The 55,728-nt window shown below is 49.2% G+C and carries 64 protein-coding genes and 4 tRNA genes (2 of these 68 cut by a window edge); 36 read left to right on the top strand and 32 right to left on the bottom strand.

The features are described 5' to 3' along the window. The 3 genes from NGAR_RS10910 to NGAR_RS10900 all read left to right on the top strand — a co-directional run. A protein-coding gene (locus NGAR_RS10910) for a ribose-phosphate diphosphokinase (RefSeq protein WP_015019792.1) crosses the window boundary here: on the top strand, positions 1–654 show its 3' portion. 243 nt of this gene lie to the left of the window's left edge; only the last 654 of its 897 coding nucleotides appear in the window; its start codon lies off the left edge, out of view; it ends in the stop codon at positions 652–654. A 47-nt stretch (positions 655–701) separates the two neighbouring features. Continuing rightward, positions 702–1,619, top strand: a complete 918-nt coding sequence (gene rnz, locus NGAR_RS10905) for a ribonuclease Z (RefSeq protein WP_015019791.1) — start codon at positions 702–704, stop codon at positions 1,617–1,619. A gap of 109 nt (positions 1,620–1,728) precedes the next feature. Next, positions 1,729–2,235 carry a hypothetical protein gene (locus tag NGAR_RS10900; protein WP_015019790.1) on the top strand — a complete coding sequence of 169 codons (507 nt, stop codon included), beginning with the start codon at positions 1,729–1,731 and terminating at the stop codon, positions 2,233–2,235. Here the strand turns inward: NGAR_RS10900 and NGAR_RS10895 are convergent. Continuing rightward, positions 2,217–3,578: a glycosyltransferase gene (locus NGAR_RS10895; protein WP_148681330.1), complete on the bottom strand. Its 1,362-nt coding sequence runs from the start codon at positions 3,576–3,578 to the stop codon at positions 2,217–2,219. The two genes, NGAR_RS10900 and NGAR_RS10895, sit on opposite strands and share 19 nt — an antisense overlap. A 198-nt stretch (positions 3,579–3,776) precedes the next feature. Between NGAR_RS10895 and NGAR_RS10890 the strand changes: the two genes are divergently transcribed. Beyond that, positions 3,777–4,727, top strand: a complete 951-nt coding sequence (locus NGAR_RS10890) for a transcription initiation factor IIB (RefSeq protein ID WP_148681329.1) — start codon at positions 3,777–3,779, stop codon at positions 4,725–4,727. Here NGAR_RS10890 and NGAR_RS10885 read toward each other — a convergent pair. Next, entirely contained in the window at positions 4,705–5,640 is a 936-nt protein-coding gene (locus NGAR_RS10885) for a metallophosphoesterase family protein (RefSeq protein ID WP_228369158.1), read from the bottom strand. The two genes, NGAR_RS10890 and NGAR_RS10885, sit on opposite strands and share 23 nt — an antisense overlap. A 110-nt stretch (positions 5,641–5,750) precedes the next feature. Here NGAR_RS10885 and NGAR_RS10880 point away from each other — a divergent pair, with 110 nt between their 5' ends. Beyond that, positions 5,751–6,794, top strand: a complete 1,044-nt coding sequence (locus NGAR_RS10880) for an ATP-grasp domain-containing protein (protein WP_015019786.1) — start codon at positions 5,751–5,753, stop codon at positions 6,792–6,794. An 11-nt stretch (positions 6,795–6,805) separates the two neighbouring features. On the opposite strand, the gene NGAR_RS10875 is transcribed toward NGAR_RS10880, so the two are convergent. The 4 genes from NGAR_RS10875 to NGAR_RS10860 are packed head-to-tail and all read right to left on the bottom strand — an operon-like array spanning position 6,806 to position 11,560. Next, positions 6,806–8,461, bottom strand: coding sequence for a hypothetical protein (locus tag NGAR_RS10875; protein WP_015019785.1), 1,656 nt, complete (start codon positions 8,459–8,461; stop codon positions 6,806–6,808). A 3-nt stretch (positions 8,462–8,464) separates the two neighbouring features. Next, positions 8,465–9,439: an NAD-dependent epimerase/dehydratase family protein gene (locus NGAR_RS10870; RefSeq protein WP_015019784.1), complete on the bottom strand. Its 975-nt coding sequence runs from the start codon at positions 9,437–9,439 to the stop codon at positions 8,465–8,467. Next, positions 9,436–10,935, bottom strand: coding sequence for a GT4 family glycosyltransferase PelF (pelF, locus tag NGAR_RS10865; protein WP_015019783.1), 1,500 nt, complete (start codon positions 10,933–10,935; stop codon positions 9,436–9,438). Before pelF ends, NGAR_RS10870 begins: the two co-directional genes overlap by 4 nt. After that, positions 10,913–11,560: a hypothetical protein gene (locus tag NGAR_RS10860; protein WP_015019782.1), complete on the bottom strand. Its 648-nt coding sequence runs from the start codon at positions 11,558–11,560 to the stop codon at positions 10,913–10,915. Before NGAR_RS10860 ends, pelF begins: the two co-directional genes overlap by 23 nt. A gap of 148 nt (positions 11,561–11,708) precedes the next feature. On the opposite strand from NGAR_RS10860, the gene NGAR_RS10855 reads away from it, so the two are divergent. The 4 genes from NGAR_RS10855 to NGAR_RS10840 all read left to right on the top strand — a co-directional run bounded on the left by NGAR_RS10855 (position 11,709) and on the right by NGAR_RS10840 (position 14,904). After that, positions 11,709–12,410, top strand: a complete 702-nt coding sequence (locus NGAR_RS10855; protein ID WP_015019781.1) for a PIG-L deacetylase family protein — start codon at positions 11,709–11,711, stop codon at positions 12,408–12,410. Positions 12,411–12,431: 21 nt separating this feature from the next. Beyond that, entirely contained in the window at positions 12,432–14,087 is a 1,656-nt protein-coding gene (locus NGAR_RS10850; RefSeq protein ID WP_015019780.1) for a hypothetical protein, read from the top strand. A 78-nt stretch (positions 14,088–14,165) separates the two neighbouring features. Further along, positions 14,166–14,468, top strand: coding sequence for a winged helix-turn-helix domain-containing protein (locus tag NGAR_RS10845; protein ID WP_015019779.1), 303 nt, complete (start codon positions 14,166–14,168; stop codon positions 14,466–14,468). A 139-nt stretch (positions 14,469–14,607) separates the two neighbouring features. After that, on the top strand, positions 14,608–14,904 hold the full coding sequence (locus NGAR_RS10840) for a winged helix-turn-helix domain-containing protein (protein WP_015019778.1): 297 nt from the start codon (positions 14,608–14,610) through the stop codon (positions 14,902–14,904). 13 nt (positions 14,905–14,917) lie between these two features. Here NGAR_RS10840 and NGAR_RS10835 read toward each other — a convergent pair whose 3' ends face one another. Next, complete coding sequence (locus tag NGAR_RS10835; protein ID WP_148681327.1) at positions 14,918–16,357, bottom strand: RAD55 family ATPase; 1,440 nt, start codon at positions 16,355–16,357, stop codon at positions 14,918–14,920. Positions 16,358–16,496: 139 nt separating this feature from the next. On the opposite strand from NGAR_RS10835, the gene NGAR_RS10830 reads away from it, so the two are divergent. From NGAR_RS10830 to NGAR_RS10820, 3 genes are read left to right on the top strand one after another with little or no spacing between them, the layout of a single operon-like run. Further along, positions 16,497–16,811: a hypothetical protein gene (locus NGAR_RS10830; protein ID WP_015019776.1), complete on the top strand. Its 315-nt coding sequence runs from the start codon at positions 16,497–16,499 to the stop codon at positions 16,809–16,811. 43 nt (positions 16,812–16,854) lie between these two features. Next, positions 16,855–17,280 (top strand): 50S ribosomal protein L32e, encoded by a 426-nt coding sequence (locus NGAR_RS10825; RefSeq protein ID WP_015019775.1) that lies wholly within the window; start codon positions 16,855–16,857, stop codon positions 17,278–17,280. A gap of 1 nt (position 17,281) precedes the next feature. After that, positions 17,282–17,728, top strand: a complete 447-nt coding sequence (locus tag NGAR_RS10820) for a 50S ribosomal protein L19e (RefSeq protein ID WP_015019774.1) — start codon at positions 17,282–17,284, stop codon at positions 17,726–17,728. Here NGAR_RS10820 and NGAR_RS10815 read toward each other — a convergent pair. From NGAR_RS10815 to NGAR_RS10805, 3 genes are read right to left on the bottom strand one after another with little or no spacing between them, the layout of a single operon-like run. Next, positions 17,725–18,078, bottom strand: a complete 354-nt coding sequence (locus tag NGAR_RS10815; RefSeq protein WP_015019773.1) for an MGMT family protein — start codon at positions 18,076–18,078, stop codon at positions 17,725–17,727. The genes NGAR_RS10820 and NGAR_RS10815 overlap by 4 nt on opposite strands. A gap of 3 nt (positions 18,079–18,081) precedes the next feature. Then, a complete protein-coding gene (locus tag NGAR_RS10810) occupies positions 18,082–18,843 on the bottom strand; it encodes a D-aminoacyl-tRNA deacylase (RefSeq protein WP_015019772.1) in 762 nt (253 codons plus the stop codon). Positions 18,844–18,872: 29 nt separating this feature from the next. Further along, on the bottom strand, positions 18,873–19,325 hold the full coding sequence (locus NGAR_RS10805) for a hypothetical protein (RefSeq protein WP_148681326.1): 453 nt from the start codon (positions 19,323–19,325) through the stop codon (positions 18,873–18,875). Between the two features lie 252 nt (positions 19,326–19,577). Between NGAR_RS10805 and NGAR_RS10800 the strand changes: the two genes are divergently transcribed. The 6 genes from NGAR_RS10800 (at position 19,578) to NGAR_RS10775 (ending at position 24,095) form a co-directional block, all read left to right on the top strand. After that, positions 19,578–20,243 (top strand): transcription elongation factor Spt5, encoded by a 666-nt coding sequence (locus tag NGAR_RS10800; RefSeq protein ID WP_015019770.1) that lies wholly within the window; start codon positions 19,578–19,580, stop codon positions 20,241–20,243. Between the two features lie 82 nt (positions 20,244–20,325). Continuing rightward, complete coding sequence (locus tag NGAR_RS10795) at positions 20,326–21,003, top strand: precorrin-2 dehydrogenase/sirohydrochlorin ferrochelatase family protein (protein ID WP_015019769.1); 678 nt, start codon at positions 20,326–20,328, stop codon at positions 21,001–21,003. Continuing rightward, positions 21,000–22,322, top strand: coding sequence for a glutamyl-tRNA reductase (gene hemA / locus NGAR_RS10790; RefSeq protein ID WP_015019768.1), 1,323 nt, complete (start codon positions 21,000–21,002; stop codon positions 22,320–22,322). The genes NGAR_RS10795 and hemA overlap by 4 nt, the downstream gene beginning before the upstream one ends. Further along, positions 22,300–23,298 (top strand): porphobilinogen synthase, encoded by a 999-nt coding sequence (gene hemB / locus NGAR_RS10785; RefSeq protein WP_015019767.1) that lies wholly within the window; start codon positions 22,300–22,302, stop codon positions 23,296–23,298. Before hemA ends, hemB begins: the two co-directional genes overlap by 23 nt. Positions 23,299–23,352: 54 nt before the next feature. Continuing rightward, positions 23,353–23,973, top strand: coding sequence for a hypothetical protein (locus NGAR_RS10780; protein ID WP_015019766.1), 621 nt, complete (start codon positions 23,353–23,355; stop codon positions 23,971–23,973). Between the two features lie 47 nt (positions 23,974–24,020). After that, a tRNA-Gly gene (locus NGAR_RS10775) sits at positions 24,021–24,095 on the top strand. Here NGAR_RS10775 and NGAR_RS10770 read toward each other — a convergent pair. The 9 genes from NGAR_RS10770 to NGAR_RS10730 all read right to left on the bottom strand — a co-directional run bounded on the left by NGAR_RS10770 (position 24,077) and on the right by NGAR_RS10730 (position 31,347). After that, entirely contained in the window at positions 24,077–24,298 is a 222-nt protein-coding gene (locus tag NGAR_RS10770; protein ID WP_148681324.1) for a hypothetical protein, read from the bottom strand. The genes NGAR_RS10775 and NGAR_RS10770 overlap by 19 nt on opposite strands. 160 nt (positions 24,299–24,458) lie before the next feature. After that, positions 24,459–24,641 (bottom strand): hypothetical protein, encoded by a 183-nt coding sequence (locus tag NGAR_RS10765; protein WP_015019764.1) that lies wholly within the window; start codon positions 24,639–24,641, stop codon positions 24,459–24,461. 29 nt (positions 24,642–24,670) lie between these two features. Further along, positions 24,671–25,111: a hypothetical protein gene (locus NGAR_RS10760; protein WP_015019763.1), complete on the bottom strand. Its 441-nt coding sequence runs from the start codon at positions 25,109–25,111 to the stop codon at positions 24,671–24,673. A gap of 5 nt (positions 25,112–25,116) precedes the next feature. Then, positions 25,117–25,374: a hypothetical protein gene (locus tag NGAR_RS10755; RefSeq protein ID WP_148681323.1), complete on the bottom strand. Its 258-nt coding sequence runs from the start codon at positions 25,372–25,374 to the stop codon at positions 25,117–25,119. 154 nt (positions 25,375–25,528) lie between these two features. After that, positions 25,529–27,166 carry a hypothetical protein gene (locus tag NGAR_RS10750; RefSeq protein WP_015019761.1) on the bottom strand — a complete coding sequence of 546 codons (1,638 nt, stop codon included), beginning with the start codon at positions 27,164–27,166 and terminating at the stop codon, positions 25,529–25,531. A 6-nt stretch (positions 27,167–27,172) separates the two neighbouring features. After that, positions 27,173–27,847, bottom strand: coding sequence for a hypothetical protein (locus NGAR_RS10745; protein WP_148681322.1), 675 nt, complete (start codon positions 27,845–27,847; stop codon positions 27,173–27,175). A gap of 177 nt (positions 27,848–28,024) precedes the next feature. After that, complete coding sequence (locus NGAR_RS10740) at positions 28,025–30,145, bottom strand: cellulose synthase family protein (RefSeq protein WP_015019759.1); 2,121 nt, start codon at positions 30,143–30,145, stop codon at positions 28,025–28,027. A gap of 55 nt (positions 30,146–30,200) precedes the next feature. Continuing rightward, positions 30,201–30,824, bottom strand: coding sequence for a 4Fe-4S dicluster domain-containing protein (locus tag NGAR_RS10735; protein WP_015019758.1), 624 nt, complete (start codon positions 30,822–30,824; stop codon positions 30,201–30,203). Positions 30,825–30,891: 67 nt separating this feature from the next. Then, the gene (locus tag NGAR_RS10730) at positions 30,892–31,347 is read right to left on the bottom strand and encodes a hypothetical protein (protein ID WP_015019757.1); all 456 of its coding nucleotides are present in this window, start codon (positions 31,345–31,347) and stop codon (positions 30,892–30,894) included. Between the two features lie 233 nt (positions 31,348–31,580). Between NGAR_RS10730 and NGAR_RS10725 the strand changes: the two genes are divergently transcribed. After that, a complete protein-coding gene (locus NGAR_RS10725; RefSeq protein WP_148681320.1) occupies positions 31,581–31,769 on the top strand; it encodes a hypothetical protein in 189 nt (62 codons plus the stop codon). Positions 31,770–31,825: 56 nt separating this feature from the next. Here NGAR_RS10725 and NGAR_RS10720 read toward each other — a convergent pair whose 3' ends face one another. After that, complete coding sequence (locus NGAR_RS10720; RefSeq protein WP_015019755.1) at positions 31,826–33,475, bottom strand: FAD-dependent thymidylate synthase; 1,650 nt, start codon at positions 33,473–33,475, stop codon at positions 31,826–31,828. 123 nt (positions 33,476–33,598) lie between these two features. On the opposite strand from NGAR_RS10720, the gene NGAR_RS10715 reads away from it, so the two are divergent. Beyond that, positions 33,599–34,414 (top strand): CdvA-like protein, encoded by an 816-nt coding sequence (locus NGAR_RS10715; protein ID WP_015019754.1) that lies wholly within the window; start codon positions 33,599–33,601, stop codon positions 34,412–34,414. Between the two features lie 59 nt (positions 34,415–34,473). On the opposite strand, the gene NGAR_RS10710 is transcribed toward NGAR_RS10715, so the two are convergent. Further along, on the bottom strand, positions 34,474–34,734 hold the full coding sequence (locus NGAR_RS10710; RefSeq protein ID WP_015019753.1) for a winged helix-turn-helix domain-containing protein: 261 nt from the start codon (positions 34,732–34,734) through the stop codon (positions 34,474–34,476). Between the two features lie 146 nt (positions 34,735–34,880). Between NGAR_RS10710 and acs the strand changes: the two genes are divergently transcribed. Then, on the top strand, positions 34,881–36,824 hold the full coding sequence (gene acs / locus NGAR_RS10705; protein WP_015019752.1) for an acetate--CoA ligase: 1,944 nt from the start codon (positions 34,881–34,883) through the stop codon (positions 36,822–36,824). On the opposite strand, the gene NGAR_RS10700 is transcribed toward acs, so the two are convergent. The 3 genes from NGAR_RS10700 to NGAR_RS10690 form a co-directional block, all read right to left on the bottom strand. Beyond that, the gene (locus tag NGAR_RS10700; RefSeq protein WP_015019751.1) at positions 36,821–37,273 is read right to left on the bottom strand and encodes a pyridoxamine 5'-phosphate oxidase family protein; all 453 of its coding nucleotides are present in this window, start codon (positions 37,271–37,273) and stop codon (positions 36,821–36,823) included. The two genes, acs and NGAR_RS10700, sit on opposite strands and share 4 nt — an antisense overlap. A gap of 37 nt (positions 37,274–37,310) precedes the next feature. After that, on the bottom strand, positions 37,311–37,802 hold the full coding sequence (locus NGAR_RS10695) for a DUF192 domain-containing protein (RefSeq protein WP_015019750.1): 492 nt from the start codon (positions 37,800–37,802) through the stop codon (positions 37,311–37,313). A 64-nt stretch (positions 37,803–37,866) separates the two neighbouring features. After that, a tRNA-Leu gene (locus NGAR_RS10690) sits at positions 37,867–38,014 on the bottom strand. Positions 38,015–38,118: 104 nt separating this feature from the next. Here NGAR_RS10690 and NGAR_RS17635 point away from each other — a divergent pair. Beyond that, complete coding sequence (locus NGAR_RS17635; protein WP_187147472.1) at positions 38,119–38,259, top strand: hypothetical protein; 141 nt, start codon at positions 38,119–38,121, stop codon at positions 38,257–38,259. A 13-nt stretch (positions 38,260–38,272) separates the two neighbouring features. Here the strand turns inward: NGAR_RS17635 and NGAR_RS10685 are convergent, their stop codons facing one another. Further along, on the bottom strand, positions 38,273–38,644 hold the full coding sequence (locus NGAR_RS10685) for a winged helix-turn-helix domain-containing protein (RefSeq protein ID WP_228369157.1): 372 nt from the start codon (positions 38,642–38,644) through the stop codon (positions 38,273–38,275). 106 nt (positions 38,645–38,750) lie between these two features. On the opposite strand from NGAR_RS10685, the gene NGAR_RS10680 reads away from it, so the two are divergent. The 3 genes from NGAR_RS10680 (at position 38,751) to NGAR_RS10670 (ending at position 40,423) form a co-directional block, all read left to right on the top strand. Beyond that, positions 38,751–39,356, top strand: coding sequence for a hypothetical protein (locus tag NGAR_RS10680; protein ID WP_015019747.1), 606 nt, complete (start codon positions 38,751–38,753; stop codon positions 39,354–39,356). 105 nt (positions 39,357–39,461) lie between these two features. After that, a complete protein-coding gene (locus NGAR_RS10675) occupies positions 39,462–39,743 on the top strand; it encodes a hypothetical protein (protein WP_015019746.1) in 282 nt (93 codons plus the stop codon). A gap of 392 nt (positions 39,744–40,135) precedes the next feature. Further along, a complete protein-coding gene (locus NGAR_RS10670; protein ID WP_015019745.1) occupies positions 40,136–40,423 on the top strand; it encodes a single stranded DNA-binding domain-containing protein in 288 nt (95 codons plus the stop codon). Between the two features lies 1 nt (position 40,424). Here the strand turns inward: NGAR_RS10670 and NGAR_RS10665 are convergent, their stop codons facing one another. Beyond that, positions 40,425–41,231, bottom strand: coding sequence for a proteasome assembly chaperone family protein (locus NGAR_RS10665; protein ID WP_015019744.1), 807 nt, complete (start codon positions 41,229–41,231; stop codon positions 40,425–40,427). Between the two features lie 190 nt (positions 41,232–41,421). On the opposite strand from NGAR_RS10665, the gene NGAR_RS10660 reads away from it, so the two are divergent. Both NGAR_RS10660 and NGAR_RS17630 read left to right on the top strand, forming a co-directional pair. Beyond that, entirely contained in the window at positions 41,422–42,060 is a 639-nt protein-coding gene (locus NGAR_RS10660; protein WP_015019743.1) for a hypothetical protein, read from the top strand. A 100-nt stretch (positions 42,061–42,160) separates the two neighbouring features. Beyond that, positions 42,161–42,328 (top strand): hypothetical protein, encoded by a 168-nt coding sequence (locus NGAR_RS17630; protein WP_187147470.1) that lies wholly within the window; start codon positions 42,161–42,163, stop codon positions 42,326–42,328. A gap of 7 nt (positions 42,329–42,335) precedes the next feature. On the opposite strand, the gene NGAR_RS10655 is transcribed toward NGAR_RS17630, so the two are convergent. Then, positions 42,336–42,409: transfer RNA gene (locus tag NGAR_RS10655), tRNA-Thr, on the bottom strand. A gap of 285 nt (positions 42,410–42,694) precedes the next feature. On the opposite strand from NGAR_RS10655, the gene NGAR_RS10650 reads away from it, so the two are divergent. Then, positions 42,695–42,816: transfer RNA gene (locus tag NGAR_RS10650), tRNA-Leu, on the top strand. Positions 42,817–42,886: 70 nt separating this feature from the next. Here the strand turns inward: NGAR_RS10650 and NGAR_RS18480 are convergent. Together NGAR_RS18480 and NGAR_RS10640 are read right to left on the bottom strand one after the other, a co-directional pair. Then, positions 42,887–43,981, bottom strand: a complete 1,095-nt coding sequence (locus NGAR_RS18480) for a cupredoxin domain-containing protein (protein ID WP_015019742.1) — start codon at positions 43,979–43,981, stop codon at positions 42,887–42,889. An 89-nt stretch (positions 43,982–44,070) separates the two neighbouring features. Beyond that, positions 44,071–44,262: a hypothetical protein gene (locus NGAR_RS10640; RefSeq protein ID WP_015019741.1), complete on the bottom strand. Its 192-nt coding sequence runs from the start codon at positions 44,260–44,262 to the stop codon at positions 44,071–44,073. 329 nt (positions 44,263–44,591) lie between these two features. On the opposite strand from NGAR_RS10640, the gene NGAR_RS10635 reads away from it, so the two are divergent. After that, positions 44,592–44,954 (top strand): transposase, encoded by a 363-nt coding sequence (locus NGAR_RS10635; RefSeq protein WP_015019740.1) that lies wholly within the window; start codon positions 44,592–44,594, stop codon positions 44,952–44,954. A gap of 376 nt (positions 44,955–45,330) precedes the next feature. Here the strand turns inward: NGAR_RS10635 and NGAR_RS10630 are convergent, their stop codons facing one another. Together NGAR_RS10630 and NGAR_RS10625 are read right to left on the bottom strand one after the other, a co-directional pair. Further along, positions 45,331–45,804: a hypothetical protein gene (locus NGAR_RS10630; protein WP_015019739.1), complete on the bottom strand. Its 474-nt coding sequence runs from the start codon at positions 45,802–45,804 to the stop codon at positions 45,331–45,333. A gap of 101 nt (positions 45,805–45,905) precedes the next feature. After that, positions 45,906–46,286 carry a hypothetical protein gene (locus tag NGAR_RS10625; protein ID WP_015019738.1) on the bottom strand — a complete coding sequence of 127 codons (381 nt, stop codon included), beginning with the start codon at positions 46,284–46,286 and terminating at the stop codon, positions 45,906–45,908. 774 nt (positions 46,287–47,060) lie between these two features. Between NGAR_RS10625 and NGAR_RS10620 the strand changes: the two genes are divergently transcribed. Both NGAR_RS10620 and NGAR_RS10615 read left to right on the top strand, forming a co-directional pair. Beyond that, a complete protein-coding gene (locus NGAR_RS10620) occupies positions 47,061–48,176 on the top strand; it encodes a hypothetical protein (protein ID WP_148681314.1) in 1,116 nt (371 codons plus the stop codon). Next, on the top strand, positions 48,163–49,149 hold the full coding sequence (locus NGAR_RS10615; RefSeq protein WP_015019736.1) for a hypothetical protein: 987 nt from the start codon (positions 48,163–48,165) through the stop codon (positions 49,147–49,149). The genes NGAR_RS10620 and NGAR_RS10615 overlap by 14 nt, the downstream gene beginning before the upstream one ends. Here NGAR_RS10615 and NGAR_RS10610 read toward each other — a convergent pair. Beyond that, a complete protein-coding gene (locus NGAR_RS10610) occupies positions 49,139–49,306 on the bottom strand; it encodes an AbrB/MazE/SpoVT family DNA-binding domain-containing protein (RefSeq protein WP_015019735.1) in 168 nt (55 codons plus the stop codon). The genes NGAR_RS10615 and NGAR_RS10610 overlap by 11 nt on opposite strands. 116 nt (positions 49,307–49,422) lie before the next feature. On the opposite strand from NGAR_RS10610, the gene NGAR_RS10605 reads away from it, so the two are divergent. The 5 genes from NGAR_RS10605 to NGAR_RS10585 form a co-directional block, all read left to right on the top strand. Further along, the gene (locus tag NGAR_RS10605) at positions 49,423–50,619 is read left to right on the top strand and encodes a DDE-type integrase/transposase/recombinase (RefSeq protein ID WP_015019734.1); all 1,197 of its coding nucleotides are present in this window, start codon (positions 49,423–49,425) and stop codon (positions 50,617–50,619) included. Between the two features lie 122 nt (positions 50,620–50,741). Next, positions 50,742–53,672 carry an Eco57I restriction-modification methylase domain-containing protein gene (locus NGAR_RS10600; protein ID WP_015019733.1) on the top strand — a complete coding sequence of 977 codons (2,931 nt, stop codon included), beginning with the start codon at positions 50,742–50,744 and terminating at the stop codon, positions 53,670–53,672. A 256-nt stretch (positions 53,673–53,928) separates the two neighbouring features. After that, positions 53,929–54,804: a formyltetrahydrofolate deformylase gene (locus NGAR_RS10595; RefSeq protein ID WP_015019732.1), complete on the top strand. Its 876-nt coding sequence runs from the start codon at positions 53,929–53,931 to the stop codon at positions 54,802–54,804. 30 nt (positions 54,805–54,834) lie between these two features. Beyond that, a complete protein-coding gene (locus tag NGAR_RS10590) occupies positions 54,835–55,542 on the top strand; it encodes a creatininase family protein (RefSeq protein WP_015019731.1) in 708 nt (235 codons plus the stop codon). 60 nt (positions 55,543–55,602) lie between these two features. Then, positions 55,603–55,728, top strand: the 5' portion of a protein-coding gene (locus tag NGAR_RS10585) for an LSM domain-containing protein (RefSeq protein WP_015019730.1). It continues 105 nt past the right edge of the window; the window shows 126 of its 231 coding nt (coding positions 1–126); its start codon is at positions 55,603–55,605; its stop codon lies off the right edge, out of view.

Below are 55,728 nucleotides of genomic sequence, written 5' to 3'. Positions count from 1 at the left end.
GCCCTTGATGTATGCGCAGTTATACCCTACCTCGCCTATGCCCGGCAGGACAGGGCTTTTCTCGAAGGCGAAGTCGTGAGTATAGCGCTCGTTGCAAAGTTGCTTGAAGCGGCAGGCGTCAGGCATGTCATAACAGTCGACATCCACAGCCAGCTTGCCATGTCGCATTTTGCAAGCATCCAAAATGTTTCTTCGATCCCGCTCTTGGCAGAGTATGCGTCAAGAATAATGAAGCTGCACAGGCTAGTCGCGGTGTCACCGGACGCAGGCGGGACGGATAGAGTAAAAGAGTTTGCAAGGCTCTTGAAGACGGACACAATCGCGCTGAAAAAGTCGCGTGACAGGACGACTGGCGAGGTGACGATTGAGGAGAAGCTCGATCTTGATGTTTCAGGCAGGGACACGATACTAGTAGACGATATGATAAGCAGCGGCGAGAGCATTGTCAAGGCCGTGGGGGTGCTGCGCAGAAATGGAGCAGGCAAGGTATACGCAATGTGCGCCCACGCGCTCTTGATAGGCGATGCCGCCCAAAAGATCAAGCAAGCTGGCGTGCAGGATATTATCGCGACCAATTCCATTCCCGGCGAGTATGCCAGAGTAGACCTGAGCCCGGCTATAGCTGAAGCCGTCAAGTCTCGCTATTATTATTAGCTCAGCATAAATTTGGCAGGCATTACCATCATTATAGCATTAGCTAGATGGCAAACATGCAGCTCGTCTTCTTGGGAACCTCGTCGGCCGCGCCGACCGTCGAGCGCGGGCTGTCCTCCATAGCCCTTATGAGAGGAGGCGAGTTGTTGCTCTTTGACGCCGGCGAGGGGATGCAGCGCAACTTCATCAAGGCCGGCCTTGGCATGAACAGAAAGATGAAGATCTTTATCAGCCACATGCATGCAGACCACTGCGTCGGGCTGCTTGGTCTGCTCCAGACGATGGCGCTGCAGGGAAGGGAAAGGAGCATTGACATTTACGGCGAGCCAAGGGTCAAGGAATTCCTTGAAGAGAACATGCGGATAATCAACTTTGGGCTGACTTTTGACGTGATTGTCCACACGATAAAAAATGAAGGCGTCGTGGTGAAAGAAGACGAGTATCAGGTCACATGCTGCGAAGCCTCGCATTCAATCCCGTCCTTTGCGTACTGCCTTGAGGAGTTTGACAGGCCCGGCGCGTTCAATGTCAAAGAGGCAAAGAGGCTCGGGATACCAGAGGGCGAGCTGTACAGCAAACTTCAGCACGGGCAGGACATCGTCTACAAGGGCAAAAAGATAAGGTCAAGCCAGATAGTCGGACCGCCGCGCAAGGGCAGAAAGGTGGGCATATCTGGCGACACTAGGCCAACTGACAAGCTTGCAAAATTCTTCCATGGGTGTGACGTGCTTGTCTTTGAATCAACCTACAGCCAAGACAAGCAACAAAAAGCGATCGAGAACTGGCACTCTACTGCAGCAGAAGCGGCAGCGATAGCCAAGAAGGCCAAAGTCGGCAGGCTCTTTCTGACGCACTTTAGCGCCCGCTACGACGAAACCTCGGTTCTCGTAAAGGAGGCAAGTGCCATCCATCCCAATGTCGAGGCGGCTGAGGACCTGAAGGTTGTAGAAATCCCATACCCCTAATGTTATAGAAGTAAATCAGGAAGAGACATTCCTGAAAATAGGGCAAAATTGATAAACATAATTCATGCTATTCTGACTGAATGTTCTATAACATTCAAAGTGAAGATTGATGCGGCGCGGCGTCTGGGGGTTGATTCTTTCTGCACTGGCGTTTTCGGTTTCATACGCGTTTGTGGAATATTATATCATCAGGGACACGACGTTTGGCTACAATCCCGTGTTGTTTTCGCTCCTTTACCCCTACCACTTTGCAATGGCCGCGGTATTTGTGATAGCAGCCTATGGCCTGCTTTGCGCGCACGTCAGCGTAAAGGGCATTGTCCCAAGCCTTGTCATTGCAGGCGCGCTATTTTCATCCATGCTGGCAATCGAGGATTTTGTGTGGTTTGTACTGCGCGCAGCTGCGCCGGTCCACGGAGATGCCAACGCCGGCAAGCTAGTCGTGGCCGGCGAATGGACGACCCAGTTCATGGGGTCAGTCGATGCCCACTTTACCGCGATACCAAACTGGTACTTTTTGAGCATCGGGTTCTCGGCGGCCGCGCTGGGGACAACGCGCAGGAGGCAACGGCAGCAGCTGACCGCAGCCGCAAGCGATCACTTGCTCACGACGTAAAAGTCGTAGACGGGCATCTTTTCTGCAGTCCGCTTCTTCTTGACGAGATATTCTATTGTGGCCCAGAACGCCGGGAACGTCTCTACCAGTCCGATAAGAGGGCATAGCAGCAATGCCTGCATATGGAACAGCAGCCTCTTTACCCAACCTATCTTTGAATATCGTAGATTCAAAAAAAGCCCCGTCTGGTATGAAGCAAGCCAGACCAGCGAAGTAAAGAGCATGATCGGGGCAACTGATAGCTCGACAGGGCTTGTGCTTGCGATCGATTGCGCTATTGTGTCAAACGAGATGGTCGATAGCTTGGTCTGCCACGCAGCGATATTGTAGTTCAGATAGTAGGAAGGCGAAAGGAGCATTGGCAGCAGGTAGTTGTTCACCGAGAAGGCGGCAGATGCGGCTGCAGAAGCGAACCCCAGAAAGTAGGTTATCGACTTGAACATCAGCTTGTACCTGTGCCAGCGGGGAAACTTTTGCAGATTCTGCATCGTACCAAGGACCCACCTGCGCCTCTGGAAAAAGTGGTCCTTAAGGTTGAGCGGTGGTTGTTCCAAGAGTATGCCGCCGTGCCATCCCATCGACCCGTGGCCGTATTTTTCATAGACTTTGAAGCCGAACATCTGGTCTTCTGCAAGGGTCGGCCCAAAGTTCCATTCGATGTCGTCTTCGATATCCGACCGGATAAGCAGGTTGCTCCCGTGCATGTGGAGTGGGGGCGGGTGCGTCATCTGCGAGACGCAGTCGTAGCAGGCAAATGGCCTTATCGACTCGGCTATTGCTGTCAACCGGTTTGCAGACTCGAACTTGAGTGGGTAAAATATCGGGCCCTCCGACGCGACCCCCTTGCCCTCCCTTATGAACTTGAGCAGCGCAAGAATCGTCTGAGGGGTCACATAGCTTTCGTCGTCCATGTGGAATATCCAGTGCTTGCTTGTGTTTGTGCCTGCCCGCCGGCGGTGCTCTACAGCGTACTGCAATGCCCTCCCTTTCTTTATCGCGTTTGTGCGAAAGTCTTTGTTAACTACTACCACTTCGCACCTTTCGCTGGCCAGAGTCCGGATATCGTCAGGATCGTCCGTCACTATGGAGATCTGGTAGTTGTAAAAGTTCACCTTGTGCGCGGAACTTCTTATCGACAATATTCCGCGCCTTACCACCGGCGTCCTGGTTGCCGAGCGCGTCGTAATCTGGAATATTATCGCAGGGTCATTGTGTATTCGGCGCAAGTCCTGCTCTACGAACACTTTTCTGTTTTTGAAGATCCTCCACACAGAGAGGATGGCAATCGGGACATATGAAAGCCAAAAGAACGTGGCAACAGCTATCAACAGGTTTTCAAGCACGAAATTGTATGATTTTTATTGTTTAATAACCGGCGCATTCTAGAACCACTCTACATCATTTTTTGTTATAGAGTGCAGGGATAGAAGAATTGCCCTTAGAACTCGAACTGAAACCCGCCCCAGCGTGCCTTTTTCTTGTAGAATTCTATTGCGATTCGGAATTTTCTGATTTCTAGAAAAATTAGAGATAATAAAAGAGTGAGCGTCGTAGTTGCGATGGAATCAGCTGAACAACAAATACATTCTAACGATAATAATCTAACGTATTGCAAGCAATGTGAGAGTGAGACAGTGATATTTGACATGGTCTCTAGCGAATTTGTTTGCAGCTCGTGTGGCTGCGTTGCAGACGACAGGATTTTGCACGCAGACAGCACGGCCGGCACCACAAATCCTTCAGAGTACAGCGACAGGACGAGGACCGGCATGCCAGAATCGCTTGTGATACACCACAAGGGGCTCTCGACGTTAATAGGGCTTGACGACACTGATGCAAGGGGCAAGATGCTCGAGCCGGCGCAAAAGATGAAGATGCAGAGGCTGCGCACCTGGAACAACAGGTCGCAGCTCAACGACTCGATCTCTAGGAACTTGGAAAAGGCGCTCAAGTTCCTGAACAACTTTGGCGACAAGCTGTATCTTAGCCAGGCGGTGATGGAAAGTGCAGCCTACATTTACAGAAAGGCCGCGCTAAAAAAGCTGGCAAAAGGCAGGTCGACGCTCGGTCTTGTCGGGGCGTCGCTCTATGCTGCATGCAGGGAAACTGCCACTCCAAAGACTGTAGCGGATGTTGCAGCCGTCTGCAACCTATCAAGCAAGGACGTGATGGCGCACTACAAGCTCATCCTGAGGGAGCTGTCACTGCAGATGCCTGTCTTGCACGGCCCTGACTATGTGACACTGATAGCCAACAGGCTTGACCTGAGCGAGCGGACAAAGCGCGAGGCATTGCGTATCTATGCGATGGTGCAGCAGAACCGAATCTCGCTTGGCAAGAACCCGAGAGCGCTCGCAGGCGCGGTCATTTACCTTGCGTCGCAGAACTGCAATGAGTTCCTGCGCCAGGTAGAGATATGCCAAGTGGCTGACATATCCACAGTATCGCTTCGAAAAAGGTGTAAAGAGATCAAAGCAACTCTGGAAATCTGACATAGCGCGACAGATCTCTTGCGTCATTAATATCATCAAGCTGGCCTGCAGTCAAGGCCAGGTACGCGGCCTTGAACTTTGGGTACGCCTCCTTGCATGAAAAGAGCGTCATGACAGCGCCGTCGTGATCCAGTCTGAACCCTTGGCAGGGCTCGTGCCCTCTCACTATCACCTTTGCGCCTGACCTCTGAAGCCACATGCGCGATACGCCGCTTCCAAAGTGCCTTCCAAGCCCCCTCCTTGACATTTCCCATCCCGGCTCGATGTCGATCTGCCGCGGGTCGTTCCAAAGCAGCTCTTCAAGCACCCTGCTTCTGATATGATTCTCCTGTGCAGTGGCTAGCGATTCCATTGTCGCATTTTCAGTCGGAAGCCCTCCGTGGACCAGCAGCAGCTTTTGCCTGACCACCGTAGCAAGCGTGAGCAACTTGAACATTGACAGCAGTCTCTGGTAGACTTCTTTGCTGCAGCTTCCAAAGCGCTCCTCGATTTCATAAGGCAGGTTGTGAGATGAAAACGGGAACTCGGCCGGTGCTTCGTGGTTCCCCCGCATGAGCACTACCGAGTCGGGATACGTGCTTTTGAGGTGGCATACTGCGTACATCACCCCCATAGAATCGCTTCCCCTGTCGACATAGTCGCCAAGGAACACAAGCTTGTTCATTGGGTCAGACAGGAACTGTTCATAGTTCAATTCTGAAAGGATCCGGAAGAGCGACTTTGAATCGCCATGCAGGTCGCTAACAACTGCAAGTTTCTCCAGCTTTTGTATTTCCACTAGCCCGCCATTGACCTTGCCGCCTGCTATGCTTTTCTTTTGTCTTTCTGCCTGCAGCGCGCCTAATGCCAGCCCAATTTGCTTGAGAAAATCAGGTGCATTAGCCTTTGCAGCAGACCGCTCCAGTTGCAACAACAGGAATACTGATCTGGCGTGGCGGTTAAAATGTATTGCATGTAGGATGCTTCTAGAAAATATAATGTATAGCTGTCAAGGCAGATAAACCAGCAATCCCATGGTTTCAGATGAATGCAAGGGTGCTAGTGACTGCCGCTGGCAGTATTGTAGCCCAAGGCATAATAAAGTCGCTTAAGCTTGCAAGCAAAAAGGGAGACATCAGGTATACAATAATTGCGGCCGACATGAGCCCGCTTGCAGCGGGCCTTTATCGCTGCGACAGCGGCATTCTAGTTCCCCCGGTGTCATCGCCGGACTATATTGACAGCGTTGCAAAGGTATGCAGCGACAACGACGTGCAGGCGGTTTTCTGCGGATCTGACGATGAGCTGCTGGCTCTGGCAGGCGCAAAAGAGGCGATAGAGAAGACAGGAGCAAAACTTTTGACGGGGCCGCTTGAGGCGCTCGCTATCGCAAGGGACAAGTGGGCAACTTATGAATTTTGCAGGGCAAACGGCCTTGCGTGCGCGCCCTCGTCGCTCCCAGAAGAGCGTGACGCGTTCGTCAGAGAGTTTGGATTCCCGGTTGTCGTCAAGCCGAGAGAGGGATATGGCTCGCTCCATTTCTATATTGCAAAGAGCAAGCAAGAGATGGACAGCTCCATTTTGGCTATTGAAAGGGCCGGTTGGAGACCTCTTGTTCAAAAGTACCTGGCTGGCGATGAATTCACTACAGGGGTCACGATCGACAGGAACTCCACATATGCCATGTCATCAATATCGATTCGCAAGATGATCAAGCATGGTCAGACCTACAAAGCCTTTATAGACCATTACCACAGTGTGTGCAGGTCCGCAGAAGACGTTGCGCTAAAGCTCGGCGCTTCCGGCCCGATCAATGTGCAGGCAAAGCTTGAAGGCGAGGCGCCGGTGGTGTTTGAAATAAACCCGCGCTTTTCAGCCACATGCCCCATGCGCGCGGCCGCCGGCGTCAACGAACCGGACATCGTATTCCGCAACACCGTGTTGGGCCAAGAAGTCAAGATCAACAGCTATGAGCGGCTCGTATGCATGAGGTACTGGAACGAGGTGTATGTGCCGTACTTGGTGTACGAAAAAGCATTGCATGGCAGAAGAGTAGAAAAAGGCTCGTTTGTGCCAGACTATTTCTAGAAATATAGCGATCAGATGTAGCGCGCAAAAAGTAAGCTGGCTGCCTTTCTGATCGCCACTCTCATTGCAACAGTCGATGCCATGCCAGCAAACACTGTGGCGGCCAAGTACGCGATCACTATATTTTCAAAGCCACCATACTGCGCAAGGAACGTGCCCCCCACAATGACGATAAACGCTGCTGCAAGCGACACTTGCGCCAGTGCCTTTACCTTGCCAAGGAATATCATAAAGACTCCATTTGCAGCGAATACTGAAAGAAAGACTGCGCCAGCCGAAGCAAAGGTCAGTATGCGCATGCTGACTTCAGAGCCCCCAAGGTATCCAATTATTATCGCAGGAGCCACCAAATTCAGTATCAGCGCGCCGGCAACAGACACCGCGATTGACGCAGCCATCAGCTTGTGGTAGCTGTATTGCAGGAACCAATCGATCTTTTTGTTCTCCGATACCTTTAGCACTATTGCGCGGTTGTGCACGAGCGCATAGATAGGCGACGTTATGACATACTGCATTATTGCGACTGGAAGTATCACGAGAAGCGCGAGGTCTGCCCCGATGTGGTAGATAGAGTTGAAGGACAGCGGCAGAATTGTCCCGTTTGCGGCGGTGACTGATACAGGGTTGAAGAACCACGATATTGCTCTGTCGGCAAAAAGCAAGATAAAGTAGAATGTGCCATACATGAAATACGGCAGGCACTCCCACAGCTGCACTCCAAAGCGCGATGTAATGGTATTGTCGTTGACTGTCAGCGGGCTGTAAAAATGTGGAGCATTTTTGGCAACTATCGAAGTCGAGCTCTTGCCCATTATCTTGTAATGGTGGTACATCGCAAAGCTAGAGAGCACTGCAAACGCGCTGCCAAGGGCGGCAAAGTAGCGCACGGTGACGTCAGGGATGGCGTCCGGCGCAAGAAAGAACACGCCGGCAAGGACACCAAGCGCGATCGCATAGGAGATCCCGATATGCGTCAGTTTTTTGAGCGCATACATTATGACATAGCTTATCCTGTGGAGCGAAATCGTTACCGTGCTGACGGCCGCTATCATGGCAAGTTCAAGCGGGATGTTTGCAAGCTCTGATACACCATACAGCAGGGCAACGGTGCCAGATAGTATCACGCCGGCAAGGACATAGCTCCTCTCGATGCTTCGCTTTATTTCTCCAATGTTAGTCTGAGAATAGTAGAACGAGAACAACCGGTTATAGTTCTGCAGCAGCCCTTCGGTCACCACCAGCCCCAGAAACACGCCGGCCAAGAACGCGGTCGTCACGCTGGCTGGAAGGTCCCACGCCATCCAGAGCGACACGCCTGTCAAGAACAGGAGCACGAGCGAGCCCAGCCACGGGAATATCATGCTAAGGCTTTCCGCAAGGCGCTTCTTTGTGCTTGGTACCTCCATTGCAAAGGAGTTGGACGTGTGAGACTTGTCGTCATCATCATAGGCATCGACAAAGTTGTAGACATACTTTGCAAGCTCGTAGAGGTTTTCAAAGCCATTCCTCTTTGCAGTCCTGTCGTCGTAGCCGAGTACTTCGAGGAATACCAGGACATCGGCCATGTTGTTGACGCTCTGCTGGATCTCGGCTATGGACCTTGCAGTCTTGTTTGCAAACACCCTTGCTTCTCTTGAAATTTCTTTATTTTCTTGAACCGATTCCATCTACTAGGTCGCCTCACCGGCATGTTGTATTTTCGGCACCTGTATCTTGCTTATTGACTCGATCACACCTTTCAGCCCCTGCTGTATTTGGATCTTTGGGTCGTAGCCCAGCACCGCCCGTATCTTGTCAATCGATGCAAGGCCAAGCTTCATGTCGCCTGGCCTCGGCGGGGCAAACTGGTGCTCGATGTCCGTGGCGCCCATCAGTTTCTTTATGATTTTGACCATCTCCAATATGTTAGTGGCCCTGCCCGATGCGACGTTAAACATCTCTCCGACTGCAGCCGCAGAATCCATTGCCAGCATGTTTGCCTGCACGATGTCGCTGACATGTACAAAGTCCCTCACCTGCAGGCCGTCCCCGAATATGACTGGCCGCTCGCCTTCGAGCAGCTTGTTTATGAAAATCGTGATGACGCCGCTGTAGTCGCTGTAGATCTGGCGCGGGCCGTAGACGTTAAAGTAGCGCAGCATCACAGTTTCAAGGCCATATGTCCGCCTGTACGCGTGTAAATAGTCTTCAATCGCCAGCTTGCCGGCGCCATATGGCGAGTTTGGCCTGCATGCCATGTCCTCAGTCGCCTTGCTTTCCAATATTCCATAAACCGCCGCCGAAGAGGCAAAGATGAAGCGCTTGACCCCGCTCTTGACGCAATAGTTCAGCAGGTGTAGAGTCATGTTTACATTTACGTCATGTACCAGCAGAGGATGGCTTACCGATTTGGGGACGCTGGCTATGGCCGCTTCATGGAAGACGACGTCGATATTCGTATCCTGTAGGAGCGCTTCCGCTTCTCTGACGTCCCCGGCCATAAAGTGGAGCAGGCTATTGCCGCGATGCTGCACGAGGTTGTTGAGCGTGCCAGTGCTCAGGTTGTCGATGACGTAGGTCTCGATGCCCCTTGCTATCAGCTCGTCCACGATGTGGCTTCCTATAAAGCCGGCCCCTCCTGTGACAAGTGCCTTTGCGATCCTCACTGGGCTGCTGCCACCTCCTCCTTTGCCACCGGCGCGCGGCTTTGCTGCGCCTCCGTCAAGCGCTTGTACTGCTCTCGGTACTGGCCAAGCGACTGCTCTATCGTAAAGCCCTTCCGGGCCCGCTCAAGAGCGGCCGCCCCAAGCCTTGACCTCAGGTTCTCGTCCTGCAGGAGTTGGACTATTGCGTTTGCAAGCTCTTGCGGGTGGCTACTTCTGACCAAGAGGCCGCAGCCTTCAAGGGCTTCCCTTATGCCGCCAACGTCCGTGGCGACTATGCCCTTGCCGCACGCCATTGCTTCAATTACGGCAAACGGAAAGCCCTCTGTGATGCTGCTTACCACAATCACGTCGGCCGCATTGTAGGCTATCTCTGGGTCCTTGACCTTGCCCATAAACCGGATGTTCCCCTGCAGGCCGAGGGCAGACACCATGTTGACGCACCTGAGCGAGTACTCTAGATCCGTTGACGCGCCGTAGATCAGGCACTGGATGTCAGGCACCCGGTCCTTGACGTACCGTATCGACTGGATGAGGTTCACAATGTCTTTGAAGACGTCGACCCTGCCAATGCAGGCAACTGTAGGCCGCGTGTCCTCTCTTTTCAAGTCCAGTGGACGGAACTTGGTCGCATCCACGCCGTTGTATATCACCTTGATCTTGGACGGCTCGGCCCCCAGACTCTCCTCCCACTTTGCGTTTGCATAGCAGACTGGTGCGATCACGTCTGCCATAGAATACACCGTCCGAACGACGTTTGCGGAAAAGAGCTTCCAGAAAATGTTGGACGGCTCGTCGCGCAGAAACGCGTTATAGTAGAGCAGGAGCTCCCGGAACGCCACGCCATGCTCGGTGATTATGATCGGGCAGTCGTGCTCTATCTTGGCTGAGACTGCTATCATTGCTGGGAACCATGCTAGGGAACAGTGCACGAGGTCGACCCGGGGGACTTCAAGAGACAGTATCTGCATGTTGCGCTGTACAATCTGGAATGCAGTCAGCGCTTCTCTCATGGTCATCTCGCGGTAGAGCGGGTCGCATTCTAGCTGGTCAAGAAAGGTTTCCCAGGCAAGCGTATGCTCTAGACACTTTTTAGAGTCGTAGACCGAAAGGAACCTGTGGAGTCGGTAGACAATCTGGGAAAGCTCTGCAGGGTCGCAGTTGTTTGAGAAGATGCTTGCAAGGAACTTCCTGTAGAGCGGCATGAACTCTTCCACTATGATGTGATCTTTGGTGCGCGCTATCTTGTCGAGTAGTGGCCTATTTTTATCGGTGTAGAATTCCTCGTACCTATTGGAGCCAAAGAGAGGCAAGTCTATTACCTGCTTTACATGCGGAGGAACGGTGAACTTGCCGTTGACGTTTGGGTTTGAAAGCAGGTTTATGACCGTAAACTCGTAATCTGTCATGCTTTCAACAAGGGTCTTTTCCCACGAGTAGACCCCGCCGGACATGACATTTGGGTAGCTGTCCCAGTTAACTAGCAATACTTTTTTCATCCAACCTGCTGCCTCCGTTGTTCACGCCTATCGATCTCATGACATAGCTTGGGTCAAACGAGTCGTCGGTCCTTGCCGTGCCAGACCTTCTTGCCCTCACGAAGTTTTCAATTTCGCCAGCCAGCTCTTCTGGAATGCTTGCTTCCTTCTTCCTTGGATCAGGCTTGATCGATTCCACCCTGCGCGATTCCAGATCCTCTGCAACCTGCCCTGCTCTTGAAAACGGGCTTGTTCTGGCAGCAAGCATGACATACCTTTCGCGCACGGTGTCTGCTGCACTGTCATCACCTGCAAGCGCATAATTTTCAAAAGCCTCCTGCAGCGACCAGAGGGCCTCCCTTATCGACTCGGACATTGCAATTTCTGAATTTTCGACATAAAGGCGGCCAGCCTCTGAATACAGCATGCGCGCCGGCGACCACGCGCCCATCCTTGCTAGGCAGTTGGCCGCGCACGAACAGCTTAGCGCTGCCCTGACAAGCGAGTGCTGCCTTATGCATTCCAGAGCGTCCTTCATGTAATATGAAATGGCGCTCTGAAAGCTCCCTTCATCTTCTGCCTTGACCGCATTGAACCACAGATTAGACTCGTCTGTAAGTCTCTGTAACCAAGTTTTTACCTGCATATTCCACTCAAGCCTTTTACGCCCAATTTTTAACTCAAGAGCAATTTTCTCTACTTAGAATCGTTCAAGCTACGCTTCTAGAAACAAACTGAATCGAATAGAAGAAGGTTAGTTCATCGATAAATAAGCACGATAGAGAGTTGCACTCGTGAACATTCTAGCTATAGGCGCGCATCCTGACGACATAGAGTTGGGCTGCGGAGGACTTTTGATAAAGGCCGCAAGGCAAGGGCACAGCGTTTTCATGTACACCCTGACACGTGGGGCGGCTTCAGGCGATCCAGAGCAGAGGACAAAGGAGCTTATGCAGTCTGCAAAGTTCATCGGGGCAAAAGCGCTGTGGATTGACAACTTTGAAGACACAAGGCTCAACGTCAGTAGCACGGACCTCATAAACCACATCGAGTTCTTTATCAACAAAGCTGATCCTGATCTCATAATCACCCATTCGCTTGGCGATGTTCACCACGACCACCGTGCTGTCGCGTCATCCACAATTGAGGCAGGAAGGTTCATCCCAAACATCATGTCTTATGAAATACCACTCACCAAGGATTTCAAGCCGCAAGTGTATTACGACATTTCCGATGTCGTTGACGAAAAGGTGGAGCTTATCAAGATATTCTGGTCGCAGCAGAGCAAGCTGTACCTGAAAGCAAACGCGATCAAGGGCCTTGCAGAATACCGCGCACTGCAAAGCAGGCTCAACACATCGATAAACTATGTCGAAGCGTTTGAAGTGCTAAAGATATGCTTTGGCAAAGAGTTCAAGCTCTGGAAGGTTCCAAATGACCGCATACCCAAGATCGCCGGGGCGACCAGGCCCAAGGAGATAATCGAGCTAATCTAGGAGAGCAGGCAGAGAAAGAAAATGTCGCCGCTAGCAGTAGTCGACCAAGCACCACTGCAAGTAAGAGCACTGTTTGCTAGATTCAATCAAGTAAATGATCCAGCTGTTTCTGAGTTTACAGGGTCAATACCGGAAAAGTTTGCCGATGCAGTAAATCGCGTAGCATCGCAAAAGATCCAGACAGGAGACTTTGTCCTGCGCAACCGCGCGGTGCTCAAGTCGTTTATCAAGAAATTCCATTCTGAGGCCGGCACGCTCACAGAGCATGTCAGAAGTAGCATCGAGCTTTTGGATGACCCCGCGGCAAGGATAGTCGTTTCTACGCACCAGCCAAACCTCTTTGCATACGGCAGGGTCTTTAAGAAAATAGTCCTGCTTGAAACTTTAAAGGATGCCATTGAAGAGCTTGACAGAGGCGGTAGCAGCAGGATAGTCAACCTCTTTCTCGTGGTGGACCATGACTTTGTTGACGAGTCTTGGGTAAGGCTTGCGCAGCTGCCCAGCATGCAGCATTCCTCTGGCGTGATGGAGCTACGGCTGCCCGTCAGCGAATCAAAGCGCTGGCAGATGGTCTGCAACATGCCGGTACCAAGCGAATTGGTTGTGCATAACTGGAAGCGTCAGGTCAAATCATGGATCAAGAGCACTGCAGGCGCAGACATGAGGAGTGTGTTTATCGACAATTTAGAGCAGTTCTGGCAGCATGTCGAAGCTTCGTACGAAAGGGCCAAATCGCACGCGGATCTGAACTCGTTTCTCATGTCAAGGGTCGTCAATGGAGCATGGAACTACAGCACGCTATTTGTCAGGCTATCAGAAATATCCTCAGTGTTTGAGGACGGCTTTGCGTTCTTGATTTCGAATTCGGCCAGGTACTCTGACGCGCTAAGGCGCGCAGAGAACATGTTTATGAGCTGCGGGATCGACACAGGCGTCAGCCCTTCTTCGTACCTGCACGCGCCCGTCTGGGTTCACTGCAGATGTGGAAGCAAGGCGTCTGTAAAAATAGTGAGCAAGAACGGCGACCTTGTGCTGGCTGGCCCGTGCATATCGTGCAAGAAAGAGCTGGAGCTGAACCTCGGCCGCCAGAATAACCTCGACCTTGGTGGCTGCAACAACATCCATGACCTGTCGCCTCGCGCGATCCCAATCCCGCTGCTGCTTGCAAGGGACCTTGGAATCTCTTGCTATGCGTCAGGGACGGGAGGCATAGGCTACCTTGTCGATGGAAGCATAGTCAGCGGAAAGCTTGGGATTAGGCTGCCACTCACCCTCATCTGGTCTTCAAGAGACATCTATGAGGGCATAGGTCAGCGGAAAGCCGCGGCGGCGATGCCCTCGGAGAACAATATCGAGCTCTACCTGCAGTTGCTTGAAAAGCAGAACGCAGAATATGAAAAAAGGATGAGGCCGCTCCTCTCAATGAGGGCTGAAAAGATAAGGGCCGGCGAGCCTATCGACGAGCTTTTGTCGCAGCTGTTCGAACTTAAGGAAGGGCAGCGAAGGATCCGGCAGCAGATAAGCCTGGCAAAAAAGATAAGGAACATAGTCAGCCTTTCTCCTTGCTTTATCGATTATGCCGTCAACTTTGGTATGGCAAGGACGGAGCAGGCTTGGAGGAACCACCTTGTCAAAGACGGTCGACTCGCCTTGCCGGTAGTGTTTCAGCCAACTTAGAAATCTCTTCTATGCCCTTGTTGGGTTAGAAAGTACGTTTAGCATTAAATCCAATACGAATAGAGTTTCTGTAGTAGATTGCCTTTAAACGCAGCAGGCTGGAGTAACAGGGGATGGCTAGAGATAATAGAGTTCATCCTGCTCATGTGCGAAAATGGAGCAAGGAAGACTCATGTCATGTATCGCTGTAACCTGAACTCCAAGCAGATAAACCAGTACCTGGAGTTCCTGTTAGATAGTGGGATGCTTGAAATGATACAGGAGCGCCCAAGCTCCAAGCGCTATATATACAAGACGACCGATCTTGGCAAGAAATTCATCGCGCACTACAAGCAGTTGGCTTCGCTTTTCACAAAAGCCCCACCGCCCTCGCTTACATGAAAATTCATGCCATCAGGCGAGCAGGTTTTGCAGTATCACAGCAAAAAAACGTTGACAAAGAAGATTGTTACAGAGACATGGTGTCGTATTTTATATGAAATATCTGATATATGATGTATGTTGTATCTCTGGCGGCCGAATGAAGAACCGTAGCCGATACGAAGTAATTGCAGCTATACTAAAGTCAGTAAACAAGGAGGAGACTCGCACCAAGATAATGTACAAGGCAATGTTGAGCAACGACCAGTGCAAGTTGTACCTGGACTCGCTGATCAAAAGCGGCCTTGTGCACGAAGTGAACAACGGCGACAAGACGCTTTACAAGATAACGCCCAAGGGCAGCAGGTTCCTGTCATACTATGATCAGATGAAAGAGCTTTTGCCTGTAGGCATTGAAGAAAATCTGGCTGACGAGTACTACCACCTGAGCACGTGACTGATATAACACTCTACACGACCGGCTCTAGGCCAATCTGGTGCTCGTCAAACACCACGGCATACAGGGTCGACGCCGGGACGAGCGACTGCAGGAACAGCGTGTCCTTTATCATCATCAAGCACAGGTGCATATCTGATACTTCTGAAAGATACTCCAGCACTTCCCCTTGCGAGTGGCTTACAACGGCTATTGAGAGGTCTGCGCTTGTCCTGATGTCTGACAGCAGGTTTTCCATCCCGCTCCTTATACCCTTTCTGCCATAGGATCTCTGCATCATATCTGTCCCCATGATGTTGAGCAGCAATTTGTCGGGGCGCTTTTGTTTCATCTTGGCAAGTGCTTCTACGATCGGGTCGGCGCGCTGTTTTTTGCCCGGCATGGTGATGATGTTGTCGGCCATGCCGTTTACCTTGCTCATCCATAATATCTTGAAAAGGTCCTTTTTGTCTGCAGGCATCGACGGCTCCAGATAATCCATTATGGCATGCGGGTCCATCCAATCAAATGGCTGGAACAGCACAGGGTTGTTGTCGAAGATAAAGTTCGATATGATCCTCTCGAGGAAAGCCATGGCCACGACAGCGTTTACATGCGGATCCAGCTCAAGCAGAACTGTGCCTTTCCTTGGAAAGCCGCCGCCAAGCGAGCTGTCCAGTACAGGGTAACCGCTCCGGATGTAGTCAGTTGTCGCGATTCCGTTGCTAATACGAATTTTTTTCCTGTACGGCTCCGCCGCCGGCTTGAACTTGATCGGCCTGTAAGGTACAAAGCTGCGGAAGACGCTGTTGTCAAGTGTATAGATGTACGACGGCCTTTCAATACGTATGCCCCGGAGTTTGAGCAGAAATATTTCGCGCACCCGCACGCTTTCGTAGTAGCTCTGCTTCAGCTCCACGATGCCGTCAACAAGAAAGTCAAGCGTGGTGTCGTCTGGGTGCTCGCTTATGAATATCAGCTTGGCCCCTGCCCTTTCCCTCCACGTCTGGAGCACCCTCTCGTTGTTGAGGCGTGCCTCCTTATCCATGAACGACGCGATTGCGTCCCAGCTGTCAATGATGATCACTGGCGACTTGATGTCCATCAGCTGGTTGGTGATGCGCTCAAAGAGCGATTCGGGTTCGTCGAGCCTTGCGTCCTCGAAACTTGTCATCAGCCCGTGATCCGGCGCTTCCGCGGGGTTTGCTGGCCTGGGCTGCCCTACAAATTTCGCAAGCCATGGGTAGTATTGGAAAAGCTGCTTTGGCGAGATCCTTGTCGAGATGTAGAAAAAGTTGTTCTTGCTTTCAAGCGCCTTCAAGATAGTGAGCGCAAGCGTGGTCTTACCGGTGCCAGCAAAGCCTTTAATGAGGAGTGAATACGTGTCGCGCTGAATAAAGCGCATGAGCTCATCCGGCATGTATATAGGCCGACTCTCATTCTCCCCATCGATGCTCACGGTCGATTCTGCCACGCATTATTCACCACAATCGCGTCTTGGTACAAGACGTTTTTCGGATTAATGGTTATTGATGTAGCTGTTCCTTATTAAATATTCAACATGTCTTATTCTCAATAAAACAATATAATGAACTCGCGTGTAGAAACAGGCGTTGGAATTCGAGAACGCATGGCTTGAAGTAAAAGGCTGCGCAGACAGCGTCCAAACCGCAAGCGTCAACGAGCAGGCGCTGGAAGTGCCCGCCATTTCGGAGGTGCTCGAGGCTGCGGCAAGCACGAACAAGCTGCATCCAGGGATGTGGGACTACTCCCGCCGGCTTGACAAGGTAGAAGTGGAAATGGTAAGGGGCGCGCTCGGGCTTTCAAAGACGGCCGAGGACGGCAGGGCAGTCTCGCTTTCAGTCAGCGTGGCGTACAAGGGATCCTGCTACACCCTCACGCTCTTTGCGATCAAGAGAAGCCAGTAACATATTTATTGTAATGAACAAGTCTTGTGTCCTACGTATCGCTATGGTGATTAATGAGGAATTACTGGCGGCTAGGAAAAAGGTTGCCGAAAAGAGGCCCAAGTTCATCAGGCAGGAGAGCTGGAGGTATGACAGACTGGCTGAGAACTGGAGGAAGCCCAAGGGTAAGGATAACAAGATGAGGAAGCAAAAGTCGGGCATGCCGGCAATAGTCAAAGTCGGCTACAGGGGCCCAAGAGCGGCAAGGGGCCTCCACCCGTCAGGCTATACCGACAACGTCGTTCACAACGTGGCCGAGCTGGCAAGGCTCGATCCGAAAAAGGACGCCGCCAGGCTGGGGCACACCGTAGGCAAGAGAAAGAGGACAGAGATAATCGCCAAAGCCAACGAGCTTGGCATCAAGGTGCTCAACGCAGGCCTTCTGGCACCAAAGAAGGAACAAGAAAAAGAGAAGGAGAATAAGGAATAAAATGGTAGTCAACATTGCAAAAAAACGTGAACTTGTGGCAAGGATCCTTGGCGTTGGAGCCAACAGGGTCCGCTTTGAGCCTGACAGGCTTGAAGATGTTGCAGACTCGATTACGCGTGAAAATATACGTTCGCTTGTAAAGAGCGGAGCAATATGGACAGTCCAGCCGGCAGGGACCTCAAGGGGCAGGGCGATGGAAAAGCGCTCAGTCTGGAAGGTTCACGGCAAAGGCCCCGGCTCAAAGAAAGGCAAAAAGACGGCAAGGGTCGGCAAGAAAGAAGTCTATGTAATCAAGGTCAGGTCCATGCGCTACCACCTCAAAGTCCTGAAAGAGAGGAAGGACATCACCAACGAAATCTACTGGCAGCTGTACAAGAAGGTCAACGGCGGCCAAGTAAGGTCGCTGGCGCACCTGCGCGAGCTTGTAAAAGAAGCCAAGATCCGCTAGCTTAATTTCACAAGGTTTGCCCTACATCCTGCAAAGTCATGCAGCATGTTGTCGCCCATGAAGCGCAGGCCTTCCTTTTTCAGCAGCCCCTTTTTCCTTGCCTTGCCAAACGCGTAGCCGCCTATGCTGCCGTTTGACATGACTACCCTGTGGCACGGCACGATAATCGGGTTTGGGTTGCTGTTCAAGATCCTTCCAACTGCGCGCGATGCCCGCGGGTGCCCAAGAGCCTTGGCGATATCGCCGTAGGTCGTGACCTTGCCTTCAGGGATCCTGACAAGTATGTCATAAACGTCGCTTGCCTTCAGCTGCCTTTTCATGTGGTAAAATATGAGGTAGAGGTATTTCAATATTCAGACTTTGTGGATTCCAAGCCCTGTTTTTTCTGCCATCTTGATTATCCTGTCCTTCTGGCTTCCAAGGCCCTTGCCGTCAACAACGATGTGCGTTACTTTCTCCACGCTCTTTTCAATCATCTGGTCCAGCATCTGCTCGTCAATCGCTTCAAGGTTGTGCTTTGATGCTACCGCTGCAAGGCCAAACTCGGACTCCAGCAGCAGCTTGTTGAACTTGGTAGGGTAATGCGTGCCTCCAAGCGCGATTCCCACTTTATTGCAGCGCTCAATGCCCCTATCGAGCAGGCCAAGCAACGTCTCGCATATCACTCCTGCAGCGTTTCTATCGCCCCACTGCTTTTCTGACGAGCCCAGCTCCACAAACAGGATGGGCTTTTTCAATGACGTTGGGCCATGGTGGGTCGCCTCTATGATAATGTCGTATTCCGGCACCTTGTGCCTGGCGGCAGTTATCGCCTTTAGGTATCCTTTCTGCAGGCTTGGGTACGATATTGCAATTTCCCTTGGATTTCCGCCATAGGAGTTGTCGGCAAAGTTGCCTGTGCAGTGGCAGGTGAGCGTAGGGATCTGGCTGTCTGATCTGTGTTTTGAGAGGAAAATGAACGAGCTGGCGTCAGGATAGTCCCTGTCAAGGTCTTCCAAGGTGAGCAGGCTGCCAGAAGCGACATGGAGCTGGACGTTTTTGTGGCGCGGTGACCTGTAGGACTTGCCATCGTCGTCGCTTGCAAAGCCCGCGCTATTCTTGAGGTAATCGGCCATTGTCACCCCTGCGAGATCTTGGCTAGAGGCTACGAGAACATGGTTATTATCCAATCCAGAGTGCCTGCGAACAATTGTAATTTTAGCCTTGTCTCATGCAACACATCATCATTTTCAATGCTACCGTCGTCCTGCTGGCCAATTGGAGAGATCAGCAATGCGCCGCTAACTGTAACAGGCCGGGACCCGGCATTCTTTATTTCCAGCGTGTGATTGCCAGTTGAAACGGTCACTGTCGTACTGGAAAACAGGGTGTTGGTTACGTTGTATAATACCAGCGTCTCTCCATTCGGCCCAGTTATCCTGGCCTGAAGCGGCACATCAGGAGGGTTGCCCGCAAGCGATAGCAGAAGCTGTTGCCTTGCAGGCAGGTCGACCATCTCTGCCGCAATCGAAAGGTTAGGCTCCAGCGACGTCTCGTCAATGATAATCGATCCTTCCAGAACCTCTGGTGACGCTAAAGACGGAAATTTATGCAACAATCAGCCCCACAGCCAATATGGCGCCGCCAATGATCAGGAAATTAAGACCGACCTTCACAGCGTTGGAAGGGCATACGAACTATTGTATCTTTGCTTACTTATGACAGTCGCTTTTGAGCCCTTGGTTACAATTTTCAGACACATGCTAGATACTAACTAGTTTAGCCCTCCTGCCTCTATCAATGGAAATTTTAGCATTATTCCACCTAAGTAAATTTATAAATTGCATCAGACCTCCGCATACCTAACAAAATGAGCGATAGGGTAGACGATGCCCCAGAGGAAGAAATGGGCTTTGAGGATATCAAATTTGATGATGACAATAATCAGGATTCTATAGAGGAGTCAGAGGCAGCGCCAGAGCCTGCCGAGCAGGCGGCGGCACAGCCGGAAGAGGAGCAAATGCCAACAACAACAGCCGAATCAGCGGCAGCCTCTCCGGCGCCTGCGCCAGCAGAACAGGCGGCGCCAGCAAGCGACTCCAAGTTCTTTGCCATACGCACGACAGGCGGACAGGAGCGTGTCGTGGCAGGCCAGATTCAGGTAAGGGTGAACGCCAAAAAGATAGGGATCCGCTCGGTCATGGTGCTTGACAGCTTTAAGGGTTACATCATTGTCGAGGCTCCGGACTCTAACGTAGCATACGAAGCGCTTGCAGGGATAAGGCACGTCCGTGGCCAGATAAGGGGCGACCTGCCGTTCAAGGATATCGAAGGGTACCTGGTGAAAAAGCCGATGGTGTCAGAGCTTAACGTTGATGACACGGTCGAAGTCATTGCCGGCCCGTTCAAGTCCATGAAGGCCAAGATAACTAGAGTCGACTATGAGAGGCAGGAGGCGACAGTAGTTCTGCTCGATTCGCCTTACCAGATACCGGTAACTGTTGACGCAAACTACCTCAAAAAGATTGCGCACTAGGCAATTCCTGCACCCTAACTGAACGATTAAATAAAGAAAAGTAGGAAAATTCCACTGTCTCTCTGGCCGGTGTTATATAGTATTGATTGTTGATCTGAACGTCAAGGGCAAGCGCGCCATAGTGATAGGCGGCGGGACAGAGGGCGTCAGAAAGGTACGCGGCCTGCTTGGGCAGGGCTGCAAGATAATCGTGATCAGCAACAGGGTTAACCGCTTTCTATCAGACCAGGCGGCGCTTGGCAAGATCGAGCTTGTCAAGGCAAAGCTCTGCGACGCCAAGATTCTGGATAATTACAGCGACGACAACGTGTTTCTGGTGCTTGCGGCGACCAACGACCGCGAGCTGAACCGCATGATAGTTGAAAAAGGTAGGTCAATGGGCGCGTTCGTCTATGCTGCAGACGATCCCGAGGTCAGCGACTTTTCCTACGCTTCCATTGTCAACATTGAAGGCGTGATGCAGGTCGCGATCTCTACCTCTGGCAAGAGCCCCATAATGGCGCGCAAGGTGAGGATCAGGGCTGAGCGGGTGCTGCGCAGGATAATCAAAAAGGCAGACATCGAGAACGCAAAACTGCAAGAGTTTGCTAGGCAGGCCGCGCGGCCAAGGATCAAGACCGTGGGAGAGCGCAAGGAGTTTCTCTATTCTTTGATAAAGGACAAGCGAATCCAGAACCTTATTAAGGAAGACAGGATTGAAGATGCTAAAAGCGCGACGCTAGAGCTGTTGCAAAAATGGGAGAGGAAAAGCACAAAATGACGACGGCAGCTATCAAGGCCGCACCATCACCAACATCATCACCAACAGTCGCGCCAGTTCATATCGTCAATGCACGCGTCACTTATCGCAATGCGCCCATCCACCTACTTGAAAAATTTACATTCAAGGATATTGATGGCGCGCACAAGGCTTTCCTGAAAAAGGCAGGCTTTGAAGAGTGTGTAATCCTGCAGACGTGCAACAGGATCGAAGTGTTTGCAGCGTCCAAGAATCCAGACGAGGGCAGGCTGCTTGAGGAGTGGGCCTCAGCCGTCGGGCTGCCAGAAAAGGACTTTGCAAACGTCGAAGTCAGCAGGGGCAGAGAAGCGGTAATGCACCTGATGAAGCTTACGTCAGGGCTTGACTCGCTTGTAGTGGGCGAGGATCAGATACTGGGCCAAGTAAGGCGCGCTGTAGAATTCTCCCGCTCTGGCCGCTATGCAAGCGCAAACCTGTCTCTGATATTTGACAGGGCACTCAAGGTTGGAAGCAGGGTCAGGACTGCTACTGGCATCAACAGGGGCAACGTTTCAATCGCCTCTGTAGCGGTGAACCTTGCCGAGGAATACTTTGACGACCTAAAGAGCAAGACAATAATGCTGATAGGCACTGGCGAGGCGGCAAGCCTTGTGGCAAAGGTGCTCAAAAAGCGCAATGTCAACTTTATGGTTACAAGCAGGGCTCCCGAAAGGGCCCGGTCATTTGCCGAGACGGTCGCTGGAACCCCAATCCCGTTTGACAGCGCGCTGGAAATGCTGCGCAAGGTCGACTTGATATTCACTGCCACTGTTGCGCCGTACCGCCTTCTTACTTTTAACAGGATAGAGAACGCCATGAAGAACAACAGGCGCCAAGGCATGATGATCTTTGACCTTTCGAACCCGAGGACGGTCGATGAAAAGGTCGCGACTATCCACGGCGTCAAGCTCGTAAACATGGACCAGATTGCAGAGCTTGTTGGCAAGAACATGCGCTCCCGCATGAAGGAGATAAGTTCGGCAGAAAAGCTGATCGAAGACGAAATGAAGTCGGTCGATATGATGATGAAGAGGATGAAGGCCGAGCCGGTAGTCGTATCAGTGTTCAAGAACGTCGATACAATAAGGGAGCGCGAATTGAAAAAGGCGCTGGCGATGCTTGGCAAAAAGCTTGGGCCAGAAGAAACCAAGATCGTGGAACAGCTTTCGTACGCTATTGTCGAGGGCATCCTTTCGACTCCCATGAACAACCTTAGAAAGGTGACAGAGGAAGGTGAAAGCGAAGAGCTGATGAAAATAGTAGCCAAGTTGTTCAAGTATGAAGAAAAGCAGCAACAGTAACGCTTTTCCAAACGTCAGGCTCAGGCGCCTGAGGACCACTCCGGCAGTACGGGATCTCCTTCAGGAGACACGCCTTTCAGCCAAGGACCTGATAGCACCAGTATTTGTTCAGGAAGGGCTGAAAAAGCCCGAAGAAATCGGCTCGATGCCGGATATCCAGAGGCTGCCACTCTCAAGGCTCGCTGGCGAGGTTGAGCGCATCATGGATCTTGGCATTTCCGCAATAATCCTCTTTGGCCTGCCGTCTCATAAAGACGCAGAAGCAACTTCAGCCTTTGATGACAGAGGCATAGTCCAAAAGTCGGTTGAACTTGTACGCAAGCAGTTTGGCAACAAGGTGGCGATAGTGACTGACGTCTGCCTGTGCCAGTACACGACGCACGGGCACTGCGGGCTAGTAGTTGACAAAAAGATAGACAACGACAGGAGCATCGACACACTTGCAAAGGTTGCAGTCAGCCACGCAAAGGCTGGCGCGGACATTGTTGCGCCATCTGCCATGATGGACGGGCAGGTGCAGGCGATACGCAAGGGCCTTGACGCTTCTGGATTTTCAGAGGTAGCGATAATGGGCTATTCGGCAAAACAGGCATCCCCGCTGTACGCGCCTTTCCGGGATGCCGCTCACTCGGCTCCAGAGTTTGGCGACAGATGCACGTACCAGATGCCCTTTTCAAATGCAAAAGAAGCGATGCGGGAAATAGAGACAGACATTGCAGAGGGCGTTGATATCGTCATGATAAAGCCGGCCATACCCTACCTTGATCTTATCTACAAGGCAAGGCAGGCAACCAACCTGCCGATATGCGCCTACAGCGTCTCTGGCGAGTATGCGTTGATAAAGGCGGCCGCCATGAACGGATGGGTGGACGAGAACGCAGTAATGACCGAGTTTCTCACATCTATCAAGCGGGCCGGCGCCAATGTGATCATAACTTATCAGGCCAAAAAGATGGCAGAGTTGCTTTCTAGGTAACAGTAGTAGTAATAGTTCACGTTTTTATGATGGCATGTGCTACCAACATGTTGGATGTTTGCCACAGACACTGGTTCAGAGCGGGCCACAAGTATCGAGGACTACCAGAATACCTGCACCGAATTCATTACAGACATCAGCCGCGACTACATGGACTGGGTAGACCGCTACCAGCTGGGTGAACAGGAGACGGCAAGAAGGAAGGCTGCGATAAGCAGCATCGTCAAGACGACCAACGACTGGATAGTGAAATACGGCAACACGATCAAAAAGGTAGACATTGTCATGAACGACGGCGTGAACAAGATGGCAGAGAGCACTGCCGGCTACCCCTTCAACTTTGACATATTTGTAAACAAGATGAAGCGTTATACGACACATCCTGTTGGCGAGATAAGGATGAACATCAGGGCGATGCCTCGGCCGGGCCGGCTTGCGCGTGTGGGCAACTACCATAAAGACCAGCTCTTGCTTGTCAACGCCAGTTCGCCGGTCAATTTCTCGTTGAGCAAAGAGAGCATGAAGGGAGCAGACATCCTTGACGACTATGTCATCATTGACGCCAAGGGTTGCCAAAAGCACGACCTTATCTCCCTCACGGCAGTGGTAGAAGAGGTTGAAGGCGATTATGTAACCGAAAGTAGAGGATATTCCACGTTGATTCTGCTCATATAGCAGCACGTACGCTTTAAATAACGTTGCAGTATCGATAGAGTTTGCATGCGACGGTCGTCCAGTTTGGTCTAGGACATCAGATTGCCAATCTGGTAACCCGGGTTCAAATCCCGGCCGTCGCATTCTTCATGATTTCCTTGACATCCATCTTCTGCAGCTTTTCGATTTCCTTATCAAACCACGCTTCTACCTGATCAGGACTCGTCTTCACCTTTGACCTTATTTCCTCAAGCTCGGCCTTTCTTGCCCGAGTCATCTCTTCCAGCCGCGGCGCATATGCCGAAGCCGCGCTCTCCATCAACCGGTCGATAAACTTGTCCATCATTTTAGATCAGCCCAAACAGCACTCTGAGCAGGATTATCAGCACTATGATCCCCAAAACTATCCAGACGATTGTCCATATCATATCTGCTGTAGCCTAACATCTGATATAAGATGAATACAATAATTGTCTAGATCTACTATAATTTTTAAATATCATATATTATTGGCTGCTTCCGCAGGCGCAAAAGCCGAATTCATCTATCCTCTTGTTGCAAGCCGGGCACCTCTCGCCATACTCGACCTCCCAAGCATGCTTGCCGTACATCTGGTAGTGGGTGTCGATCTCTGGCGGCACTCCTTGGTCGTCTTTTGTCGGTTCCTCCTTCTTGCGTTCAACGGCCATCAGCAGCTAGAATTGGCAAGAGCGTGTTATTAACCGTGCTTTTTAGCGTTTGTCCTGATTATTTCAAGCGCCCTTTCTGCCGCGTCCTTTTTTGGTAGCTGGATCATGAACACGTTCTGCGAATTTGTATATGTAGACGAGTCGGGCGCAAGCGAGATCAGGCCGCTCTCTGCCAGTGCCTCGAAAAACTCGATCATGTTGTTTGCATACAACAAATAGTTCTCCTCAAAGTCAGTATCAAGGAACTTTATCTGGACATCTACAAAGACGTCCTGCCCGTCATAAAAGATGTCAAGTAGTGTGTCTGCCCGCACCTTTTTGCCATACACCTTTTGCAGCATTTCTTCGTACTCTTTTTGGTTTAGCAGTATGCAGGGCACTTTGGAACCAGAGAACTCGACGAGCGTGGCACCCTCCCGGTGGAGGTTGGCCTTAAACTCTTCAAGCGTGCTAAAGTTTCTCTTAGGCATCTTTTCTACTGGTTTTCCTTTATTGTCTCTGTGAAATAATCTTTAAGCTCTATGCTCCTTTGCATCTTTTTGTAGACATATTCGTGAGCCTTGCAAAGGTAGAACGGCATCTGCTCGGTGTGCAGAGCGTTGTATTTCATGTTCCCCTTGACCAGCTCAAGCTGCACTACAAAGTCAGCCCTATTACCACATATGTTGCACTGAAAACGCGGATCATCGCTTGTCCCGCTTTCTCCCACGTCAATCAATGGCAGCTCATTCATAAAAGAATTTTTGTTTTCACGCTCTGAAGCAGGGCTCTTTATCAAAAGTTAATAACTGTTTTTATGCATCTGACAAAAAGCAATGGTCATGGATGCCATGCTGCTATTCCAGCATCACAGGTTTTTAATGAAAAAAGTAAAAGGATCAGGAATGCTAGCAAAGCCTTATCGACTTTGCTAGCAGAATCGCACGCTGCGAATCGTCTTGCTGCATCTCATTGTTTTTGTACTTGTTGCTAAAGTAGATCAGGTCTATCATCTTGCACCTGTCAATGTTGACCAGCGTGCTCCCGTTGGTGCCGCCGGTGGTGTTGGCGTTTGTCAGTATCACCAGCTTGTCAACAAAGCCTGTCGACTTGAGCGTGTTTGATATCTGCTCAAAGCTCTTTGCGTGGTCTTTGTTTATCACGACTGCCACGGCGACCTTGGTCCCGTACGGGTCGCTGTACATGACGTCGATCCCGTTGCCTTTGGCATCCGTTGAGTGCGGCCTTGCTACCACTCCCACCTCGTGGGCATAGTTGACAAGGTCCTTGACTGCATTCCTGACGCCTGATTCAAGCATAGATATGTCGTTGCAGTTGCGCCTGATCTTGATAAAGTCCGAGATGGGCACGTCCATCACGCTGCCCCTTATCCTGAGGCCAGGGTAGACGTTCTTTATCGTGTCGTCTATCGCTTGCTCATCTATTGTGGCGATGTCGCGCTTGGCCGCGTTCTCTGTGGCGTGGTACATTATGTTGAGCATCGAGCGCACATTACGGAAATCTGGGAATTCGTCATAGATCACCTTGACCTTTGCTGCCAGGTCGCGTTCCTGATCTTCTGCAAAGCTCTTGGTTGCATCGTAGTGTCTGATGTATTCAAGCACGATGTCCATTATCTCCTCAAGCGTATTAGAGCCGGCAATATCGACCTTGTAGTTTGCCTTTTCCAGCCTGTCAAACACGGAAACGTTCGACCTGCGTATGTCGTCGTACGACGAGGGCGTGAATATCAGCATCAGGGCAGTCGCCGGAAGGTGTGCGTTGATCACCGCCTTGACGAACTCGACTGATTCCCTGTCTGCGTCAAACTCGTCAATCTGGAACAGAGTCAGTCTGTGCAGGAACTTTAGGTTCAGGCTTGCAAGGGCTGCCAGGCTTGCGATGATGTCTTCAAGAGTTGCGACATTCTGCTCGTCAGCCCTGAACTTGCCTTCAATGACAAGCTTCAGTATCGCGATCTCTACCGGCGAGAATTCCTTGCCAAGTGTGTCGGTGATCGCGGTATAGTTGGGCACCAACTCGTTTCGCAAGAGTTGAGCAGCCTTGTCTGCAAGACTCTTGCCAGTCAGCGAGTCCATAAATCCATAGTTGAATATCTTTTTCGCGCTCCCGATGTTGCGCTCAGCCTTTTCGCGGAGGTAGTCGACTACCGCCTGCCTCAGCCTTGTTGCATATTCGTCTGTAAAGCCGGCAAGCATCGCGCTGTAAAGGCTGTGCATGTTGCGTGGCGATATCTGCGAAAGGTCGACGTACGATACCACTGCGCTGTCAGACACCTCCTTGAGCCCCTTTGTGTGGAGCGCCAAGTGCGTCTTGCCGGATCCCACATCCTGTATCACAGTCACAAGGCGGAAATCCTTGTCCGTGGCAGTCCCTGCGCTTACCTTTGAATGAAGATCGGAAATGCAGGACAGTAGCGCAGCCTTGGCATCCTTGTGCCTCCTGCCGCCAAGTATCTGGGCGTCAATGAGAGTCGGAGTCGGGCTGCTCGGGTATGGGTTGCGATCCAGTTTGTAAGGGTACATTTTGTATTATATGCACCTCACGAATCCATGGAGGAGTCCTCTTATCATCACGCCTTCTCCGCCTCCGGTAGAAAGCTCGTACCTGTCCTGATGCATGCTGGTCAGTTCGCCGACGAGCCTGTAGAATTCGTCTGAAGTGATGTTGCACCTATCGCACAGCTCATTCCTCAGCTTGGCAAGTTCAACCCAGCCTATCGACGAACCAGAGTTGGCCAGTGCGACGTCAAACTCTTCCTTGAAATCATGAACGCTCATCGTCCTTCTTGGAGCTGTGGGTATTGGAACGTTGTTTGTTGTTGCAAGCATCTGCTGGTGGAGCGATGACTGCTGGTCATTCTTTATTTCCAGCACGAACCTTGCAAGGTTGGAAATGTTATTTGCGAGTGTTTCGACTGTGTGCGCAAGCTCCTTATTTGAGCTGCTGACTGACGCTTGCAACGACTGTATCATGTCGTACGTCAGCTTGAATCTTGGGTCGGAATTGAGCAGGCTCTGGATGTAGTGCGTCTTGTGGAAGCAATAGTAAGCGCCGGCGCGCTTGTCAACGAAAACTTCGCCCTTGCTGATGACCTTTTCCAGCGCGGCGTCGATGTCCCCAAGTTCCTTGCGCAGATCGGTCTTTTTTATGCCGGCCGACCCCGCAGAAAGGATTCTTTTGACCAGTTTTTCCTCCGCGGTCATGAGGTAGAGGGTCAAAATTGTTATTTAAATCCCGACGTGATAGTGAGCAGCAGTTTTAGTAAATTTCTTTAAACCATGTGGGCAATCCAAAGAGTTAATATTGTAAAGTGCACTCCTTTCTCACGGGATGATGAATACTCTTTCTGCTTTGTGATGAAAGTACTAGGGTATCTGACCTCAAACTGTTTTTTCTATCTGCACTCTTCTTGTCCTCGCCCTTCTCATGGCCGCAAATATGGCAATGATGGCTGCCACCCATAGGCCGGCCATCACAAGATTAGAGATGCTGATGTACATGTAGGGGATCGCCTCCATGAGTCCAAGGTTGATCCTCTCTGCTGACTTGTGCATGTCACTCATTGCCATGTTGTACTGCTCGCTGTGCGGGACCATTGCCGAGGCAGACTCGGCCCTCAACAGGATGCCATCTAGGTTCTCCCGGATAAGCCCAAAGTCCGTTCTGGCGGTTGGAAAGAGCCAGACAGGGTTGTTGCCCTTGACAGGCATCAGCTCGATTTTTGCCAGCTTGATGTATTCTGCCAGCTGCTCTGGCGTCTGGGCAGTCTGGGCTCGCGCAACGAACCCTATCGCCTTGTTGACATGATACAGCGTGGTCTGGTAGCCATAGTACGCCATTCCTGCACCCATGATCAGGAATGCAAGCACCCCAGCAAGCACAACCTTTTGCCGGTTCACGACTCTCGTATGGGTGATGACGCTTGCAGCAGCCATTGTCGCGCCGCTGTCAAGATTGTTATTATTATGATGCTTGCCTGCAGCAATGGCCGGGGCGTAGGTACCACGCGTGTCGCTCTTCTTTTTCCGAAATGAAGAGTGCACTATGCTCAGGTACGTGACATAGATGAACCCTATCGTCGGGACGGCTATCATAGGTGCATAGACGGCATTGCCGGAGGCAAGCGAGATGAACACCGCCATGCAGCCATAGACTGCAAAGAATATCTCAAGGAGCGTGGTCTTTGTGAAGGGAAGAACGTACTCTTTGTTCCTCCAGTCATCATCCTTGTTCACGATGCCGAACTTGGGCGTGCGCAGGAATTCGTTCCTTTTGCCAAACACCGCGTCGAACACTGCCACGGTGTTGTTGACGGATATTCCTGACGCAAAGAACATCAGGAAAAAGAACTGCCTTGCCTTTTCGCGAAGCATCCTTGGATCGCCGTTCCAGGCTTGGTTTATGACAAGCAGGTATCCGCCCGGCCCCATCATTATGTACATGACAACAGAGATGAGCGGGACCCAGCCCACGGCATAAGAATTAGCGCTCATTGCAAGGAGCATGGGGAATATCAGGAACTGCGCAAGAAAGAGCGGGTTGACGGCATGCCTTGTAAGCTGTATGAACGCTTGGGCCTTGGTGTCTACTGGCACCCGGCGGTGGAGCATCAGGTCGCTTAGCAGCTTGAGCGCCACCTGTATCGAGCCCTTGGCCCAGCGGAACTGTTGGCGCTTTGCAGCGTTCATTTGCACCGGCAGCTCGGCATCAACCTCAAGATCCTCCAGAAAGAGGCAGCGCCAGCCTTTCATCTGAGCCCTGTAGCTGAGGTCGAGATCCTCAACAAGTGTGGTAGTGTGCCAGCCGCCCGCGTCGTTGATGCACGCCGTCCTCCATATGCCAGCCGTGCCGTTAAAGTTCATGTAGAGATGGCTGAGGCTCTTTGCCTTCTGCTCTATCAAAAAGTGCAGGTCAAGCGACACTGCCTGGGCTTCTGTCAGGGTAGAGTAGTTTTCGTTGACATGGCCCCACTTGCACTGCACAAGGCCGAGCCTCTTGTCAGTGAAAAAGTGCCCAAGCGCCCTTTTTAGGAACGACGCAGGCGGTATAAAGTCGGCGTCAAATATCGCGATAAACTCGCCCTTGGCGTGCTTCATGCCCGCCTTGAGCGCGCCAGCCTTGTAGCCGGACCTATCAGTCCTGTGCATATGCACAATGTCAAACCCCTTGAACCTATAGTCGTCCACTATGGATTTTATCAGGTCGATGGTGTCGTCGTCGGAGTCGTCAAGCACCTGTATATGCAGTTTGTCCTTTGGGTAGTCCATCCGGCAAACCGCGTCTATCAGGCGCCTTGCCACGTACTTTTCATTGTACAGCGGCAGCTGTATTGTAACCACCGGCAGGTTAGGCGGCAGCTCTGTCTTTTGGCGCATCTTTTTGTTGTGCCTGATGTTATTGCGTGACTGGTATGCAAGGTAGTAAAAGTTGAGCGTGTATATCATCATGATCCAGCCGATCATCAAGAACAATACGTAGAGAAAAGGGCCCGGACCGTACATGGTATCAGCTCTCGGAACGAGTGATACCCTTCTATCTATTTATAGGTACTTGCGGTCAGCTCTTCTTGAATATCTTGACTGCCTGCGGAGGACACACGTTTTCGCACGCCATGCAGAATATGCAGTCCTTTTCTCTTATCATAAATGCCTTCTTGTCAGAGGCTGGGTGCCCTGGAGTCTGGAGCCATTCATACACGTTGACTGGGCATGCTTCAATACACGCGCCGTCTGCCACACATATATCAAAGTCGATGCAAACATAGTCGCCCCAAATGCCAAGCTGTCCGGGAGCATCATATGGGCCCCAAACCTTGATTCCCTGATATGTGCCAACCTGTTGTCTTTTCTCTTTAAACTTGGGATCAATCGGGCCTTCAACCTTGCCATAGTTTGTGCCGGTGCCTGATAGCGAAATTGTGGTAGGACCGCCTGCCGCTGGCGCGCTTGGAGCTGCCGGAATCGCAGGTGGCGGAGCGGCAGCTGTTGGAGATACGGCTGCTGGCGCAGCTGGAGCTGCGGCCGGCTTTGGCACGGCCGCCTGGGCAGCCATCGTCTTTTGCCTTTTAACAATGCATAATTGATTGTGAACATCCCTCATGCTCTCTAGCGTGTTAGGGTTGCTGTGGCGCAGAAGGGTGCCACAGTCTTCGCACACATACTCGGTTACGGTGGCAGTCACGAGATAGTATGGACTCTAACTTATTTATTAACTATGCCAAAAAGAAAGGAAGAAAAGGGCAGGTTCTTTACTGCCTTGTAAACTGTGCTTGCTGTTGCGCAAAGAACGTTGTCCACGCCTTTGCGACATTGGTGGAAAAGTCAGTCACTGCGTCGACTGTCCTGTTGTAGATCTTCAGGTTCTCCCTTGCCGCATCCAGCGCGTTGATCGTCAGCTGGTTGTTGATGCCGACAGACCTAATTGCGTTGTTTGTCATTTCGTTTGACTGTCTTGTGAACAGGTCGCCGTACGGCACTGATGGGATGTTCCAGATGCTTGCATACTGCTTTTGTGCTGCAAATGCAGTCTGGATCATGTTCTTGGTTGTCTGGATGTAGTCCAGCTGGAGGTTAGAGATTGATTGTGAATATTGCGGCTGAACCTTTGCAAATTCGTCTACTGTTCTTATGAGGTTGTCCCTCATGGTGTCGTATATGTCGCTTGCTCTTGTTTCGTCCTTTGATGGTGATTTGGTATCGACCATTTTTGATTGCCATTTAATGGTAATTACTGGTGATATATAAACATTGGTCAATAATGACGTTTATCACCATGTAATGGTGATAAAAACCAGATATTGGTCGCACTGAACCTATACTTGTATTCAATCGCTCAACGACCGATGATAAAGAAAAATAGCTATTGTTGCATATATAGAAGTAGTTGGCTAAGCTGGCACCAACACTAATTGCAGTAGCTTCTGCCTTTACAGTGCAAATGGCGCTTATGAATGAGGCATACGGCCATCCTGCATGCACAATGCCTTGTGGTGCTAGCAGCACTACAGAACCAAGTCTTTCTTGGGCAATGTTTGTCATAGCTGCGCTTGCAACCGCGTTTGTAGTCTATGGCACGACAAGGCAAAAGGCAAAGAACTTTGCCATATTCAATATATACAACTACTAAATCTTCTGACCATTGATTCACCTGCCGACTATGCAGGTACCTTTCTAATATAGCATCTAGCCGATCTGCTGCCTCTTTTTCTCGGTCTTTTTCTCTGCGTCAAACCTTTCTAGCTGGTACTTATTCATGTCGACGAACTTGATACCTTCCGCTAGCACTGGATGGACTCTTTTGATTTCGCTGTACATTTTCTGGCATGCTAGGCGGTAGTCGGGGTGACCCTGCGGTGCCGTGCGGAGCTCTATCATATGACACGCCTCCCGCAGGTTCATCTTTACGAAGTAGGGATAGCGGTACGCGAAATTGACGACATACTGCGCTTCTTCGGGCATCGTCTTTGCCATTGCTTCATAGACCTGTTTTGCAAGGTCCATGCATTCGACAAAGCCCTTGTCCAGACCCGCATCGATCAGTTCCTGCGGCAGGTCGTAGCCGTGCCTTGTAGACAGCAACTGGCGCTCCATCGTGAGCACCCTATGTCTGTGCAGGTCGCGAAACATGCCAAAGTTGGTGAACAATTCGAAGGTATAGTCGACCATTTCAAACGCTCTACCTGGCCTATGCCGCCGGTTGGCGCGAAATTCGGTGTATGTCCTGATGACCTTGTGCCGCTCCTCAGTTGGCATCGACTTGACATAATTTGTTATCCTTTGGAGCGACTGGCCCTGCGCCTGCTCGTACAGGATCGCAGAAGCAACCTTTACTTCGACTTGGGAATTGTCCTCAAAGTCAAGCAGCTTTACAAGTTCTGGCCTGTCCTCCGGCGGGACTCCTGATAGGTAGCCCTTGGCAAGCCTGCCTATCGCATTTTCAGTTTTTGAAACATATTCCTGCAGGGCTTGGCCGTATCTGTCATTTGCGCGCCTTATAAAGGAGGGAATGACAGCATTCAGCTCACCAAACAGCTGGTCGGCAATCGACCTGATCTCTTTGAGCTTTGACCCGTACATCAACGTCAGCAAATATTCAAACGCCCTGCCGTTGCCTGTTATGCCCACGTTTGTCATGGTGGATGCAGGCAAGAGCCCGCGGAGAAGGTCGAGCGCCTTTGCCTTTATCGTTACGTTGTAGATCCGCTCTGCGGCCTTGATGTCCTTGTCCGATTTTAGCTGACCAAAAGGCACTTCCTTTTGTAAATCCGAGTTGAAAAAACTGAACCGCTCGATAGGCTCCCTCTCCTTCAAAAATGATTGCAGGGGCTGGATGCTCCTGCTGTATGTGTCAAACGAGTGGTCGCACGCTTCGATGTATCTATCAGCGTGAGGCGACGCCATGATGCTCTCCTCCCTGACGTAGCGGTAGTATCTGCCGCCAACCTTTTGATCAAACGCCACGTAGCGAGACGACTTTTCCAAGTATGAGAGGCCGATCCTGCGATCCTCTATCTTTTTTGCTGCAATGTTGGAAATGCCCTCGACGGCAACCTGCGCCTCGCCCAGCTCGGCTACCGAGTCGTCGCCGTACTCTAGGAGGACACGCCTGTAAAACTCCTCGCCTCTGTTCGGGTTTTTTGCAAACTCGTCCAGAAACACCCTCCGCATGGTCTTGTCTGTGCGAGAGTAGCGCGACATGAGCGCCCCCCTATCGACCTGTTTGGGGGTGATTATCGCAAAAACAGCCCTGTCAGCATTTGAGAAGTGGCCCTTTAGTTCGGCCTTTTCCTCTTCTGTAAAACTATCCAGAAAGACCCTGCTGTCAAACGACAATAGAACTAGCCGCAAGCATGTTCAATAAAAAGTTGCGCAACAGGGAATAGCAAAATTGCTCTTACTAAATAATGCAACTATTTTGACACCGTTATCATTATACCATCTTGCTCAACGATTCGCATGAGCGAAGAAAAGCTCGGATTTGTAGGCAAGCAGGTCAAAGACATCTATGGTACTTACATCGGAAGAGTAGTCGGTATAATAACCGAGATAGACGGCGAGATCGAGACTGTCGGGGTCGACACCGGCTCTGGCGGCCTGAAGCAACTGCCTTACGAGCAGCTCGTGATCCAGGGTGATTACGTATTCTTCATTCCAAAGTGGAGGCTGGACGCGCAGAGGCTGCTGAGGCAAAAGTCACTGACGCTAAAGAGGATAAAGGCGTTGCAGGAGATCGTTGCCGAGAATGACTCTATGAAGGAAGACGCAGAACTGGTTTACATAAAGTACGAGAAAAAGCTGGCCGAGCTCGAAGGCAATGAAAAGCAGGTCAATGACGCGCTGAACGCCAGGTTGGCAGAGCTTGACGCAGAGGCCAGGAACATCAAGGCCGTGCTGTTTGACGCCAAACTGCAGTTCAGGAGCAACGAGATGAAGGAGGAGACCTACCAGCAGATCAAGGTCCAGACGGACGAGCTGATAGAGCACATCAACAACGAAAGGACAGAGATCGGCAACGTCAGGGCAAAGATGGCCGCCAACACACTTGAAAACCTTACTGCAGCTGCTACTACCGAACAGGCAGCCGCTTCTGCAAAGGGAGAAGAAGCTCCAGCAGCCGAGCCAAGCCAACCAGCTGCCGATGAAATATCTCCAGTCCAGCAGGTGACCACCGCAACAGCAGGTGAAGAAGGAGAAAAGCCTGCCATGTTGTCTGCCAACGGAGCAGAACAGCAGTCCGAGACAAGCTGGCTCAGCCAAGTAATCACAAAATAAATTTTTGCTGGACCGGACGTGGTCCGGTCAATTTCTTGTTTTCAAAAAATTTAGAGAGGTCAGCGTTCCCTGACCGTCGTCTGCAGGAGCTCTCCTATTTCGCTGTGCATCTTTAGGAAGTTCAGGCCCTTTGCTGTCGTTTTGTACGTCTGTGTCCCTTCCATGTATTCGAGCAGGCCATTTTCGATGAGTACCGATAGGTACTCTCTCAGCTGCGCATAGCTTAGAAAAGCTTTGTACATGATTTTCGTCTTTGTGGCTCCGCCGTTCGCTGCCTCTAGGATCATTGCTACTATTTCTGTTCTGCTTCTGTACTTCAAACTATGATAGCAGTAATTTTTCTTGATTTTTAATATATCGGCAGACTCTTTACTAAGAAACTTCTGAAATCTGTCTTAGTTTTTTGCGCATGCAAGGAAGAATCAAACAAATGCTTTAAAGACAGGTTTTCGTTTTCTCATAGTGTTTGTCGAGCCCTTCAAAGCTATATGAAGAGAGTGGCAGAATCAAGGTAAACGTCACGCCAGGGAGGCGTCTTGAAAAGGTCTCAAAAGAGGCGCTGGCAGAGCCGGAAAAATTCTGGGCAGAGCAGGCCAGAAACTTGGTGTGGTTCAAAGAATGGGATCGGGTGCTTGACTGGAAGCCGCCGTTTGCCCGATGGTTTGTCGGAGGCCAGCTCAACGCGTCTGTCAACTGCCTTGACAGGCACGTCAAGACAGATACAAAGAACAAAACTGCAATAATATGGGAGGGTGAAAGCGGGGAGACAAGGACCCTTTCCTATTTCCAGCTTTACCGGCAGGTGAACAAGTTTGCCAATGTCCTCAAGAGCCTGGGCGTCGGCAAGGGCGACAGGGTGACGATATACATGCCGATGGTGCCAGAGCTGCCCATTGCGATGCTTGCGTGCGCAAGGATAGGCGCGATCCACTCTGTTGTATTTTCTGGCTTTTCTTCGCAGGCGCTGGTAGACAGGGCAAACGACGCACAGTCCAAGATAATCATCACCGCTGACGGCGGTGTAAGGAAGGGTAGGCTGATCGAGCTGAAAAAAGTGGTAGACGAGTCGCTGCCCTCGATCCAGTCGATCGATCATGTCATTGTGCTAAAGCGCGCCGGCAACGAGGTCGGGATGGGGCCGAGGGATCTGTGGTGGCACGATCTGATGGAAGGCGCCAAGACCTACTGCCCACCAGAGCCGGTCGAAAGCACCCACCCGCTCTACATCTTGTATACGTCCGGCACGACAGGCAAGCCCAAAGGTGTAATGCATGGAACCGGCGGCTACCTTACGCACCTGTACGCTACTGCAAAGTGGGTATTTGACTTTAACAAGCAGGATATCTTTTTCTGCACTGCTGACATTGGCTGGGTTACAGGCCACAGCTACATCGTCTACGCGCCGCTGATGCATGGCGCGACAGAGATAATGTATGAAGGCGCTCCCGACCACCCAAGGCCAGACCGGTACTGGGCCATCGTGGAAAAGCACGGGGCAACCATCCTGTACATGACGCCGACTGCGCTCCGCATGTACATGAAGTACGGCGACGTAGTCCCAAACTCGTTTGACCTCTCTTCGCTCAGGCTGCTTGGCACCGTGGGCGAGCCCATCAACCCGGAGGTCTGGATGTGGTATTTCAAGACGATAGGAAAAGAGATCTGCCCCATAGTCGACACCTGGTGGCAGACAGAGACCGGCGGTATAATGCTCAGCATGTGCACAGGCATTGAGACGATCCCAATGAAGCCCGGCTCGGCGACCTTCCCTGTGCCCGGGGTCGACGCGGCAGTAGTCGACGAAAACGGCAAGCCTGTCCCGCCGGGGACAAAAGGCTACATCGTGGTGCGCAGGCCGTGGCCGGGGATGCTGCTGACGCTCTGGGGTGACGACGAAAAATACAAGCAGGTATACTGGAGCAAGTTCGCCGGCATGTACTACCCAGGTGACTATGCGATGATCGATCAGGATGGCTACCTCTGGCTGCTGGGCAGGGCAGATGACGTGCTCAAGGTAGCCGGCCACAGGCTAGGTACGATGGAGCTTGAAAGCGCGTTTGTCTCTCACAAGGCCATAGCCGAAGCGGCCGTGACCAGCAAGCCCAATAACACCAAGGGCGAATCGATAATCGCGTTCTTGGTGCCAAAAGAAGGCTTTACGCATTCTGACGACATGCGCACAGAGATCGTAGCACACATCAGGAATACCGTTGGGCCTATCGCCACGCCGGACGAAGTATATTTCGTGAACAAGCTCCCCAAGACCCGCAGCGGCAAGATAATGCGCCGGCTCCTAAAATCGATTGCATGTGGCGACAAGATAGGCGACATCACCACGCTTGAAGACGGGGCTGCTATCGATGAAGTAAAGCAAGCCTACGAAGACTTGAAAAAAGTGGTGCGCTCCTAGAACTTCCAAGTGGCCATATAGCGCGGTGTTATTTCAACGACGCTAGAGTCCTTGCTCATCTCGATGAGCTTTTGCGCCACCTTGCCTTCAAGCGACCCTAGGTACCTGAGCACATTGTGGGCGGTAACCTTTGTTGCATAATCAGGATCGTCGATAACCTGCGCAACGCCTTTGCCGCGAACCCCGCGCGGCGGGCTGTCGTCAGGATCAATATCGACAAGGAAATACACGTTTGGGTTCTTGCGGAGCGACCGCGCCTTCGCCCCGTCCCTGTCAACGGCTGCAAAGAATTTCCAGTCTTTATAGTAGTACCACACTGGATGTACAAGCGGCATGCCGTCACGCGCATCGATCATTGCAAGCCGGAGGATGTTAGGCTTGTTTAGCAAATCTGACAGCTCGCCTTCGTCAAGCGGCTTGGCGGCCCTGTCTGCAAGCGTGAACCTCAACAACATAACACTGGGCGGTAGCCATTAATTAAGCAAGCTAGGCAGAAATGATTGTCATTTTGGAGCCTATGTCGATGTTGTGCTCGTCTACAAAGCCCGAAGTGGCGGCCATCACGTAAAGCGCCCTCTTTGTGGTCTTGTATGTGCAGCTGACGGTTTCAACGACGTTGGTGCACGGTGGCACGTCCTTTTTCAAGTACACAGCGTTGCCATTTTCGTCAAACCAGATAAGGTCAAGGTTGTACTCGATATTGAGCATCCACACTTCGTAAAGGTCTGGCTTGTCGTGCTTGATCAGCATCGCGGTGTCAAGCGGCAGCCTGTCCTGCCTGAATGTCATCCACCTCTGCTGTTCAGCAGCGGTCTCTGCTATCTCTACAGTTATGACGTTGTCGTCGATCCTCACAGTGCCTTTTGGAAAGGCAGTATCCCTGTCCCTGATCTCGGGCGGGACAAACGCTATGCCGAGTGCGCCCACTGCAACAGCGGCGATTATGACCGGTATCAGCACCGTCGACTTGCGCGCCATTGTGCAGCATACATACACGCGTCCTAAAAATAATTTGAACCTTGTGCTTTTTAGTAAAAAAAGGTGGAGGGGGTGGGATTTGAACCCACGAACCCCTAAGGGACGGGATCACTCATCTCGCTGTTCTGAATGTGGCGAGAAGAAATGTGCTGTGCCGTGCGCATTCATTGATCTTGAGTCCTGCGCGTTTGACCAGGCTTCGCTACCCCTCCGGCCCACCGGTCATGTCCGTGGAACCTTATTTCATAGTTGCGGCAGCCTGTGGCTTTAAAGGTTAAATTTTGCTTTGTCTGTATACAATGGTGCTAGCACATATATGCCCAAGCCAGAAACCGTGTCAAGGCTGTGCATCAAATGCCATTCAAAGACGGTGCACGAAGTCCGTGAAAAGACGGTGGCTGGCACAAAGCTGGTCTGCACCGACTGCGGGTACTCGCTAGTAGTGACTACTATGTGACCGGCGTGTGCCATTATTCTTCAATAATGTTTGTATTAATTTCAGTCTTGCCTTTGCTGTCATTATGATGATCTACTTTGACCTGCGCCATTTCAAGCGTAAACTGCTCTAGAAGCGACACTGCCCTAAAATCTGTATTGAGCCTGTACATGTTTGTCTTGCCGATCTTGCGGCTGTTGTAGATGAGCTGATATTTCTCCAACATAGGAAGCTCTCTAAAAATCGTCCTGAACGAAAGGCCTGTCTTTTTGGCAATCTCTGCTGGAGAATAATCGAATTCTTTGTGATCCAGGAAAAAGTCCAGTATCTGGGCAACTGCTCTTGATGATATAGTTCTAGCCAACGTTCCCAGATCAGTAGTAGTGGTAGAAGACCTGTCTTCCAACACGGTTAGATAGACATTAAGTATTATTTGTCTGTTTCTATTGACATTAAATAGATGAAGTACTGAAATAAACGTCGATAAATACTACTAACTAATATCCTAGGTTATGAACCAGTACGAGCTTGCAATCCTGCGTATCCTCCTGAAATCTACTGTTCCACTCAGCAAGTCAAAGATCGTGGAGGGTTCCCCTGACGATTCTTCCGATTTTGCATTATCCGCCATTTCAGACTTGAAACGAGCAAACTTCATAGTTGCTACCAATGAAGGTTTTAGCAATGAGATGCTGGAATTGGCAAAAGATAGGAAGAGGGACGTCATTATGTTTCTCAACCCCTCGCAGAACGATCTTCCCGCCGACAGATCGGAGAGCAAGGGCAAAAGAATGATGTGGATAACCGCAACGCTGATGATTATGGGAGCATTTGCTTCTGTGTACATGGCATATGCAGCGGGAGTAAACGATCGCGTAGCGTCCAGTCAGCTACAACCAGCATCATATCGAGATGTAAAATTTGGTGTGGTGCGGTGGTTACCTGAAGGATATGCAGCCGACATTGCAGAAAGACCAACAGCAACATTGCATCTAAAGCCTCTCAACGAATACTCTGCGAAAATAGAAGCCTTGCCAAAAGACATTTCTGTGAAATATTATCTTGCACCCGAGTTTACAGAAGGTACTCCAGCAGCCCAACCGAAAACGCCGACATGAACACATTCACATTCTCGATTCATGAATGACAAAAATTTCCTGATATAGAGACAAAAATAACACGGTATAAATACAATTGGGCCATATACCACGCCGACAAAAGATATGTCGGACACAAGACTCAAACCGATACATGTCATAGCTATGCTGGCCGCTGTTGCTGTGGCAGTGACTGCAGGCGAGTTATTGTACAAAGCAGAAGCGCAAGAACAACAAGATAACGACAATGACAGCAGCGAAACCGCTACCAAAAATGTAACTTGGTCAGTAATGGCACGTCCTGCTATGGATGTAATGCTTTCACTTCTGGATATTGATGGTTCGGTGAATATTACAGAACAAGTTGCAAACCAGATCCTGTCCAGCGCACAAGTGTCATTCACATAAGCTGCCACAATAGCTGCAGATTCAGTCAATGGCGGAGGACGAGTCCTGAACGGAAACCTAGGAGTCATTAGCGGCTTTTTGGTGTACAGCTTTACCGTCGTCAACAACGACAACAGAATCTATTAGGTAATAGTTGACGCAGGAAACGGTGAAATGCTACATACATCACAGCCAATGAACTCAACGCTGGAGGCTGTTGTAGGTTCGATCATATGAGGCCCAATAGGTCTTCGTCACCCATTTGGTTTCGCACAGCCCGGAATTGCTACTACTGCCTACAAAATAATTGAAGCAGAGAAAAACCAAGCTCCTGCACTCTTCACCACCCTACAATCTTTTTTCTTTTTGCCAAATCCTAACCTTTATTATTAGATGCACCTCTAGCAAAAAACATGAAGATAAGCGAGCTTAAGGCTGGAATGCGCAACGTAAGTGTTGTAGCCAAGGTAGAGAGCGTGGGCGAGCCCCGCACAGTCAACCTGAAGGCAGGAGGCACCAACACGGTAGCCGATGCGATAATCTCCGACGAATCTGGAAAGATCAAGCTTTCGCTGTGGGGCGACGACATCAACAAGATACAGGCAGGCGACAGGATCTCTATAGAGAACGGCTACATCAACACTTTCAAGGGCGAAAACAGTCTCAGCGTCGGCAAGTTCGGCAAGATGACAAAGCTCTAGCCTAGCTGATGTAGCCAGTATCCCGCGGCTTTTGCGGCGGCTGCTGGCCTTCAAGCGACTTGCCGCCACCTCCTCTGCTGGCAAGCATCTGTTGCTCTATTGTGTGGATCAGCATTTCAGTGTCTTTTGCGCGTTTTTCCAAATTCGTCATGTCTACCTTGATGTCAATTATCCCAAGCAGGGTCTCAAGCACGGCTTTTGACGCCTTGGCATCAACCACGTAGCCTGATGTTTCGCCAAGCAGGCATATTCCCTTCATATCGCGCAGCTTTGCAATGCCGATTATGAGCCCGTTCATGCCAGTTATGCTCCCACTATCCATCGTTGAAATGTTGTGCGCTACGAACTCTTTGACAGTTTCCAGATCGGTAGCGGTGCCAAAGACTTTGGGCTTGTCGACAAAAACGCCGGTGATATAAGCGGCAAGTGTAAACACCTGCTGTGTGCCAAACTGCGCCGCTATTCCCAACACCTCTTCTGCCAGCGCGTATTCCGAGTCGGGGTTTGACGGCTGCGAGTCGCCTGTCAGCAACAGCAAGTCGGTTCCTCCTTGACCTTCTTCTCCCTGCCACCAGAAAATGCTGTTCTTCATCAGGTCGGCCGTGCCGTCGGTCCTGATCATGATCTGCGGTGGAAACGAGCTAGAGTAGATATCGACAAGGTGCTTTGCAGGCAGCTCTTGTATCAAATGGTCGACTGCCAGCTTGCCAACGTAGCCGCTGCCCGGAAAGCCGCACACAAGGTGGGGCGACCTGAGCTTGGGCCGGTCTGGAGAAGAATACACAAACTTGATCTCTCGAACGGACACAGAGCTTGAGAGCTCACTGATGCGCTTTAAAGCTTTTCCACGGCCACGGCACGATTGGGAAGGCACACGCGTTTACATTTTTGCTACTCATAATTGTCCAATTTAGGCGAATATTCTTATATTTGACATTAATTAAACAAAATTCAGCTGACCCGAAATATCTCACCATGAGAGAATTAATAAGAAAGAGATGGAAAACTCGAAGCCACCTTTGCTAGAACAGAACAGCAGCGGCACTGACCGGCTCGGGAAGAACAAGATTGCTGTTCTGGCGCTATGGTTCGGGGTTTTGATCGGCGTCCGGTTCCTGCTGGGCTTTGTGCTGCAGCACACGTGGATCGGGACACTGGGCGCGGTGGCCATCACCTTTGCGATATTTTACCTGACGCTCCGGTACACACAGCTGCAGAAATATCGCCAGCTGATAAACTCATCGCTCAACTACTGGTACCGGAAAAAGTTCTTTTACATCAGCGGCATGGCCAGCCTTGTCATCCTTGGTGGCATACTCGGCTTTATTGAATACGGATATGCGAACTATGCCGACAGGCTGATAGCCGTGGACTTTAACCAGCAAGAGATCGAGGAATCCTTTGGAGTGCTGACTGCAAGCGAGCAAATGCAAGCAAAACTGATTGAAAACTTACAAAAATATTCGCCGATAGAGATAATCGCGATAACGCTAGCAAGCGCGGACAAGAGCCTTGATGGCTATTATTCTCTGGTGGTCAGCTACATGTTTGCAGAGGACATTGAAATCATGATCTTTATGATGTTGTTCCGCACAAGAAGGGAGATATTTACTGCCAAGGCGCCGGCCACTACCTAGTCAAACCAAGCAACATCATGAAAAGCGACCTCATCTTCTCCTTACAAAAGTTCCTTCGCAATTTCATTTAAATCAATGTGGCGACCGATTACTACATGCAATGAAAGTAGAGCTTGAAATGGAGATCGAAGAGGACGGGACTGTTGTCCTGCAAAAGTTGTCCGAGCTGGCAAACAGAGCGAAGGAGCTGGGTTTTACCATTACAGAGGCCGAGATAGAAGGCGACGATGAAGAAGAGAATGAGGAGGAAGAAGGGCAGTCTAGCTGATGTTAAAAGCCTCGGGCGGGATTCGGACCCGCGACCTCTACCTTACCAAGGTAACGCTCTACCAGGCTGAGCTACCGAGGCGTTGCCTTTAATGCAGTTGGAAAACCCTATAATAATTATTGGAATGTCGGCAGCTTGTATAAAAGAACTATAACTGCTGCTTTCTGGACTGGAAACACGTGCATGTTTGAAATTGCACCATTTTTTCAATGGAAGCACATTTCGTAAATTGTAGCATTTTTTGTGCGTAAAATGCTACATGCTACTGCATTTTTCCATATGCTCCACTGGAAACGCGCACACGCAGATATACACGCGCCCAGATCAAGATTTAATTACGCATGCACGCTAACGCAACTTGGCAGGGCGGGGGTTGTAGAGCCTGGCCAAATAGGCTAAACAAAATTGGAGACGCGGGACTTAAGATCTCATAGGAATGGGTTATCCCGTCCCTTAGGGGTTCGTGGGTTCAAATCCCACCCCCCGCACCTTTTTGCTATAGTAACAACAATCGCGCTTTTTTCTCAAAAAAGAGGGAGGAAAGGGTAGGTTAGTTAATTACTCTACCTTTACCACTCCCCCCATGTTGGGGTGCAACTCGCAAAAGTATTCGAACTCGCCTTTCTGTTTAAACGTGTGCGAAAAGGTGGTTTGCGGGCCCATGTAGCCAGAGTCGAACTCGTCACCTGCGTCTTTCTCGCCAAAGCTGCCAGATGTCACGGTGTGCTGGTCAAAGTCCTTGTTGACCCATGTCACCGTGTCGCCTCTTTTGATCTCGATCGGGTTTGGCGAATACGCGGTATCGTTCAGGAACGCCGCTCTGGACACAATGATGGCTTCAATGCCTTTCACTTGCGTTTGGTTCGTTATCGCGCTGTCGACGTTGTCTACTGTCTCCGCGAGGTGTACTGTAGCATACAGCGTATATGATACCAAGAACTGCTTTCCATCGAGCCTGCCGACTGAAAGCCCGCTGGCGGTAAACGGCACGGTTGCAGAGTAGGTCTTTGGCATCGGTATGTCTGAATTGATCTCATTCTGCGTCGCATAATCTGGCATGGTTATTGCAGGGGCTATCATGGTACCATTTGGTATCCCGGGGAACACGAACAGCTCTCCAAAGCGGGGGTCGAGCGTTTCGTTTGCCACATTATAGGTGTGCAGTGGCGCAACAAGTATAGGCTTTGTCGCCGTGAAAGAGACCCAGCCTGTGTATATGTTGCCATCCAGAGTTGGCGGCAGCAGATCTATGATCTGAAATGGACCTGCTTCTTCGCCGGGCGAGGACACTGTTCCTTGCAGGACTATTGTCTTATTATCGCCAGTTGCAGCAGCTGCGCTTGTTTCCTGGTCCATGTTGGTGGTTTCATTGCTTATCGAAGTCTCATTGCTTGCTGTCGCATTAGCTGAAGTCGTTGCAGTAGTATTATTATCTTCAAACTCTTCTCCAGCTTTGATCGCCTCTTCTTCAAACGTGGTCAGCTCGCTGTCGTCGCTGGTAGTGGTGGAGGTAGAGTTATTGTCGTTGTTGGCGGCGGTGGTTGCATTGTAGCTTCCTGACGCGGGTGCGTAGATGGACGGTTGGACAAGAACCGTTCCCGCTATTATAGCTGCAGAGAGGCCGGCCAGCAACACTATTTTCCGGTTGTTCATGGAACAAGCATCCATTTAGCTTATTTATGAAATGCAGAACAACTGTCAGCAAAGTTTTACGACACTTTTGGCCGGCTAGGCGCTTCATGTTAGCCGGTCTTACAGAGGTTCTTTTGCTTGTGGTCGTGAAAGTGCATCTGGCAAAAGTCGTTGTTACAGTCATAGCAGTGCCAGCCTGACAGCGTATAGCAGACGACACATTTGCCTATCGGCTTGTTATAGTCGTAGTCTTTTCTTGGTTTTACAGAAGATTGTTTTTGTTGCCTTGGCTGTGCCTTCATATATTGTGCCTCAGGTAGGTAGTGCAGAATTTGTTGTATGGCAATACATCAACTAGGGTACCTCAAAAACAGATGATGTTGAAGCGGTAACGTCCAACACTCTCGATTAACAACTCTATTATTTAAGCATTGACGTTCTATCGGCTTTGTGTAAAAAGTAATAACTAATAAAAACAAAGTCATGCAATCAAACAACAGCTATCCAAGCATGGATTGTTGACTTTTTAAACAAAGCCCCTCGGTAATAATAACAGAGGAGAACAAAGGCGATGTGAGCCTATTTGGTCCATTGGTAGAAGATACTGCCAAGAGGTTTACAATCCAAGATATTGGCAGACAAGGCTTATTCAAGCAGAAGGTGCTACGAGCTTGCAACGGAATTGCAGGCAATTGCCTTCATCCTGTTCAAAAAGAACGCTACCGGCAAGTCATTTGGCTCTAGCACGTGGAGTAAGATGTACAGCTATTTCATGCTTCATAGGGAAGAGTTCATGAAGCATTATCACCAGCGCAGCAATATAGAAAGCACTTTTTCTATGATCAAAAAGAAATTTGGTCCCTACGTTAGAAGCAGGGACATTACAGCACAAAAGAATGAAGTACTTCTAAAGATACTCTGCCACAATATTTGTGTGGTAAATCAGGAAATGCACGAGCTGGGAATACAGGCTGATTTTAAAACGCATGAATGAGGGTCTGCTCGGTTACCTAATTGTAGTGAAATAACTAGTTTGCAGCACATCGTACAATCAATGATTAAACGGCAAAACTAGAGTGCCCACTTTGTGAGTACCTTATGTAGAAAGTATGCGAACGAAATCCTTGAATCGCCTATTCGAAGACATTTTTATGACCATTTTCGCAGACCCATTCACCTGTCCATCCGCCTCTCCAAGCCATCCAGTCAATCTTCAGCTTGCTTCTATCCTTTACTACTTTGCTTCCACAAACCACACAGGGAGGCAGTTCCCGCATGTGATCAACAAAGCTTACCATGGTCAAAGAAAGATACGCGAATTCTGTATATCAAGTTAGTGAAGAAAAAATAAAGAGGGAGTTTACGGCTACTTAACGTTCACTAAAGATTTTTCCAACGTCCTGTCCTTCGTTATCAGAGGTTGCTTTGCGGGCTTCGAGAGCATAGTCATAGCTACCCTGAGCTGCGTCAGCCGGGATAGATATAACTAGGAAGGCTCCTGCCGCTCTCTGGATGTGGTTCTCTCCAATGTCCTGAACTGGCGAGTCCAGCGAAGACAGTGCAACCATTGCCCTGTCCAATCCAATGCTGGCCTGCTCTGGCAGCCTCTCAGAGATTGGAAGAACATGCATCTCTAGAGCACAGACTGCGCCTCTTGGGGCTTCAACCATCACCGGTATTCTTGCTGTTTGCCCCACTGTGACTTCAATTACATCCTGCGCTGGAAATACGGCAAAGTCTATTCTGACCTCGTTCTGCTGCACTGGAGTGGTTGCCAACGTGTTCTGATACACGCTAAAACCTAGCAGAGCCACTGCAATGCCGCCGAAGATGGCCACGAACATTGTGTTTCTTTTCTTTTCATTTCTCTCCTATTTTCAACAGGTTCCGCTATCACACCACTGGATGGATAGTTGATCAGATGTGAATCCATAGCCTAGGGAGGTCATATATGCATCAACAATGCCTTCAGTGCCGAATGCGAAATCACCCATGCGTATGCATCGAAGAGCGATCCTATGCTGTAACTGCCAGCATTGTAGCCCTTGACGACTATGCTGTAACTGCCAGCATTGTAGCCCTTGACGAAGATGACGTTTGTGCTAGGGATAGTGTATACAGTTGAGCCGCACGATGAACCACAGTCCTTAGATTTGTATGTGTAGAAGCAGTAATCCTTAACCCATACTCCATCTGCAGGTCTCTTCAAGGCAGTCCATCCGCCATATCGCATTTCTCCTCCTTCATCTGCCTCATCAGCAATTATTTTGAATTTGCCGTGTAGGAGGCTGTAAAAGTAGAGGTTCTTGTATAGGGTTGTTGTCATTAGTGGGTTTGCCACTGGTGGGTCTACGTTGTGTCTTGCTCCAACTATAGTACAATATTGGCAGGCATTATCCATGTTATATACTCTGGCTACTCCATTGGTGCTGTTTGCGAATGCACAATGCGTCACGCTCGGTCCATATTCACACTTCTGCCAAGGAAAAGACCACGCGTTTGCATATGGTGGCACTCTATACACGAAGCTCGCGGCGTACGCGCTTTGTAGCCCTGCTGAAATCGTAACTAGGACTAGGACAAGAATTGCGGCTAAAAACTACCACTGCCCCAAGTATGGCCTTTGAAGCACTGAATGTTCTTATATAATAATGTTCAATCCCCATATCAAGATATTTTCTACTGTAATTATTAAAAATAGTAACATTAAGCTTCAGATATCTATTCTAGAGAAATCTACCAGGAAATATCCAGTTACGAAACCGATGGAGACGTGAATATGGAGGTTGCAAAGGTAAGATCTGTATGCTCACGTACCTAGAAACTTTGCGATCAGACAACAATTTGTATAATGTTTTCTGCGCGCCTAACACCTATAGAGAGCGATAGTTCTGGTGGGAATCCGACTGATTTCGGGTGCTGGTGGAAATCGACTGATGGTTGTTATAATTGAAAAAATAACAACAAAGTTACGCGTCAATGAATATTCTGTAATAGATTTACAAATTTTTGCTACACTCGCTATAAGTTCATATTCGATGCAATTACATCGAAAGTCCCAATGCGACCTAGGTATGGTACTGAGTTTTGGGTGTATAACATGACCCATCCTAGTGAAGACTCACTCGCAGGACTTCTTGAAGAAATGCTTATGAGAAATCACGATGAACAAATAACAATTCTCTTTCTCGTATGCAAAAATAGTATTAAGCAGGTAATTGAGTCTAATTCGTCAGGATTCTCAAATGAAATATGGAGATCAAATGATAGTGGAACTATTTTCTCAATGAAAATAGGTAGAAAGCCCAGACGCAATAGCCCTGCCTCCGCTCTCGGCAATGTCTTAATCGTACAGAGTTCACATGAACAAATCTATTATGCTATTACAAACGAATCTCGCAAGTTCGTTGAATCTATTCTCAGGCCATTCTTCAAGGGATATTATCCAAGTATCTCTGGCGCATTCTTGAGTTCTGATGAGTTAGAAGATATTCTTGAACAGCTCGAGACAGTTACAGAATCAGAAGTTCTTCTTGATAGAATGACTGCCTATAGGCGGATTTCCTACCAACGCCTGTTCTTAGACAAGGCTAGCAACAAAAAGAAAGCCCGAAAAGTTGAGAGAAAGGAATCGGCTGTCTTCTATGCTGAAAGACCATACAAGGAAGCATTTGCAGATGCCATTGCAAATGATAGGTGGGTCGATAAGATCCAATTCCATCTTATAAGCAAAGGCGAGCTTGCTTTGGAGGGATATATCTCAAGAAAGGGTCTCCTTAAAGCACGTCGAGGGTTTTTGCCTTTCTATACAGTGATCTTTCCTTATATTGTAGAAATAATTCAAAAGAAGTTCAATCTATATTCTAACAGGGCAAGAGTTCCTAGCAAACCAAAACCTTCTCCCTTAGTAGTAGAATTCGACTACGATATTTTCAAGGAAGTCATTCAAAATCATCGTTTTATCGAATTGATGAAACAGATGAAATTTTCGTCGATCAGTGTCTACCATTCAAATCCATACGTTCACCTTTCGCTAGTAGATTACTTGGATGGATCTTCTTTCGACCTCTGGGTTCTATCTCCTAACAGACTGACAGTAGTTCCACAGCTCAGAGCAAGCGAAGCTTCTATTGCTAGATTAATGAATCATATTTTTGAAAGGTTCCGCGAAGGTCAAATCAAAGACTATTCAGAGATGCAGTATGCCAGACAATGAAGCGGCAGTTCGAAAGCTGCATGAAAAGATCGATGATTATAGATTGACGGTTGGGGCGATAACCGCATTTGGTCATGTGATCATACGTTATTATTCTGGCACATTTCGAATGGGAAAGAAATTACAGCCAAGTCCAGCGAATAGAGTGCAAGCAAAGAAACCTGTTACGCCAGATGTTCTTGCACAGGGTTCGGATGTGAAAATTATAGGGGAAGTCAAGAAGGGATTTCCAAAGGATCGTAATCGTTGGTTGCAAGACCTAAAACAAGTTGAAAAATACGACGATGAATTGAAAGGTTGGCCTGATGGCGACATAAAGGATCATGACTTGATACTTTTTGTTCATTATCCACGTGCTCAGGCACTAGTTGACTATACCCAAGAGCAAATTCAGAAGGGCACTGTTACTTTCAATCGTAAACTTGCGATAGTAGAATACAATCGAGATTCTGAAAGCAGTACTTTCTGGACATTGAAAAGGATTTGGGGAGATATTACGAATTCGATATTAAGTGAAAGACTGCGTCAAGTCATAACGATTAATGCAGACGAGATAGTTGAAGAACTCAGTTCGTTGTGGTTCTATGACTCTGAACCTGAACTTCCTTATACCATGAGCGTCATTTGGGACAAGGTTTTCTCAGAAAAAGCCACTTTAGAAGCATATAGGAAAGCCAGAGGACGTAAGACTCTCGAGCTCAGCTTTACAGTGGATGAGATCCTTGAAAAACTACGGTTGTACTTTTCATACAAAGATTCATCTTTTCCATCGCGGGATTGGGTAGAGCATGCTATGGACGCTTTTGTCAAATTTGGAAGGGCAGATAAGACAGCCGTAGGGTATACAGTTTATTATCATAGAGTTGAAATAGACTTGCTGGATTATTTTATTCGTGAATGGATAGAGCGATCTGTTGATGTTAGAGAGCTAATCGACAAAATGGCGAAACAAACAGATGAATCTAGTTCTTAGCTGCGATTTCTTTTCGGATTGTAAGGGAATTGTCATCTAAGCCTATCCTGAGAAAGTCGCCCTCTTTCCATCCTAAATCTTGAATCATCTCACTAGGTATCGTGACTTTGAAGCTATTTCCGACCTTGCCTAGCTTCACTTTAGGCTCAAATGGCATATCGCTGTATATACAACGTATATATTTAAATATTGGCTTATTGTATGTATATACGACGTATAAACGTGATAATCCAACCAAACGACCAATTTCCGAAGGATGGTACTACCAAAGAAATGGCTAGACAGGTACGTGGCCTTGCTATCGTGTCCATTGGCAGCTGCATAAAGAGAATCAATAAATTGCACTACAAGGTAAAGTCGCAATCTTCCGAAGAGACATGGTACGACGTAGTAAGAACGTACGAAACAGGCAGAGGCGATTCGCGTCAAGAAGGTCAATGGACTTGTTCTTGTCCAGACTTTCTCTATCGGAAGATAGTCTGCAAACACGTCTATGCGGTTGGATTCTCGAAAGAGCTGCGCCGCAGAATTGTACAGCAAGATGTTGTACAGTCGCCGCAACTACCAATAGCTTCTCAATCTGTTGAATGTCCAAAGTGCAAGCTATCAGACAACATTGTAAAGGACGGTAAGCGACTTAATAAAAGCGGCGCAATTCAAAAGTATCTTTGCCGTAGCTGTAACTATCGATTTATCGTCAATATTGGCTTTGAGCACTCTAAGAAGAATCCCAAGATAATTACGGTAGCCATTGACCTTTACTTCAAAGGAGTATCGCTTAGGAAGGTAGCTGACCACATCAAGCAATTCCATAATGTCAAGGTTGATCATACATCGATATTGGATTGGATTCACAGATTTGCTGATGAGGTAGCTCCATTTGTCGATAGCATGACTCCGCCTCATGTAAGTGGGATTTGCCATGTAGATGAAATGATGGTGCATGTCAGAAGAGAAAAGATGGAAAAAGGTCACTATGCGTGGCTATGGAATCTGATGGATGATACAACTCGGTTCTGGATTAGCAGCAAGATTAGTCAACGTAGAGAAGTATCAGATGCTAGAGCAGTGTTTCAAGATGCAAGAATCAAAACAGGCGAACCAAAGGCGATCATCCATGACGGATTACCATCATATGACAAGGCATATCGACAGGAGTACTTTAGAGACAGAAAGCATGTCAAGAACATTCGCTCTATATCAGTACGTAACGAAGGTCTTAACTCCAGAGTTGAAAGACTCAATGGCACAATGAGAGATAGGGAAAAGGTAATGCGCGGTATGCACTCTAAGGAGTCCGCACAAAAAATAATTGAAGCGATGAGGATTCATTACAACTACTGCCGTGAACATTCGACTCTAGGAAAGACACCAGCAGAACGAGCAGGTATAAAACTTAACTTTGAAACGAACAGGATTGAATCTCTCATACGCTATGCTAGCAACAGGGGGCATGAGAGTGCTAATTGATAGATTATCTATCTCACTGCCAAAGCTGATTTTTTCACATGAGTAACCAGCGGAGGCAATGTCTGTAGAATCTACTACATAATCATCCTGATTTGCCAAGCAGTAAGTTCCGATAAACTGTAATGGCATTAACTGGAAGAATGGGTGAAAACACATGTAACGCCATTCTTACAGAACAACTTAACAAGAAAGGTTTACGCGCATCATTTGAAAGACATTTTACAACTTTAGAGGGAATTAAAAAACCTGATATTTTTATTGAAAGCGATGGATATTATTTCATAGAGGGGAAGCAAAGCCCACAGGCTCAACTTATTCACGCAGTCAGCAAAGCCCACATTTACAAAGAGACAATAAAATCTAACATCCGCGCAAAAGGCGTCTTTGCCGTAGTTTATCCCCAAAAATGTGAAGGTCCATGTGAAGCAGCTATTCTATTAGATAGACCACCTTACTATATTGAGTACAGGGCAGAGTCTCTTGAGAATTTGTCAGATTGGATAAAAGCCTTTGTTGAGCGGCCAGAAGCTCCTAGAGAAATTAACACAGCCGATGCGATAAGGCTCTTAAATCAAGCAGTTGATTCGATGGTATACAGTTTTACAAAATTAGAGATTAGCGAGATAAACGACATCTTTGGAGGGAAGACTTTCTTTGAAAGTGTACTTGGTTATGAACAAGAAAAAGATGTTCCAAAACAACATCTGCGCACTGCAGCGGCATACTTGCTTGTCAACCAGATAATGTTCTATCAAGTATTAGCTAGAGAGACTAACGATTATGATGTGCTCGATTCAGAGAAGATAACCAAACCGGCTGAACTGAAAAACACCTACTTTGCCAAAGTTCTTCTAAAAGATTACAAGCCAATTTTTGATTTTGATATTGCCTCGAAACTGAAAGACGAGGAGTCGCTTGAAGCAATAAAGACTACAATTAATGTCGTGAATGCACTATCGCCAGAGAAACACGGTCATGACATACTAGGGAAGATATTCCACAATCTCATACCCCTAGACATTAGAAAAGTAGTAGCAGCTTATTTCACTAAAAGCGAAGCAGGGGATTTGCTCGCAAACCTCTCTATCGATTCTGCGAATTCGACTGTAATCGACCCGGCCTGTGGCAGTGGGACTCTTTTGGTCTCATCGTATCGAAGAAAAAAAGATCTCATACTTGCTGATGGCGAACAATTCACTGCAAAAGTCCATAGGGCCTTTGCAGAGCAGCAAATAACAGGCGTAGACATCATGCCATTTGCCGCGCATTTGGCCGCTGTCCATATCGCGCTCCAATCACCACTATACTATACAGACAATCTGAGGATTGCAATACACGATTCGACTGGATTAACTCCGGGCGAGACAATTGATGCTGCCCAGCAGACCTTAAAGGAATATTTCAAGACAGGAAAGATCACCGACTATATTGGAGAAAACATTGATACTTCAAGCAGAAAAATAGTTAAGGGGGTGGTCAAGATGGCAGAGACCCCAACGAAACCAATGGAGATTGAGAAGGTCGATGTTGTTATAATGAATCCACCTTTCACTAGCCAAACGAGAATACCCTCAGATTACAAGCGGAGTCTTGATAGAAAATTTGTTGATTACCAAAAATATTCTCACGGCCAACTCGGACTGCATGGATACTTCATCTTCCTAGGTGACAAGCTCCTTGACAAGAATGGAAAATTGGCAATGGTCTTGCCAGCAACAATTCTGAGGTTACAATCTACAGAGGGAGTAAGAAAATTACTTTTCAACAATTATCATGTAAGTCATATTATAACAACTATGCAAAAGGCAGCATTTTCAGAGAATGCCTCATTTAGAGAGATATTACTGATAGCAACGAAGGGCAAGCATTTCAAACAAGATGAGAACGTTACACGTTTAAAGAATAAGATATGTGCGGTGGTAAGTCTAAGAGAGATTCCCCGATCATCCGATGACGCGGTAAAGGTTGCCCGCGCTATTAGAGCTAGAACTGCAAAGATGAAGGCTGGCGACCTTGTAACCACCGACCTTTTTACAATCAAAACTATCGACCAAGAAGAATTGCAAGGTTTAACGAAGAACGCTTTTGTCCTTATGGCGTTCTCAGACTGGAAGGTCTCTGACATTTGGCTCCAAATCGTAAAAGTAGGAAAACCGAAAATGGACAATCTTGAGAACTGCCTAGCAAACGTAAAAGGCGGGATCGTCAGGGGTATTGAGATTGAATCAAAGGATGAGGTATCTGTCCTCTCTACATTTATCTCAAGAACGGAGGAAAGAGCTCTCAAGAGTGGTGATGTTTGGGTTCTGAAAAAGGAGAAGCTCAATTCTGTACTAGCAGAGAATAAGGTAACCCATGTCCAAGTCGAAATACCCAAAAAAGTACTAAAGTTTGGAATAAGGAGGTTAACCGGCATTTCTACCATTGATATTACAGACAAATTGGATTTTGTTGTCATTGACAAGTTTGAAGATATTGATAGTTTTTTTGGCCATCAGTTCAAGTCGTTTGCAAAGCTAGACAAATGGAGAAGGTATGTTGAGAGCAGAGTTGCTAATCTCACTGTAAACAGAAGATTTAACATATCTGCACCGGGAACTAACCTCTTGAGCTTCTTCACTTCAGAAGATGCAACACCGGCAAAAATAATGTGGTGTATTCAGAATATTCGCATCAATGATGCGAAAATCCTTTGTCTTTGGTTCAACAGCACAATCAATATCATCCAAGTCCTTGCCCAAAGATCAGAGACAGAAGGAGCGTTTCTGGAATTATCCGAATACATGCTTGCAGAATTTAGCGTATTGGATCCTTCCAAGTTAAGAGAAGCTGAAAGGGAAGAACTGATCAAAGTATTTGATGAAATCAAAAAGTCTGAATTGCCGTCAATTCTTGAACAGTTGAAGAATGAACATCCTGCAAGGCAAAAAATTGATAGAACTATACTGAAGGTTCTAGGATTCAATGGCAGGCAAATAGACGAGATACTTGCATACCTTTATCCTGCATTAACAAAAGAAATTACACGTTTGAAATCTTTGATGGGGGCATAAGTATGAGTTTCGACTTGATATACAAGCACTTTTGAAGTACCCCAATTTATCCATCAGTCGATTTCCACCAGCACCCGAAATCAGTCGGATTCCCACCAGAACTAGAGCGATTTTCTGCTATAATTACTCTCTAGCGATATGCCTGTGCAGAAAGTAGAGGCGCCTGTGCAAAAAGTCAGCCCCAAAAAGTACTATTTGCGCAAAGCCCGTTCTATCTGAAGATTTATTTATCTTCTTGCGGTCCTATCAATCCGCAATGGCTGCCGCCAGAGGCAAGACGATAATCGAGGTCACGGTAGTGGGGCCCGATAGAAAAGGGGTTGTTGCAGATATTACCAACTTTATCTTCAGGAACGGCGGCAACATTGAAAAGATAAACCAGAATGTCGTCCGCGGCCTCTTTGGCATGCAACTTGAAGCGTCATTTGCAGAAATCGATAGGAAGCAGCTGGACGACGGCCTGAAGCAGTTGTCCAAAAAGCTATCGATGGAGATCAAGGTTCACTACCAAGAGCCGGACAGGCTCCAGAATGTCGCAATCTTTGTGAGCAAGGAGCCACACTGCCTTGCGAAATTGCTCGAAGCGAAGAAGAAAGGCGAGATTAAGGCCAACATTCCTGTCGTCATTGGGAGCGACACTACGCTCAAACCAATGGCAGACGAGGTCGGCATACCATTCCACGCCGTTGCCCATATCGACCAAGCAGAAGCAGAGAACAAAATCCTGCAACTGATCGATCAGTATAACATCGACTTGATAGTTCTTGCAAGGTACATGCGCATCCTGACCCCAAACTTTGTCTGGCGCTACCCGAACCGAATAATCAATATCCACCCGTCGCTCTTGCCTGCGTTCCCTGGTGCATACGCCTACGTGCAGGCTTATGAGCGAGGTGCAAAAATAGTGGGCTGCACCGCGCACTTTGTCACAGAGGATCTGGATCAGGGTCCGATCATAAGCCAAGAATCGTTCAAGGTATCAAAGGGCGACACGCTTGATACGATAAAGAAGAAAGGTCAAGAGATGGAGGCCGCGACCCTGCTTGAGGCAGTAAGGCTTTACCTTGAAAACAAGCTCGAAGTGTACTGGGGCAAGGTCTACGTCAAGGACGATGAGAGAACCAAAAAGTAGTTAATGCAGCCAAGCGTGCTTTTACACATAATGTCAGTGCCTGTATTTGGCATGAGTGAGCATGACTTTAGGAGCGCGCTCAAAAAAACCAAGCGGGCGATAATCCCTGTGGGATCGCTCGAGCAGCACGGCAGTCATCTGCCGGTATCGACCGACTCGCTCATCGTCGAGTACATTGCAAGGCTGGCCGCGGAGAAGGTTGGCGCGTTTGTCCTACCGGTAATCTCATACGGTATTTCATTTGAGCACAAGCCAATGTTCAACGTGTCGCTCCGCAATTCGACGCTTTCAACCATGATCTGCGACGCCTGTATTTCTCTTGCTGAAAATAGAATAAAGGAGATAATAATCCTAAATGGCCATCATGGCAACATGGGCGCGTTGCAGTATATAGCGCAGGAGCTTCATGGCAGGCTACCAAGGGATGTTCGAGTGCATACCATACATTACTGGCACATGATGAAGAGTGAATTTGACCATGCCGGCGAAGTTGAAACATCGCTTGTCTTGGCAATCGCGCCGGAACTTGTCAGGATGGACAGGGCATTGCCAAACTCTAAAAAGCTATCAAAGTCAAAGGCTGCGTACAGCAGCATCACCAACACTCCTGGATCGTTTCCAAAAATAACTGGCAATGGTGTATGGGGCGACCCTAGGAAGGCCACGGCTGCAAAGGGCGAAAAGTGGATAAAAGAGGTCACTGCCGGGCTGGCCAAGACGATAACTGAGCTTGGCTGAAAACCAAATGCAATGAAATTTTAATATATGCCTACATTGCGCTTACCTGTAGGTAGATATATGTCAGTAGATATGGCGGTAAAGGTTCTCGATGAGAGCCTTGGAAAGGTTGTGCTTATCAAATTGAAGGGTGGCAAAGTGATCAGGGGTAACCTCCACGGTTTCGATCAACACATGAACCTATTG

Source organism: Candidatus Nitrososphaera gargensis Ga9.2, assembly GCF_000303155.1.
GTDB classification, from domain to species: Archaea; Thermoproteota; Nitrososphaeria; order Nitrososphaerales; family Nitrososphaeraceae; genus Nitrososphaera; species Nitrososphaera gargensis.
The sequence above is the reverse complement of the archived record's forward strand: the minus strand, read 5'-3'. Positions and strand labels throughout refer to the sequence as shown.

Coding starts and splice junctions, on each gene's coding strand:
- rnz (WP_015019791.1), top strand. CDS start 702: ATGGCAAACATGCAGCTCGTCTTCTTGGGAACCTCGTCGGCCGCGCCG.
- NGAR_RS10900 (WP_015019790.1), top strand. CDS start 1,729: ATGCGGCGCGGCGTCTGGGGGTTGATTCTTTCTGCACTGGCGTTTTCG.
- NGAR_RS10880 (WP_015019786.1), top strand. CDS start 5,751: ATGAATGCAAGGGTGCTAGTGACTGCCGCTGGCAGTATTGTAGCCCAA.
- NGAR_RS10875 (WP_015019785.1), bottom strand. CDS start 8,461: ATGGAATCGGTTCAAGAAAATAAAGAAATTTCAAGAGAAGCAAGGGTG.
- pelF (WP_015019783.1), bottom strand. CDS start 10,935: ATGAAAAAAGTATTGCTAGTTAACTGGGACAGCTACCCAAATGTCATG.
- NGAR_RS10860 (WP_015019782.1), bottom strand. CDS start 11,560: ATGCAGGTAAAAACTTGGTTACAGAGACTTACAGACGAGTCTAATCTG.
- NGAR_RS10850 (WP_015019780.1), top strand. CDS start 12,432: ATGTCGCCGCTAGCAGTAGTCGACCAAGCACCACTGCAAGTAAGAGCA.
- NGAR_RS10840 (WP_015019778.1), top strand. CDS start 14,608: ATGAAGAACCGTAGCCGATACGAAGTAATTGCAGCTATACTAAAGTCA.
- NGAR_RS10825 (WP_015019775.1), top strand. CDS start 16,855: ATGGTGATTAATGAGGAATTACTGGCGGCTAGGAAAAAGGTTGCCGAA.
- NGAR_RS10820 (WP_015019774.1), top strand. CDS start 17,282: ATGGTAGTCAACATTGCAAAAAAACGTGAACTTGTGGCAAGGATCCTT.
- NGAR_RS10810 (WP_015019772.1), bottom strand. CDS start 18,843: ATGGCCGATTACCTCAAGAATAGCGCGGGCTTTGCAAGCGACGACGAT.
- NGAR_RS10800 (WP_015019770.1), top strand. CDS start 19,578: ATGAGCGATAGGGTAGACGATGCCCCAGAGGAAGAAATGGGCTTTGAG.
- hemA (WP_015019768.1), top strand. CDS start 21,000: ATGACGACGGCAGCTATCAAGGCCGCACCATCACCAACATCATCACCA.
- hemB (WP_015019767.1), top strand. CDS start 22,300: ATGAAGAAAAGCAGCAACAGTAACGCTTTTCCAAACGTCAGGCTCAGG.
- NGAR_RS10780 (WP_015019766.1), top strand. CDS start 23,353: ATGTTTGCCACAGACACTGGTTCAGAGCGGGCCACAAGTATCGAGGAC.
- NGAR_RS10770 (WP_148681324.1), bottom strand. CDS start 24,298: ATGATGGACAAGTTTATCGACCGGTTGATGGAGAGCGCGGCTTCGGCA.
- NGAR_RS10765 (WP_015019764.1), bottom strand. CDS start 24,641: ATGGCCGTTGAACGCAAGAAGGAGGAACCGACAAAAGACGACCAAGGA.
- NGAR_RS10760 (WP_015019763.1), bottom strand. CDS start 25,111: ATGCCTAAGAGAAACTTTAGCACGCTTGAAGAGTTTAAGGCCAACCTC.
- NGAR_RS10755 (WP_148681323.1), bottom strand. CDS start 25,374: ATGAATGAGCTGCCATTGATTGACGTGGGAGAAAGCGGGACAAGCGAT.
- NGAR_RS10750 (WP_015019761.1), bottom strand. CDS start 27,166: ATGTACCCTTACAAACTGGATCGCAACCCATACCCGAGCAGCCCGACT.
- NGAR_RS10745 (WP_148681322.1), bottom strand. CDS start 27,847: ATGACCGCGGAGGAAAAACTGGTCAAAAGAATCCTTTCTGCGGGGTCG.
- NGAR_RS10740 (WP_015019759.1), bottom strand. CDS start 30,145: ATGTACGGTCCGGGCCCTTTTCTCTACGTATTGTTCTTGATGATCGGC.
- NGAR_RS10730 (WP_015019757.1), bottom strand. CDS start 31,347: ATGGTCGATACCAAATCACCATCAAAGGACGAAACAAGAGCAAGCGAC.
- NGAR_RS10725 (WP_148681320.1), top strand. CDS start 31,581: ATGGCGCTTATGAATGAGGCATACGGCCATCCTGCATGCACAATGCCT.
- NGAR_RS10715 (WP_015019754.1), top strand. CDS start 33,599: ATGAGCGAAGAAAAGCTCGGATTTGTAGGCAAGCAGGTCAAAGACATC.
- NGAR_RS10695 (WP_015019750.1), bottom strand. CDS start 37,802: ATGGCGCGCAAGTCGACGGTGCTGATACCGGTCATAATCGCCGCTGTT.
- NGAR_RS17635 (WP_187147472.1), top strand. CDS start 38,119: ATGCCCAAGCCAGAAACCGTGTCAAGGCTGTGCATCAAATGCCATTCA.
- NGAR_RS10680 (WP_015019747.1), top strand. CDS start 38,751: ATGAACCAGTACGAGCTTGCAATCCTGCGTATCCTCCTGAAATCTACT.
- NGAR_RS10675 (WP_015019746.1), top strand. CDS start 39,462: ATGTCGGACACAAGACTCAAACCGATACATGTCATAGCTATGCTGGCC.
- NGAR_RS10670 (WP_015019745.1), top strand. CDS start 40,136: ATGAAGATAAGCGAGCTTAAGGCTGGAATGCGCAACGTAAGTGTTGTA.
- NGAR_RS10660 (WP_015019743.1), top strand. CDS start 41,422: ATGGAAAACTCGAAGCCACCTTTGCTAGAACAGAACAGCAGCGGCACT.
- NGAR_RS17630 (WP_187147470.1), top strand. CDS start 42,161: ATGAAAGTAGAGCTTGAAATGGAGATCGAAGAGGACGGGACTGTTGTC.
- NGAR_RS18480 (WP_015019742.1), bottom strand. CDS start 43,981: ATGAACAACCGGAAAATAGTGTTGCTGGCCGGCCTCTCTGCAGCTATA.
- NGAR_RS10640 (WP_015019741.1), bottom strand. CDS start 44,262: ATGAAGGCACAGCCAAGGCAACAAAAACAATCTTCTGTAAAACCAAGA.
- NGAR_RS10630 (WP_015019739.1), bottom strand. CDS start 45,804: ATGTTCGTGGCCATCTTCGGCGGCATTGCAGTGGCTCTGCTAGGTTTT.
- NGAR_RS10625 (WP_015019738.1), bottom strand. CDS start 46,286: ATGACAACAACCCTATACAAGAACCTCTACTTTTACAGCCTCCTACAC.
- NGAR_RS10620 (WP_148681314.1), top strand. CDS start 47,061: ATGACCCATCCTAGTGAAGACTCACTCGCAGGACTTCTTGAAGAAATG.
- NGAR_RS10615 (WP_015019736.1), top strand. CDS start 48,163: ATGCCAGACAATGAAGCGGCAGTTCGAAAGCTGCATGAAAAGATCGAT.
- NGAR_RS10610 (WP_015019735.1), bottom strand. CDS start 49,306: ATGCCATTTGAGCCTAAAGTGAAGCTAGGCAAGGTCGGAAATAGCTTC.
- NGAR_RS10605 (WP_015019734.1), top strand. CDS start 49,423: ATGGCTAGACAGGTACGTGGCCTTGCTATCGTGTCCATTGGCAGCTGC.
- NGAR_RS10600 (WP_015019733.1), top strand. CDS start 50,742: ATGGCATTAACTGGAAGAATGGGTGAAAACACATGTAACGCCATTCTT.
- NGAR_RS10595 (WP_015019732.1), top strand. CDS start 53,929: ATGGCTGCCGCCAGAGGCAAGACGATAATCGAGGTCACGGTAGTGGGG.
- NGAR_RS10590 (WP_015019731.1), top strand. CDS start 54,835: ATGTCAGTGCCTGTATTTGGCATGAGTGAGCATGACTTTAGGAGCGCG.